Source organism: Arthrobacter sp. MAHUQ-56, assembly GCF_019710585.1.
In the GTDB taxonomy this organism is placed as follows: domain Bacteria; phylum Actinomycetota; class Actinomycetes; order Actinomycetales; family Micrococcaceae; genus Arthrobacter.
In genome coordinates, this window is the sequence record NZ_JAIFZQ010000026.1 from 121932 (window position 1) to 179602 (window position 57671).

Below are 57671 nucleotides of genomic sequence, written 5' to 3' on the forward strand. Positions count from 1 at the left end.
CGCGGCCCTCTCCCGTTAACAGGTGGGTCCGGCTAACACGCGGGTCTGGCTAACACGCCGGCCCGAACCGCAAGCAGCCTCAACGGAAAGCGGCTTAAACGCCGGTGGGACCCCTCCGTTACGGAGGGGTCCCACCGGGTTCGTTGCTACCGATGCCTCATCTAGTCGATCTCAACGGCAGCTTTCTCGTGAAGCTTTCCCGTTTCGTCGTGCCAGTCCGAGCTCAACGGCTTGAGCGTTGCCTCGACTGCACGGGCGTGGTGGCCGCAGAACAGCAGCTCACCGCCGGAGGACTCGAGTACAACCCGGACATACGCCTGAGCTCCGCAACGGTCGCACCGGTCCAGTGCGTTGAGTGTGCGATCTGCCACTGCTGTTGTCATATCGGCCTCCTTAGTAGATCTGTACATCTATATAACCAGCATTCGTATCCAAACCAGCGCAAGGATGGGGCAAGTTCGCTGTCCGCGTATCCACAAGGTTCGGTCAAGAATGGCCCTTCGCAGCACCGCCACGAAAGCTGGTGGCGCGCTGCACACCCGCTTCCGGGTGTGGCAGACGGGCGTGCCGTGCGCGTCCGACTACCCTAGAAGGAGCGGTTTTAGCTCCCGCTTCCACGTCCTCGAAGGAGTTCATCACCAGTGGCACCAAGCTCTGAGTACACTGCCCGGCACCTCTCCGTGCTGGAGGGCCTCGAAGCCGTCCGCAAGCGGCCGGGCATGTACATCGGCTCAACCGACTCGCGCGGCCTCATGCACTGCCTCTGGGAAATCATCGACAACTCCGTGGATGAGGCCCTGGCCGGCTTCGGCCACGACATCCGGATCATCCTTCACGCGGACAACTCCGTGGAAATCCACGACGACGGCCGCGGCATTCCCATCGACAAGGAACCCAAGACCGGGCTCACCGGCGTCGAGGTGGTCTTTACCAAGCTGCACGCAGGCGGAAAGTTCGGCGGCGGTTCCTACACTGCCTCCGGAGGCCTGCACGGCGTCGGAGCCTCCGTGGTGAACGCCCTGTCCTCCCGTCTTGACGTCGAGGTGGACCGCGGCGGCAAGACGTACCGGATGTCCTTCCGCCGGGGCGAGCCCGGCAGGTTCAAGGACACCGTATCGCGCCTGGACCCGTCCGCACCTTTCACACCGTTCGTCGAGGACTCCGTCCTGGATGTCGTGGGCAAAGCCAAGAGGGGCGTCACAGGCACCCGCATCCGGTACTGGGCCGACCGGCAGATCTTCACCCCGGACGCCAAGTTCTCCTATGACGACCTCGTGGCCCGTGCCCGGCAGACTTCCTTCCTGGTGCCCGGCCTCAAACTCACCGTGCGGGATGAGCGCAAGTTCCCTGGGACCCCCGGTGAGGCCGGCCCGCACGAGGAGGTCTTCCACCACGACGGCGGCATCTCCGAATTCGTGGATTTCCTGGCGGCCGATCCTGCCGTCACGGACGTCTGGCGGCTGCACGGTTCGGGCAAGTTCAAGGAGACTGTCCCCGTCCTGGACGAGCGCGGGCACAGCCAGCTGGCGGAGGTCGAGCGCGACTGCGAAGTGGACGTGGCCCTGCGCTGGGGGATCGGCTACGACAGCACCGTCCGCAGCTTCGTCAACATCATCTCCACCCCCAAGGGCGGCACGCACCAGTCCGGCTTCGAACAGGCCCTGGTCAAGACGTTCCGCAAGGCAGTGGAAAACAACGCCCGCAAGCTCAAGGCCGGGAACGACAAAATCGAGAAGGACGACATCTTCGCCGGCCTCACGGCGGTCCTCACCGTCCGGCTCGCCGAGCCGCAGTTCGAGGGCCAGACCAAGGAGATCCTGGGCACCTCCGCCGTCCGCGCGATCGTGGCCAAAGTGGTGGAGCGGGAAATAACGGCCAAGCTCAGTTCGTCCAACAAGAACGACAAGGCCCAGACGGCGCTGCTCCTGGAAAAAATCGTCAGCGAGATGAAGTCGCGCATCTCGGCCCGTGTCCACAAGGAAACCCAGCGCCGAAAGAACGCCCTGGAAACTTCCTCGATGCCCACCAAGCTGGCTGACTGCCGCACGGACGACGTCGGACGTTCCGAACTGTTCATCGTGGAAGGCGACTCGGCGCTCGGAACCGCGAAGCTCGCCCGGTCCTCGGACTTCCAGGCCCTGCTGCCCATCCGCGGCAAGATCCTCAACGTCCAGAAGGCTTCGGTGGGGGACATGCTCTCCAACGCGGAGTGCGCGGCCCTCATCCAGGTGGTGGGCGCCGGGTCCGGCCGCAGCTTCGACATCAGTGCCGCGCGGTACGGCAAGGTCATCCTCATGACCGACGCCGACGTGGACGGAGCGCACATCCGTACCCTGCTGCTGACGCTTTTCTTCCGGTACATGCGGCCCATGATCCTCGAAGGCAGGGTGTTCGCCGCGGTACCGCCCCTGCACCGCGTGGAAGTCATCAATGCGGGCCAAAAGGCCAATGAGATGATCTACACCTACTCGGAGGCCGAACTCCATGTGCTCCTTGCCCGCCTGGCCAAGGAGGGCAAACGGTACAAGGAACCCATCCAGCGCTACAAGGGCCTGGGCGAGATGGATGCAGAGCAGCTGGCCGAGACCACCATGGACCCGCGGCACCGCACGCTGCGGAAGGTGGGAATCGAAAACGCCCAGCAGGCGGAGGAGATCTTCGATCTGCTGATGGGTTCGGACGTGTCGCCGCGCAAGGACTTCATCATCGCCGGAGCATCCAGCCTGGATCGGGAGCGGATCGACGCCTGACGGGCGTCGGGGCCAGGACGGCGGGTTTGTCGGAGCCGGGATGCCGGCAAGCCCAGCCACCGGCTTGAAGCACGACGACGGCAGTTCAGCCGAGCAGCCCGGGAACCACCAGCAGGGCAGTGGGAAGCGCCAGCAGCAGGGCCGAGCATGCCAGCACGAGGCCACGGGCGGCGGCAGGGAGCTGCGGCTGGGGTGACAGCAGGCGGCTGACCCGGGATGCGGTGGTACGGACCGCGTCCGCACCGGGGCCGCCTGGGCCGGTTTCCAGGCTCGACAACGCGAGGCCAGGCGAGGCGGGCCGGAGTTCACCGGCTGCCGGGCTTCCGGCCGATCCGCTGGCGACGATGGCGATGGCCTTGATGAGTGTGGCCTTGCTTTCGGTCTTCAAAGCGACGTCGTCGGCCAGCATTTCGATCAGCGAGTTGACGGACTCCTGCGCCAGCCGGGTGGTGGGAAGCCACGGGAGGGCCTGCCGCCAGGCCGCGAAGGCCCAGAGGAGCAGGTGATGCCGCTGGCTGAGGTGGGCATTTTCGTGGCTGATGACGGCGCGCAGTTCGGCCGGCTCAAGGGCTGCCATCAGCCCGTCGGACAGGACGGTCACGGAGCGGGCGCCGCCGGGGAGGCAATAGGCGACAGGGGAGTCGTGGCTGATGACCAGTGTTCCCGCGTCCTGCCCCGACGGCGAAGCCAGCAGGGTCAGCAGTTCGCGGTGCCGCCGCCGCTGCCGCTGGATCTTGTAGTAGGTCAGCAGCAGGGTAAAAACGAGGTGCGCCGTGAGCAGGGCCGCGGCGGACAGCGCAAAGATGTGCCAGAACCCCAGGGCGGTGGTGGGTGCATTGAAGAGAACCATGCCCGCCAGCGCCCGGAGTCCGGCGATCAGGTTGTCGCCGACCGGTTCCAGGCCATAGACCAGCATGGCACCGATCATGGACAGCCCACCGGCGAGTGCGATCGCCTGCCACAGGAGCATGGCCGTGAACGGCGAGCGCGCAGGCCATTGCGCCTTCGACAGGAGGATCGGCACCGGCCAGGCCAGGATTATTGCAAGGACCGCCAGCAGGTATGAGGCCCAGAACATGGTCCGCTACGCGTGGCCAAGCAGCTTGCGCAGTGTTTCAGCTTCACCTTCGGAGACGGACCCAATAAACCGCGCCAGCACCGCTTCACGGTCCGGTGCGGAACCCAGGACCTCGTGCATCAGTTCGGCAGTGTGGTCCGCGCGGCTCGACACTGCCTGGTACCGGTGCGGGCGGGTGCCGCGTTCGCGTTCCACCAGGCCCTTCTTTTCCAGCCGTGAGAGCACCGTGAGTACGGTGGTGACGGCCAGTTCCTTGCCCTCATGGCCAGGGCCGCCCTGCGCCGCCGACGTCCGGGCCAGCTGGTCCCTCAGGGTATTGGCCGTAGCCGCTTCCTGGCCCGCCCAGAGCAGGTCCATCACTGCCCGTTCCAGTTCACCAAGACTAGCCATAGCACTTTTCCTTTGTATCCCCGCACCGGCCGCCCTTCAGCGTCCGATGACTTCACGCGGTTGTTCAACTACAGAACTAAATTTACCCGGAAACCGCCCCACTTTCTACACCGGGTAGAACATCTGGCGTGCCGCGCCCGTCCGCGCCATCCTTGGAAGGGGGCACTTCCGGTTTTACCGCCGCCAGACATGTTCTACACTTTGTAGAAGTTAGAGTTCTACGGAACGTAGAAGAACTGCATTGCCTAACAGTAGGGACTGCCTTGGACGCCTTGGAAATCGCACGCTGGCAATTCGGCATCACCACCGTCTACCACTTCATGATGGTGCCGCTGACCATTGGACTCGGCCTGGTGGTCGCCGTCATCCAGACCGCCTGGTACCGCACCGGCAAGCCCGAGTACCTCCGCATGACGAAGTTCTGGGGAAAGCTGTTCCTCATCAACTTCATCATGGGCGTGGCCACCGGCATCGTCCAGGAGTTCCAGTTCGGGATGGCGTGGAGCGAGTACAGCCGCTTCGTGGGTGACGTCTTCGGCGCCCCGCTGGCACTTGAGGCCCTGCTGGCGTTCTTCGTCGAATCCACGTTCCTGGGCCTGTGGATCTTCGGCTGGAAGCAGCTCAAGCCCGCCATCCACCTCGCCTGCCTGTGGGTGGCGGTCATTGGGTCGGCGCTCTCCGCCTACTTCATCATCGTGGCGAACAGCTGGATGCAGCACCCTGTAGGGGTGGAAATGATCAACGGCCGGCCGGTGATGACCGACGCCTGGGCCGTCTTCACCAACAACACCGCCCTGGTGGCCGTCCCGCACACCCTGTTCGGCGCCCTCGCCGTGGCCGGCGGCTTCCTGCTGGGCATCGCCTGGTACCACCTGTGGCGGAGGCGGCACGACGGCGTGGACACGGTGGGTGCCGACGGCCGGGTGGTCCCCGGCGAAGACGCCCGCATCCCGGGCCGTGACCGCGCCGACCACAATGTGTGGATCCGCTCCCTGCGGATCGGCGCAGTGGTGGCCATGATCTCGTTCGCCGGCACCGCCGTCACCGGCGACCTCCAGGGCAAGCTGATGTTCCAGCAACAGCCCATGAAGATGGCCGCCGCGGAAGCCGCCTGCCATGACGGCACCGGCTTCTCCATCCTGAGCGTGGGCAACGTGGGCTCGAAGAACTGCGACGACGTCGTGGCAGTGATCGAAGTCCCCGGCATCCTCTCCTTCCTGGCCAAGGGCGATTTCACCACCGAGGTCAAGGGCGTCAACAGCCTGCTGCCCGAGTACAAGGCGAACTACGGAACGCACCTGCCGGACAACCCGATCTACGGCGAGCGCGCGGGCCAGGAAATCCAGTACGTACCCGTCATGGAAGTCACCTACTGGGGATTCCGGATGATGATCGGCTTCGGCGGCCTCGCCGCCCTCGCGGCACTGGTGGCCCTCTGGGTCACCCGCAAGGGGACGGTGCCGGAATCGCGCTGGCTGATGCGGCTTGCAGTCTTTGGCATCCTGGCCCCCTTCGGCGCCAATGCCGCCGGGTGGATCTTCACCGAGATGGGCCGCCAGCCCTTCGTGGTGGCCCCCAACCCCGATCCCAGCGGCATCGACCAGGTGTTCATGTTCACCGCCGCTGCCGTGTCACCCGGCGTCTCCGCAGGGGAGCTGATTGCCTCCCTGGTGGCCCTGACCGCCGTCTACGCCGTCCTCCTGGTGGTGGAAGTGAAACTGCTGGTCAAGTACATCCGCGGCGGCGTAGTTTCCGCGATGCCCGAGCTCGGCCACGCACCCGCGGACGAAAACGAGGACCAGACGCCCGGCGGCACCGGGGGAGCCAAACCGGCCGACGACGTCCTGGCCTTCGCCTACTAGCAGAGGAAACGAACAATGGAACTGCTTCCCACCATATGGTTCATCGCCATCGCAGTGCTGTGGACCGGCTACCTCTTCCTGGAGGGCTTCGACCTGGGCGTCGGGATGCTGATGAAGGCCTTCGCCCGCAACAACACCGAACGCCGGGTGCTCCTGAACACCATTGGGCCGGTCTGGGACGGCAACGAGGTGTGGCTCCTGACCGCGGGCGGCGCCACTTTCGCCGCCTTCCCGCTCTGGTACGCCTCGCTGTTTTCGGCCCTGTACCTGCCGCTGCTGGTGGTGCTGCTCGCCCTGATCTTCCGCGCGGTCGCGTTCGAATACCGGGGCAAGGTGGACACCGACAGCTGGCGCAACCGCTGGGACTGGGCCATCGCGCTGGGCTCGCTCTTTGCGGCCTTCGGCGTGGGCGCCGCCCTGGCGCTGACCACCACGGGGCTGCCCCTGAATGCGAACGGTGACCGTGAGGGCGGTCCGCTGGCCTGGTTCAGCGGCTATGCAGTGCTGGGCGGGCTCGCGGTGGTGGGCTTCTCCCTGCTGCATGCCCTGGCCTTCCTTGCCCTCAAGACCGACGGTGAAGTCCGCCACCGCGCCCGGCAGTGGTTCGTCCGCCTCCTGCCGGTCCTGCTCCTGCCCATCGCGGCCTGGGCCCTCGCCATCCAGTTCATGGACGGCAAGCCCTGGACGTGGGCCGCCGTCGTCCTGGCCGTGGCGGCCGCTGCCACCGCATGGCTGCTGGCCCGCAACGGTTCGGAAGGCCGCGCGTTCCTGGCCCTGGGCGCGTTCCTGGTCCTGGGCACCGCCTCAATCTTCGGCGCCGTGTTCCCGGTGGTGCTGCCCTCCACCGTGGACAGCGCCTTCGACCTCACCGTTTCCAACGCGTCCTCCTCGGACTACACGCTGGGGCTGATGAGCGTGGTCGCGGCCTTCGGCCTGCCGCTGGTGATCGCCTACCAGGCCTGGACCTACTGGGTCTTCCGCCGCCGGGTCAGCGCCGCCTCCATTCCCGAGGCACACAGCTTCCTCCCGGCGATCGCCGCCAGGGCCTTCACCACCAAGGGCTGACGTGCGGCCCACCTTCCCCTCCGGTCCCGCAACCCGTTCGGCCCTCTACTGGCTGGGGCTCCTGGCAGCGCTCAAGGCCCTGTCCCTGGTCCTCATCGGCCAGGCGGTCGCCTCCATCCTGGCCGGGCTCGTTGCCGGGAACCCGGACTGGGGAGGGCAGCTGGCGGCCGGATCCGCCGGCGTCGTCCTGCGTTCGCTGACCGTCTGGGGACAGGCCGTGGCGGCGCGCCGGGCAGCCCTGGGCGTCAAGGAGGAGCTCCGCGCCGGACTGCTGGAACACGCCTTGCGGACCGGTGTACGCACCGCCGGTCCTGCCGACGGCGGCCTGGCGGTCCTGGCCACCAGGGGGCTCGATGCCCTGGACAGCTACTACACGCAGTTCCTGCCCGCCCTGGTCAACTGCGCCGCCGTCCCGCTGCTCCTCGGCGCGCGGATTCTCTTCGCAGACTGGGTGAGCGCCGTCGTCATCGTGCTGACCGTTCCGCTGATCCCCGTGTTCATGGTGCTGATCGGCCGGTACACGGAGGACAGCGTGCGCCAGGCGCAGGCCTCCCTGGCCAGGCTCTCCGCGCACATGCTCGAACTCGCCAAAGGCCTGCCGGTCCTCGTTGGTCTGGGCCGCGCCACAGCCCAGCGCAAGGCCCTGGAGGAGATCTCCGAGGAATACCGCACCCGCACCATGGGCACCCTCCGCACGGCTTTCCTGTCCGCCCTTGCCCTGGAACTCATCGCCACCATCTCCGTGGCGGTGGTGGCGGTGTTCATCGGCGTCCGCCTGGTCCACGGCGACATGCCGCTGGAAGCAGGCCTGCTGGCCTTGCTCCTGGCACCTGACTGCTACCTCCCGCTGCGGGAGCTGGGCACAGCCCACCATGCCAGCGATGACGGCCGTGCAGCGCTCGCGGAAACCACCGCGGTGACAGGGGGAGGCGCGCAGGCCCCGCTGCCTGCCGCCAAGGCGGGCAGGCCGGCGGCTCCGCTTGAGGTCAACGCGCTGACGGTGCGCTTCGGCGGACGGTCCGGTGCCGCCGTCGGACCGCTCACCTTCGCCGCGCCGCAGGGAAGGATCACGGCACTGGACGGCCCCAGCGGCGCGGGCAAGAGCACGGTCCTGGGCGTGCTCGCCGGAACGGTCGGCACCGGCGGCGGGACCAGCATGACGGGATCCATCCGCAACCTGGACCGCCACGCGGTGGCCTGGGTGCCGCAGCATCCCGTCATGGTGGCGGACACGGTCCTGGACGAAGTCCTGCTGTACCTCACACCCGACTCCGGACGCGTCACCGGCAGGTCAGCCGTGGAAGCGGCGGAGCGCTGCCTGGCCCGCGCGGGAGCCGGCCCCCTGGCCGGGAAGCACCAGTCGGAACTGAGCCCCGGCGAACTGCGCCGCGTGGCGCTGGCCCGAGGACTGGCCAGGATCGAAACAGGTGCCACCCTCCTGCTGCTCGACGAACCCACCGCGCACCTCGACGATGCCTCCGCCGCCACTGTCGAGGACGCAATCCGGAGGCTCCGCGGGCAGGCCACCGTCATCCTGGTGGCACACAACGACCGCACCCGGCACCTTGCCGACCACCTGGTGCCGGTCATTCCGGCCGGAACGCCGGAGCCGCTGCCCGCAGACTCGGGAGACCGCGCGGGCGGGCCCGGCGCGGCGCTGCCCGCGCAGCATCCGGTTGCCGCGGCACTCCAGGAAGTCCCGGACGAAAGGGGCGAAACCGGCGCGGGCCCCGGCCCCGGCGGCCCGACACCGGAGCCGGCCGCCGCCTCGTCCGGTGCGGCCCGGCTTCTCGCTGCCATCCTGGCGCCGGTGCGGGGCAAATTCGCTGCCGCTGCCCTCGTCGGCATCCTGGCGGCCGTCTTCGCTGTCGCGCTTTCCGGTCTGTCCGGCTGGCTGATCATCCGGGCCAGCGAACAGCCGCCCATCCTGTACCTCCTGACGGCGATCGTGGGGGTCCGGTTCTTCGGCATCGGACGGGCCGTCTTCCGCTACTGGGAGCGGCTCCTGCTGCACGACGCCGTCTTCGCCGCCCTCACCAGGCTGCGGGGCCGGCTCTGGGAATCGCTGAGCCGGCGGGCGCTGTCGCTGCGGCGGCTCCTGCAGGGCGGCAACGTCCTGGGCACCGTGATTGACGACGTCGACACCATCCGCGACCTCCTGCCGCGCGTCATCCTTCCGCCAGTCACCGCGCTGGCGGTGACGTTTCTTGCCCTGGCCGCCACCGGCATCCTCGTGCCGGCCGCGCTTCCCGCCGTCGCCGCGGCAGCTGCCGGCGGACTGCTGCTGGCGCCGGCGGCCGCCCTGTGGGGGGACCGCAGGTCCGCAGCGCGCGAACAGGTCCTGCGCTCCGGCGTCCTGCGGCGCGCCGCGGCGGCCCTCGACGCGCGGGCTGAGCTGCACGCCAACGGGGTGGCCGCCCGGGTGCTCGAGGACCTGAGGGCGGAAGACCGGAGAGCCACCCGCGCGTCCCAGCGTTCGGCCTGGGCTGACGGCCTGGGCCACGCCATTGCCACCGCCGGCTGCGGGGCGGCGGCACTGGCCGCCGCGTGGCTGGCCGCCCCCGACGTCCTGGCAGCACGTCTTGCACCTGCGACGGCGGCCGTGGTGGTCCTCCTGCTCCTTGCGCTGGTGGAACCGTATGCGGCCATGACGACGGCGGTACGCCAGTTCCCGGCCCTGCGTACCGTGGTGCGGCGGGTGGGCGGATCCGGCGCGCTCGACGGCGGGGCGCACCTGCCCTCCCAGGGTGGTGGCAGCGCCACGGGCCTGCAGCCGGTTCCGGCCAGGAACGGCCAGAAACCCGGAGTCGAGCTGGCAGGCCTCGCCGCGGCATGGCCCGGGGGCGCCCCGGTCTTCTCGGGCCTGGATGCCGTGGCGGAACCGGGGCGCTGGCTGGCGGTCACCGGCCCGTCGGGATCGGGAAAATCAACTCTGCTCTCGGTCCTGCTCGGCTTCCTCCCCGCCGCAGCCGGTGCCGCACGGGTCACCGGCAAGGCGGCCTGGTGCCCGCAGGAGGCGCACCTTTTCGACTCGACCATCCGGGGCAACCTGCTGCTGGGACGGCCCGGCCTGGACGGCACTGCTCCCAATGAACCCGTGCCCACGGAACCTGCGCCCAACGAAGCTGCCGGCGGACAGGACAGTGCACTGGAAGCGGTGCTCGCCGCCGTCGGACTGGCAGGGCTGGTACGCCGGCTGCCCGCCGGCCTGGATACCCGGATCGGCCCCGGCGGCGCCTTCCTCAGCGGCGGGGAGCGCACGCGGCTGGCCGTGGCACGGACCCTGATGACCGGGGCGCCGGTCATTCTGCTGGATGAGCCCACGGCGCACTTGGATGCGGAGTCCGCCGCGGCCATGCTCGCAGACCTTCGCGCCGGACTCCGGGACCGCACGGTGGTGCTGGTTACGCACAACCCCGCCGACATCCACCCCGACGACGCGCGGCTGGACTTGGCAGCCTCAGGGCGGCCGGCCGGATCGCTGGCCGGGTCCCGCTAGGAACCCGCCGCCCCGCTAGGGACCCGGCGGTCCGGCGGCGCTACCCGTCGACGTCGTGGAGGTGGTGGACAACGTCGTGCAGGAAGTAGCGGGACAGGGTCAGGACGGTGAATTCGGAGCCGTTGCTGCGCAGTCCCTTCCGCGGCCAGTCCTCTTCCCGGACGGCGGCGAAGGACTCGGCGGCCTGGTGTCCTTCGGCGGTGAGTTCGGCGCTCACCACGGCGGGGTCGGCGTTGGCGTAGTCCTTTTCCACGGCCGTCCGGTCCTGGTCCCAGTCCTCGAACCGCGCGTCATCGGATGCCAGCATGAGGTTCAGCCGCTGGTCGAACAGGGTGAAGACGTCCCGGACATGGCAGGCATACTCCAGTGCGGACCAGGTGCTGTCGTCGGGACGCTCCGCCACGTCCGGCCGGCGCAGGACTGCCCGCCACCGGGGGAGCAGGCTCAGGATGGTTCCGGGGACCGTCGACGGCGTCACGGTTGAGGCGTCGAAGGAGCATTCCGGGCAGGTGCGGGACAGGACCCAGGTCCAGTCCTTCTCATCGGGGACGATAGGCATGAGAGCAGTCTAGGCGGGATGCGCCGGCGCCGTGCGCAGCGGTCCCGCCAGAGTCCAACGCCTCCCGCCGCAGGCCAAAGGACTCTGGAGCGGCGTGCAGGCCGCGCATAGCCTTGGCTCCATGAGCGGGGAAGACATAGTGCAAACCGCCGGACTGACGAAGCGTTTTGGCCGGACAACAGCGCTCGACGGCGTCAGCCTCACCATCGGGCCGGGCGAAGTATTCGGATACCTGGGACCGAACGGGGCAGGCAAGACCACCACCATCCGGCTCCTGATGGGCCTGCTGCGGCCCACCTCCGGCACAGCGTACGTGCTGGGGCTGGACGCGTGGCGGCAGTCGCGCGAAGTCCACCGGGTCGTGGGGTACGTGCCCGGGGAGCCAGCGCTCTATGACCGGCTGACCGGCCGCCAGCACATTGCATACTGCGCCCACCTGCGGCACCGGGACGACAGCGAATTGGCAGCCCGGACCGCCGCGCGGCTCGAACTGGACCTGGACCGGCCGGCCCGCACGCTGTCGCGGGGCAACCGGCAAAAGCTTGCAGTGGTCCTTGCGGTGATGTCCCGGCCGCGGCTGCTGGTGCTGGACGAACCAACCAGCGGCATCGACCCGCTGGTTCAGCAGGTCTTCCATGCCATCCTGCGCGAACACACGGCGGCCGGCGGCTCAGCGCTGTTTTCCTCCCACGTCCTTGGCGAGGTGGAGCGCGTGGCCGACCGGATTGGTGTGGTCCGTGCGGGAAAACTGGTGGCGGTGGAGCGGCTCCAGGAGCTGGCTGCCCGGTCCCTTCACCAGGTGCGGGCCCGGTTCGCCGAAGAGGTGTCCGTGGCCGAGTTCGCGGGGGTGCCCGGCGTGCGGGACGTGCGGGTGGACGGCCGGTCGCTGGCCTGCAGCGCGCCGCAGGCAGCCCTTGACGCGCTGTTGAAGCGGGTCAGTGCCCGTCAGGTGGAGGATTTCGAGTGCTCCGAAGCACCGCTGGAGGAAACGTTCCTGGGGTACTACGGGATGGACACGGCCGGGACAGGCAGGCCCGGGACGGACACGGCCGGGACAGGCAGGCCCGGCGGGGTGGAAGCGGAGGCTGGGCATGCTCGCTAACGTCCTGCTTAAGACGCTCCGGGACCAGGGCAGGACGCTGCTGGCCTGGTCCGTCTCCCTGGCGCTCATCGTGGCCACCTATGCGGCGATCTGGCCCTCGGTCCAGTCCCAGCCGTCGATGAGCGACTTCATCGACCAGATGCCGGAGGCCTTCCGCTCCCTGTTCGCAACCTCCAGCGCTGACATGTCCACCCCCACCGGATACATCCAGGTTGAACTGCTCTCCTTCATGGGGCCGATTGCCGTGCTGATCTACTCAATCAGTGCCGGTGCGGGTGCCATCGGAGGGGAGGAGGACCGGCACACCATGGACCTGCTGCTGTCCAACCCGGTCAGCCGGGGCAGGGTGGTGCTGGACAAGTTCGCCGCAATGGTCCTGGGCACGTTCCTGCTGGCCGCCGTGATGGGGGTGTCCCTGGTGCTTGAAGGCAGCATGGTGGACATGGTCCTTCCCACCGACAAAGTGGCGGCCGCCATGTTGCACCTTGCCCTGCTCGGCGTCGTGTTCGGCTCCCTTGCCCTGGCACTGTCGGCGGGCACCGGGCACACGGGTCTCAGCCGGGGAGTGCCTGCCGTGCTGGCGGTGCTCGCGTACATCGTCAACGCCCTGGCGCCGCTGGTGGATGTCTTTGACCGGATCCAGAAGGTGTCCCCGTTCTTCCAGTACATCGCCCACGACCCGCTGAGGCAGGGCACGGCGTGGGACAGCGTGTTGGTGTCCGCCGGTACGGCCGCGGTCCTGCTGGCGCTCGCCGTCGTGGGTTTCCGTCGGCGGGACGTGGCGGGCTAGCGCCGTCCGCCCGGCATTAGCCTTCCGCAGCTGCTTCGTCCGCCCATGCCATGGACGGACCCACGGCCTCCACGGCCTGGGACAGCGGGACGCCCGAGCCGTCACGCCGGCCGTGTTCCTGCGGCAGCGACCGGGCCACCCCGGCCGCTGAGGAGGCTTTTGCCGGCCCGTGCCCGGCCCATGCCAGCAGCAGCACGTCCTCGCCTTTCAGGAACCGGTGCGACCTCACTCCGGCGGTGGCGCGGCCCTTGACCGGGTACTCCGCGAAGGCGGTCACCTTCGCCGTGCCCGGGGCGGTGCCGGGAAGGGCGCCGTTGCTGCCGGCGATGGTCACGACGACGGCGGCCTCGTCCTTGGGCTGGACAGCGCCGAAGAAGATCACCTGGTCACCGGCGGCCAGTTTGATGCCGGCCATGCCCCCTGCCGTCCGCCCCTGCGGCCGGACGTTGCCTGCGGGAAACTTCAGCAGCTGCGCCTGCCGGGTGAGGAACACCAGGTCGGCGTCGTCCGCGGCTGCCGGTGCCACGCCCACCACGAAGTCCTTGTCCTTGAGCGTGATCACTTCCCAGTCCTCGCGGTTCAGCGGGTAGTCCGGCTGGACGCGCTTCACCACGCCCTGCGCGGTGCCGATGGCCAGGACCTCGTCCAGGCGCACGAACGCGACCAGCGACTCACCCTTCACCAGGGTCAGGAATTCCTTGGCCGGAACACCGCCGGCCAGGTTGGGCAGCCCGGCCACGGGCTCAAGCACCGGCATGTCCATGACCTGCAGCCGGAGCATGCGGCCCAGCGAAGTGACGGCAGCGATTTCGCCGCGGGCCGAGGTCTTCACCACGGATGTGTACACGTCGTGCTTGCTCCGGGGCCCCGCCTCGGTCAAGGGTTCCTGGTTGGTGGTGCGGGCCACCTGCCCGGATGCGGTGAGGATCGCCCAGCAGGGGTCGTCCGCAATCTCCAGCGACAGCGGCGCAGCCTTGCCCTTCCTGCCGTTGGCCCCGGAAAGTTCGGCGGCCACGGTGGGGGAGACGGCCTCGGACTCCAAAAGGACGGTGCGGCGCGGGGTGCCATGTTCCTCGGCGATGGCGCCGAGTTCATCGGAGACCACGGTGCGGAGCAGCTCCTCGGAGTTCAGGATCGCCTCGAGGTCGGCGATCTCGCGGCGCAGCTCGTCCTGCTCCTTCTCCAGCTCGATCCGGGAATATTTGGTGAGCTGGCGCAGGCGCAGTTCCAGGATGTAGTTGGCCTGGATTTCGGTGAGGTCGTAGATGGACATGAGCCGCTCGCGGGCCGCGGCGGCCTCGTCCGAGGACCGGATGATCTGGATGACCTCGTCGATGTCCACGATGGCGATGAGGAGACCCTCCACCAGGTGCAGGCGGTCCTTCTTCTTCCCGAGCCGGAAGACGGTCCGGCGGCGGACCACGTTGATGCGGTGGTTGACGTAGACGCGCAATAGGTCCACCAGGCCCAGCGTCTGCGGCTGGCCGTCCACCAGGGTGACGTTGTTGATGCCGAAGGAGTCCTCCATCGGCGTGTACCGGTAGAGCTGCTGCAGGACCGCGTTGGGGTTGAAACCGTTCTTGAGCTCGATCACCAGCCGCAGCCCGTGCTTGCGGTCCGTCAGGTCCACGATGTCGCTGATGCCGGTCAGTTTCTTGGCGTTGACGGCGTCCTTGATCTTCTCGATCACCTTTTCCGGGCCCACCATGTACGGCAGCTCGGTGACCACCAGGCCGGTGCGGCGCGCGGAAAGCTGTTCGATTTCCACCTTGGCGCGGGTCTTGAAGGATCCACGGCCGGTGGCGTAGGCGTCGCGGATGCCGTCCAGGCCCACGATCCGGCCGCCGCTGGGCAGGTCCGGGCCGGGGACGAACCGCATCAGGTCATCCAGCGAGGCATCGGGGTTGGCGATCAGGTGCCGCGCCGCCGAGATGACCTCCACCAGGTTGTGCGGGGCCATGTTGGTGGCCATGCCGACGGCGATGCCGGTGGCGCCGTTGACCAGCAGGTTGGGGAAGGCGGCGGGAAGGACGTCCGGCTGGGTGAGCTGGTTGTCGTAGTTGGGGACGAAGTCCACCACGTCTTCGTCGAGGTGGTTGGTGAGCGTGAGGGCGGCCGCCGCCAGCCGGGCCTCGGTGTAGCGCGGTGCTGCGGGGCCGTCGTCGAGCGAGCCGAAGTTGCCGTGCCCGTCAATCAGCGGCAGGCGCAGGGAGAAGTCCTGCGCCATGCGCACCATGGCGTCGTAGATGGCGGCGTCACCGTGCGGGTGCAGCTTGCCCATCACCTCGCCCACCACGCGCGCGCTCTTGACGTGGCCGCGGTCCGGGCGCAGGCCCATGTCGCTCATCATGTAGAGGATGCGGCGCTGTACCGGCTTCAACCCGTCCCGGGCGTCCGGAAGGGCGCGGGAGTAGATCACCGAGTACGCGTACTCCAGGAAGGAGCCCTGCATTTCGGACGTGACATCGATATCGACGATGTTTTCGGTGTAGTTGTCGTCGGCGATCGGGGCTGGGCTTTGGCGGCGGGCCATGGGGCTGGTAAATCCTTCTGGGGTTACTGCGCAGCCTGCGGGCGTGCTGCGATAGTTTTTGGCTAGGCTAAGCCTATGGTGGATCAGCCCGGGGACGGCGAATATCCGGAACATTGGGAAGCCGATGTCGTCCTGCGGGACGGCGGGACAGCGCACCTGCGTCCCATCCACCCCTCGGACGCCGACGCCGTCCAGGCCTTCCACACCGGGCAGTCGCAGGACTCAATCTACATGCGCTTCTTCGCGTTCAAGGCCAGGCTGTCCGCCAAGGAGCTCAAGCGCTTCACCGAGGTGGACTACAAGGACAGGGTGGCATTCGTCATCACCATCCACGGCGAAATCATCGGGATCGGGCGCTACGACCGGTTGGCCGACCCCACCCAGGCCGAGGTGGCGTTCAACATCGCGGACGCCCACCAGGGGAGGGGCATCGGTTCCATCCTGCTGGAGCACCTTGCCGCCGCCGCCCACGAAAACGGCATCCGCAAGTTCACCGCCGAAGTGCTGCCCGAGAACCGCAAGATGCTGATGGTCTTCTCGGACGCCGGCTACGACGTCAAACGCCACTTCGACGACGGCGTCGTCAGCCTGGAGTTCAACATCGACCCCACCGAGAAATCGCGTGCGGTGATGGAATCCCGCGAGCACCGCGCGGAGGCGAGGAGCGTCCGGGACCTGCTGGCGCCGTCGTCCGTTGCCGTGATAGGAGCCAGCCGCAAGTGGGGCACCGTGGGGTACCAGCTGCTGGAACACATCATTGAAGGCGGCTTCCACGGGCCCGTCTACGCCATCAACCCCGAAGCGCTGGAACTGGCCGGCATGATGTCCTACGGCAAGCTGTCCGAAGTTCCCGAGCCCGTCCAGCTGGCCATCATCGCGGTGCCGTACGAGGAAGTCAGCGGCGTGGTGGCCGAGTGTGCTGCCGCCGGCGTCAAAGGCGTGGTGATCGCCTCGGCAGGCTTCGCGGACGACGGCGAACGCGGCCTCCTGCGGCAGCGCGCCCTGGTGCGCCAGGCCCGGGCGAACGGGATGCGGGTCATCGGTCCGGCGTCCCTGGGCATCGTCAACACACACCCCGACGTGTCCTTGAACGCGTCCATGGCCCCGTCCCTCCCGCTGCGCGGGGGACTGGGCCTGTTCAGCCAGTCCGCCGCGATCGGCGTCGCACTTTATGCCGCCTCCAGCCGGCGCCGGCTGGGCTTGTCCACCCTCCTCTCGGCAGGCAACCGGGCGGACGTCTCGGGCAACGACATGATGCAGTACTGGGAGGACGACGCCGATACCTCCGCGGTGGGCCTTTACCTGGAGTCGGTGGGCAACCCGCGCAAATTTTCGCGCATCGCCCGGCGCCTGGCCCGCACCAAGCCGGTCATCGTGGCCAAGTCCGACACCATGGGCCTGCGCCTGCCGCCGGGGCACGCCGTGCGCACCACGCAGGCGCCTGCCGGAGCGCTGGACGCGATGCTCCGCCAGTCCGGGGTGATCCGCGTCGAAACCGTGGAACAGCTCGTGGACGTGGCGCAGGTCGTGTCGGGCCAGCCGCTTCCCCGGGGAGCGGACGTGGCCATCCTCAGCAACTCGCCGGCGCTGGGCAGCGTCGTCGCGGACAGCGCCTCGGCGCACGGGCTGGGCGTGGCGCAGGTGGTCGCAGGCCTCGACCTCGACGCCGGCCAGTCGGTGGCGCTGCCCGCCCTGCGGACCGCCCTGTTGGAGGCCCTGGCCCCGGACACTGTGCACGCAGCCGTTGCCGCCCTGCTGCCGGGGCGCGGGCTCGCCCCCGAAGCGATAGCCGCGGTGCTTGCGGAATGCTCGGCAGCGGCGGGCAAACCCGTGCTAGCCGTCTTTACCGGCATTCTTGACCCCGCCGTCAACGTGGAGGGGATGGTCGGTACCGGGGACTGCACCCTGCCCTGTTACTCCAACCCCGGAGCCGCGGTGGCCGCGCTCGCCGCAGTGGTCCGGTACGCCGAGTGGGCGGCCCGCGACCAGGGGCACTTCGTCGAACCGGCCGGCTGCGACCCCCGGCAGGCCGGCGCCCTGCTCGAAACACTCCTGGCGGACGTCAGGGGCGAACAGCTCAAACAGCTGGACCCTGCCGCGGCGGCCACGCTCCTGGGCCACTACGGCATTTCCGTCCTGCCGTCAGTGGGCTTCACAACGCCGGAAGAGGCGGTGGAGGCGGCCGAGGGCCTGGGCTGGCCCGTCGTCCTAAAGACCACCGAGCCGGCCTTGCGGCACCGGCTGGACCTGGGCGGCGTGCGCCTTGGCATCGAGGACGCGGAATCGCTGCGCCAGAACGTGCTGCAGATGCGCCGCGCGCTCGCCGCCTACGGCGATCCGGCGTTGGAGGTCCAGGCCATGGCGCCGGTGGGGCAGGCATGCACCTTCCGCGCCATCGAGGACCCCCTGCTCGGTCCGGTCATTTCATTCGGCCTGGCCGGGGACGCCGTCAACCTCCTGGACGACTGGGCGCACCGGGTGCCGCCGCTCTCTGCAGCGGATGTGCACGACTTCATCCGGTCCCCGCGCGCCTCCCGGAAGCTGTTCGGCTACCAGGGCCTGCCGGCAGTGGACGTTGCAGCCCTGGAGGACCTCGCCGGCAGGCTGGCGTGGATGAAGGACAACCATCCCGAAATCGCCCTGGTGGAGTTCAACCCCGTCCTTGTCGGGACCTCGGGCGCCACGATCCTCGCCGCGGATGTCCGCATAGGCAACGCCGCCCAGCGCACGGACAGCGCGCGGCGGGCCATGCTGGGCTGACGCGGTTCGCAAGTTGGCCCGGCGATCTGTGAAAATAGGGGGCATGAGCTTTCCGCCTCCCGCGTCCGCGCCCGAAACGCCCGGCAACGAAAACCAGGCAGTGCGCCAGCACAGCTCACACAACCACGGTGGGCAGGGCCGGAGCCTTGAAGACGCACTGCAGAAGGCCGGGTTCTACCCGCGCCTCGTCTCCGACGTCGTCGATGATGCCCTCGACGGCCGGGAATGCGTGGCCCACCTGGTGCACCTGGAGACCCACTTTGACCGCGCCGAGGTGCGCCGCCACATCACGGTGCTGGTCCTGACGGCCGACATGCTGGTCATCACCCATGTGGATGACCAGCAACTGGACGAGGCGGGGGAGCAGATCGTCGCCCAGATCTCCACCGAATCGGTTCCGGTGGCACAGATCCGTTCGGTGGTGCTGAGCTACATGTACGCCCAGCCGCAGAACTACAAGCCGTCCGATCCCGTCCGTGAGCTCACCCTGTCCATCGCCTGGTCCGGCGGCCAGCGGCTGGACATGGGCCCCGCCAGCTGCGGCGACCCGCAGTGCGAAGCCGATCACGGCTACACCGGCACCATCGCCCAGGAAGACATCGTGCTGCGGATCAGCGCGGAGGCGGACGGCCTGCAGGCCGTGCAGGATGCCAAGCTCTTCGCCCGCGCCCTGCGTGCCGTCAACACCGGATCCCCCGCTCCCGTACCCCATGTCCAGTCCATGGCGCCGAGGCCGCGCTCAGGAGTGTTCGGCAACCGGCTCAGCCGCGGGCACCAGCAGCGCTGATGCCCGAAGACAGCCACCAAGCCGTACCAGCCCCCGCCGCCTCCGGACGCCTTCCCGATCTCCCGCCGCCGCCCGCTTACGGACGCCGTTCCGTCGCCGAAGTCCTGACCAGCGCAGCCGCGAGCCTGGGCGTGGACGGCTTCAGTAACACCCTTGGCCTCCCTGCGGCCAGCCGCGTCTGCGTGGTGCTCGCGGACGGCCTGGGCAGGAACCTGGTCAAGCAAAAGACGGCGCATACGCCGTTCCTGCGTTCGGTCATCCAGGCGGGCCAGGGCGAGGTTCCCGTGTGGCTGGACTCAGCGTTCCCCTCCACCACCGCGGCAGCGCTGGCCAGCTTTGGTACAGGCCTGTCCGCAGGCCAGCACGGCATGGTGGGCTACGATGTCCTGGATCCTGACCAGGACAAGGTGGTGAACCTCCTGGGGAACTGGGACGCCGGCGTTGACCCGGCCACCTGGCAGCCGTTCCCCACTGTCTTCGAGCGCGTCGGCGGCCAGGTGGATGTCAGCACAGTCAGCCTTTCCCAGTTCGACGGCTCGCCCATGACGCGGGCCGCCCTGCGGGGCGGCAGGTTCATATCAGGCATGACCGCGCATGCCCGGACGGCGGCGGCGGCCGAGGCCATGGCAGCCGGCGGCCCGTCCCTCATGTACTTCTACGTTAATGAGCTTGATAAGGCCGGCCACCGGTACGGCTGCCAGTCCGAGCAGTGGGAGCACCAGCTGGAGGAGCTCGACGCAACGGTGAAGCGGCTCAACGCTTCGCTCCCCGCCGGCACCACCATCCTGCTCACCGCGGACCACGGAATGCTCGACGTGCCGGAACCGCAGCGCATTGACTTCTCCGCCGACCCGGCGCTGGTGGAAAGGGTCCGCCACACTGCCGGTGAACCCCGCATGGTGCACCTGTACCTGGAGGACGGCCACCTTGCGGACGCGGCAGGAAGCCGGGAGCGGTTGCTGGCTGCCTGGAAGGCGCGTTTCGGCTCCAGGGTGTGGGCCTTCACACGTGACGAAGCCATAGCCGGGGGATTGTTCGGCGAGGTCCGTCCCGCCGTCGAACGCCGGATTGGTGACGTGATGATCGCGGCCCGCGACGCGCTTGCCTTGTACGACGGCCGGCGGATGCGGCCCACGGCCATGGAAGTGGTGGGCCAGCACGGCTCCCTGACCAAGGCCGAGCGGGAAGTCCCGCTGCTTTGCTTCAAGGCCGAGGGAAGGCGCCGGCGTGGCTGAACTGATCTTTTTCTCGGGGACCATGGACTGCGGGAAGTCGACGCTGGCCCTGCAGATGGACTACAACCACCGGGCCCGGGGGCGCGGCGGAGTGCGCTTCAGCCGGAACGACCGTGCCGGCGAATCCCGGATCTCCAGCCGCCTTGGGCTGGAGACGGACGCCGTGGAGGTGGTGGACAGCACGGACTTCTGGGAGGAGGTCATGCTCCGCCGCACACGGGGCCAGCGGGTGGACTACCTGATCTGCGACGAGGCCCAGTTCTACTCCCCGGAGCAGGTGGAGCAGCTGGCCAAGGTGGTGGACGAGATCGACGTCGACGTCTTTGCGTTCGGCATCACTGCCGACTTCCGTACCCGGCTGTTCCCGGGTTCCCAGCGGCTCATCGAACTGGCGGACCGTGTCCAGGTGCTGCAGGTTGAGGCCCTGTGCTGGTGCGGCCGGCGCGCCACGCACAACGCCAGGACGGTCGACGGCGTCATGGTCACCGAAGGCGCCCAGGTGGTGGTGGGCGACGTGGACATGGTGGTGGATGCCGCGGCGGCTCCGGAAGCGGAGCATGTTCCCGTGGTGGGGTACGAGACGCTGTGCCGCCGGCATTTCATGCGCCGGGTGAGCGCCCACGGTGCCAAGCTGATGGCCCAGCAGGACCAGCTGCTGCCGTTCGAGGTCGACGCCTGCCTGTGGCGCGGTACCGGCGGTCCGGGCGCGCCTGGTACCGGGGCTTAGGCAGCATTGGCCGCGATCGCGGAGTGAAGCCCTGCGGCTCTTAGTGCGCTCGTGTCCTTCGGCGGGCAGCGATAAGGTCGGCAACTCCTGGGAACCCCTAGGAGGAACGGGAATCCTGGTAACGGTTTAGCTTTCCCCCGTCTGGTCGATGCCCAAAGGCCTAAAGTCTGAAGACACAGAATTGGGGGATTCATCATGGAAAAAGTGGCCAGCCAAGACAGAAAGTTCCCGAAGCTCATAACGGAAGCCGTCGCGCCGATGGTCGTTGCGGTGGCAGGGCCTCTGCTGGTCATACTTCTGGCCGGCTACATCACCATGCAGTTGCAGTTGGTAGGGGCCCACGGCTTCACAGGGTTCAACGACCGGTTCATCAGCGTCGCAGGTGATTGGCTGCGGTACCTCTGGCCTGCCGTCCTTGTAGTCCTGGTTGTCGCAGCAGTCCTGATCTATCGTGCGGCGGTCCGCAGCGCGGCCGCACGCTTCACGGCTCTTGGAGTTTTCGCGTTGGTGGCCATGCTCGCCATCCCGATGGCATCCGGGCCGCGCCTCAATCCGGATGAGCACTATCCATTGATGACCTATATCGCGATGGAAGGTGCGAAGTCGCCCCTGGTTCTGGCCCTTATAGGTGCCCTTGTTGCAGATCTCATTGCCTCCAGGGGAATGCACCCCCGGCGTGCCAGCGTATAAGTGGCCTGCAGTCGCCCTCGCCGAAGCAGGACTGTAAGTATTCGTTTGGGTCTCGTTTCAGTTCCATCTTGGGGAGCCGGTAGTGGGGCCTTTTGGCTGCGAGTACCTTCATGACATGGGGAAATTCGTTTCGCTGGCGCAGGCAGGGCTTCTGGTCATTGTGCTGGGGACAGCTTGCGGCACTCCACCAAGCGGGCCCGCAGCTGCTAACAGCGACACCCAACAAAGCCGGCCCGCAGGTCCTGGGAGCGGCATCGAAACAACAGGCGCCGCGGCGCCAGGCAGCGGCGCCGTGGCCTGCGTCGACTGGGTCCGGTTTGAGTCCCCACAAGATCAATACGACCACGCGGGGTTGGTGCTGATCGGCGAGCCCGCCGGTAAAGACGGCGAAACCAGCATCTACGGCTACAAGGCCACAACCCACGTAATAAAGGTTGAACAGGTACTTAAGGGCGAACCGGGGGATGGAACAATCCGCATCTCTTCCACTCCTATGACCTGTACTGCCGACGGCGAGTCCTACCCTGACGGTGACCCACTCGACACTGATCAGCGAGTGATTATTTTTGCAAGCAAACAGGGCACTGACTGGTTCACGCTAACTCCCGCGCAGGGCGTCTTGCCCTTCCAAGGGAAGGAACTGCCCTTTCGATAGGGCAGCCGGAATTTGGGCAGGGGAGAGCATGTAGTCGGCCCACCGGTTCTGATACGCCCTCGCAAAGGTTCCTGCCCTCAAATGTGGTGAGAGCCTCACGGCAGTCACAATGTCGTACCCCCTTGCCATGATTGGTTTATGGGGAAAGCAGCGGTGGCCAAGGCGTATGCGGATATCCGTGCTGCCCTTGCTGTGCTCGATGCTGAGGTGGAGGGGCACGGTCCCGAGCCGTTCTCGCCGGCTGATCCCTTGGCGGGGCTCGCCGATGGTTGCCTGGATGTTCTTGCCGGGGCCCGGGAAGCCGAGGCCGGTTTCGCGGCGCTGAAGGCGAAGGCCGCAGTGACGTACTCGGACAGCGCCCACGCTGTTGCCGGGCCGGATGTGCCGGTGCAGGCCCAGGAGACGGCGATCGCCGCGGAGGTCGGGTGTGTGCTGGCCCTGGGGCCGCGGGCCGCGGGATCGTTCCTGGCCGCCTCCCACGCCCTTGCCACAACACTGCCCAGAACGCTGTCAGCTCTGCACGCCGGGGACCTGTCGTGGCAGCACGCCCTGGCCATGGTCGACGAGACGGCCAGCCTTGACGCCGCCGGTGCTGCGGCCTTGGAAGCGCATTTCCTGGACCCGGACGTCCCGGACCCGGCACGGGGCTGCCCGGCCGGGCAGATGCCCGCGCACCGGTTCAGGGCCAAGGCCCGCACCTGGCGGGAACGCCACCACGCCGAGAGCATCGAAAAACGCCACGCCAAGTCCTTGGCGGACCGGCGGGTGGAGTTCAGGCCGGACCAGGACGGCATGGCCTGGCTCTCCGCACACCTGCCCGCCCACCAAGCCTTGGCCGGCTGGAACCGGCTCACCGCCCTCGCCCGGAGCATGCAGGGCCCCGACGAGCCCCGCAGCATGCCCCAGCTGCGCGCTGACACCTTCGGTGAGGCGGTCCTTGGCAACAGCGGCCCCGCCGGCGTTGCCGGCGCGGAGGGCAGTGGAGATGCTGGCCTGTCCTCGCGGATCCGGGCGCAGGTGCTGGTCACGGTGCCGGTGTTCGCGCTGATGGGCTCGACGGACGAGCCGGCTTTGTTGGACGGGTACGGGCCCATTCCGGCGTCGATGGCCCGGGACCTGGTGGCGAACGGGGCGGGGTCGTTTTATCGGGTGTTGGTGGATCCGCGGGATGGGGCGCCATTGGAGATTGGGCGGACGAGCTACAGGGTCACGGGCGCGATGCGGGCTTGGCTGCGGTTGCGGGACGGCAAATGCCCCTTCCCGGGGTGCAGCAACAACTCCCTGGACAACGACACCGACCATATCCTTGCCTGGGCCAACGGCGGCACTACTGGGATCTCGAACCTGGGACAGCCCTGCCGAAAACACCACCGGCTCCGGCACACCACCGGCTGGGCACCCACCCCGGCCACCAGGAACGAACCACCAGGCTGGACCTCACCCACCGGCCGCCACTACAAAAGCGAACACCAGGACTGGGAACCACCGTGGTGGCCGCCCGGCGTCCAACCCGGGGAGCGAAGCCTGCTCGAGGAAGCCCTCCTGGAGCAGCTGGCCCTATGACAGCCGGGCACGGTGGACGTCCCGCCCTTGGACGCTGCCCTCGGCACGAAGCTGCCGTCAGCTGATCCGGCGGTAGCGGATGTGCGTGGCCAGCGGCGAATGGAGCACCTCGACGGGTTCGAAGTCGAAGGACTCAGCCCCATCAAAGATCCGCTCACCCGAACCGAGTAGTACAGGTGCGATGTCGAGGGTGAGCTCATCAATCACGCCCGCTGCCAGGGCTTGCCGAACAGTGGAGGCCCCGCCGGCGATGTCGACGCCTTTATCCCCGGCCGCCTCGCATGCCGCGGCGTAGGCCGCGTCAAAGCCTCCCGTGACGAAATGGAAGGTCGTCCCGCCCTCCATCCGGATGGGGTCGTGCGGAAAATGGGTCAGCACGAACACCGGTGCGTGGTAGGGCGGTTCCGCTCCCCACCACCCGCTCCATTCCTCATCCCAGTCGCCGCGGACCGGGCCGAACATGTTCCGGCCCATCACGTACGCGCCCCGCGGGCGCATGAGCCATTCGTTCGCGGCCTTGTCGGCATCGTTGGCGCGGGGATCACCGATGTGCCAGCCGTGCAGCTCCAGTCCCCGCCGGCCCAAGGGGTTCTCGCGGCTCTGGTCCGGGCCGGCGACGAAGCCGTCCAGCGAGACCGACATATGGCAGGTGGTGTGCGGCACTGCGGACCTCCTTGCTGATTGCGGCCCTAGGGCGGCCGCAAGGGGATACTGCGGCGGAGCCTAGCACTCCACCGGGTGGTTAGGAAGAGCGCGCAAGGGGAGAGGCTTCTACTCGCTTCGGGTGCCGAAGACGATCTCATCCCAGGACGGCACGCTGGAGCGCTTCGGCCGGACAGGCCTTTCCGGCGCCTCGGTCTCAGGCAGCTGGCCCGTGCTGGGGGAGGAATCGTCCTGCTTGGCTGCCGGACGGCGCGGATTGCTGCCCAGCAGCTCGTCCAGCCCGGCACCACTGGAAGCCCCGCTGCCCGCGGCCGGAGCGGAACCGGATGGCTTCTGCGGGGACGCTGCGATGGTGATTTCCCTCGTGTCGGTGCTGACGCCGTCGTGCAGCCTCAGCGCGTCACCCTCAACGTCCCGGTGCGGCGGAAGGAGGCTGAGCCTGGACAGCATGGAAGGCCGTGCATCGCGGCGCCGGATGAACGAATCACCCTGTGCGGCGGGGACGTCGCCCTTCTCATCCTGCGGTTCCGGATCGTGTTCCTCCGGCTCGGCGGCAACCTCGGACGGGCGCGGGTGGGCGGCCGGCACACCATGGGTCAGCAGCAGCGCCAGGGCGTCATCCGAATCCTCGTCCACGCCAAGGCGCTGGCCACGGCGTGAGCGGAGCATATCCAGCAGGCCGTCGGCTTCCTTGCCGGGAACCTGCGCAGGGCCGGCCTGGCCCGGGGAGGAAGCTTTCCCTGTATCCGCGTCCGTTTCAAAATCGAAGGGGCGATCGGAAACTGCTGTGAGGCGGCGGGCGGGCACCGGTCCGTCCAGCGGCTCGAGTTCACTGAGCTGCTGCGCCCAGCGATTGGTGTTCTGCAGGGACTTGCGGGCGGGATTAAACGTCCACAGGGCTGGCGGTTCCTCGCCGATGCCGGGCGTTCCGCCGGACTTTGCCTCGAAGCTGGCCGAAACAGTCCAGGTGCCGTCCTGGCGCCGCCAGGAGTCCCATTCCACCGTCGAAGGGTCGATGCCATGGGCGGACAGCCGGTGCGCCACCATGTCCTCGAGGGTGGCTGGATTATCGCCAAACGCCGACCGGTAAATGTCGTGGCCGGGCGAGGGCGCCGCCACTTCCACCTTGCGGGCCTGCTGTGCCACGTACTCGCGCTCGGCCAGGACAGGGCCCTCATACCGTTCAACCTTGGCCAACGGCAGGCCGGAGAGTTCCGCAACGTCGGCTGCTGTGGCGCCGGCCCGGATCCGCGCCTGGATGTCGCGGGGCGACATGGGAATGGCGGGCCGCTCGTTACGCGGCTTGGCCGAGGCCCGGCTCGCCGTCCTGAGTGCCTCGTCGATCGGCAGCTGGAACATCTCGCCGCCGGCCCCGCTCAACAGGAGATGCGTCCCGTCGTCGTGCACGCCTACAAGCCGTAGATCCTGCATACAAATCCTCCACCCTGGCATTACTATCAACCGAAACTCTGCCACCCGGCCGGGCGGATTTGGCTCAAGGGGCAGGGCGCGCCGTGATTTTCCGCCGGATCCGGGGTTCGGCCGGCTCCAGCGGCGGCTGTCAGCGCCGGGCGAGGGCTGCCGTCAGCTGGTCCGGATGGCGGGTGGAGGCCAGCCAGTAGGGGGTGCGGTCTGCGGGGTCGGTGATCTCGATCCTGACCACGGGGTCGATCCATCCGCGGATGCACAGGTACGCCAGGCCATTGAGCCTGGTGCCGCGCTCCGCTGTCGCCTCATCTGCACGGAACTGCTGGACTTCACCAATGAACCTGCGCTCGATCGTTGCCCGGCCGACCGTGAGGGAATCCTCCGTAACCGTGATGGCGGGCGTGGAAAGCACCAGGAGGACTGCAATGATGATGAAGAGCACAGCTGCCGCGGTGTAGCCCGCGGCCATGCTGATGGGCGCGAACACCAGGATTCCGGCGGCGGAAACACCCGCTGCGATAATCCAGATCCAGGCATTGGGCCACAGCTTTTCCCGGTAGGCGGCAGGCGCCCCTGCGGACGGTGTGCTGGGAACTGATGCGGACGGGCTTGATTCGGGCATAGGCCAAGCTTTCCACCTTTGGTCCGCTATTTCACCTTGGGACAGCGCCGCCGCACTGGGGGAGGGTGCCCGGCCGGTATCGCCGCCGCAGGCAGTACACCTAGGAGCGATTTGGGGGCGCGGGTTAGAGTGAGTGACTGTGACTGATCATCCCGCCACAGTAGACCTTGTCCCCGAGGCCGCCTCCCCGGCCACCGGCGCACCCACCCTCCAGGTACAGCTGAAAATGCTGGATCCGGAACTGGAAGCCCCGTCCTACGCGCATCCGGGCGACGCCGGCGCGGACCTTCGCGCGCGGGAGGACGTCGTGCTGCTGCCAGGGGAGCGAAAGCTCGTACCGACGGGCGTCGCCATTGCCCTTCCCGAAGGCTTCGTGGCACTGATCCACCCCCGGTCCGGCCTGGCGACCAAGCACGGCCTGACCATCGTCAACGCCCCCGGAACCGTAGACGCCGGCTACCGGGGCGAGATTTCAGTCACCCTGCTGAATACCGACTCCTCCCAGCAGATCGAGCTCCGCCGCGGCGATAGAATTGCCCAGATGGTGATCCAGCGGGTGGAGCACGCCCAATTCATTCCTGTCAGCGAATTGAGCGGGTCCGTCCGGGGTACTGGAGGCTTTGGTTCCACTGGCGGCTTTACCGTCCCCGGGGCCTGACACCCCGCTGTCCCCGCTGCCACGCCAGTATCCGCTGCACGGACCCGGTCCGCGCCGGCACATTCATAACAAAGGAGTCACCCATGGTCTTCGGGCTCGGCAGGAAAGCCAAGAACGCAGAGCCGGCTGAACCGGACGAATCCCTCACCGCCGCAGAGTCCGGCGCGGGGGAGCCCGGTATCGCAGCCCTCCGCCAGGACGGACCCTTCGACGAAACCGAGATCAGCAGCCGTGACGGCTATGTGGACCTCGGCGCCCTGCTGATCACGCCCAGCGAAGGCCTGCAGCTCCGCCTCGAAGTGGAGGAAGCAACACAGCGGGTCGTGGCCGTCACGCTGGACCTGAACGGATCCAGCCTGCAGCTGCAGGCATTTGCCGCCCCCAAGACTGAAACGCTCTGGGATGAGATCCGCGAGCAAATCGGCCAGTCGGTGGGCGCCCAGGGCGGCCAGGTCGAAGAGGTCGAAGGTGCCTTCGGAACCGAGCTCGTCGCCAAACTCCCCGCGGGACTGCCGGACGGCAGCCAGGGGTACCGCGTCGCCCGGTTCATCGGCGTCGACGGGCCCCGCTGGTTCCTCCGCGGAGTTTTGGGCGGTCCCGCAGCACTGGAGAAGCCCGCCGCCGAACCGCTGGAAGCCCTGTTCCGGAAGGTCGTCGTCGTGCGGGGCGACAGCCCAATGCCTCCCCGCGACCTCCTGCAGCTGCGGCTGCCGAAAGATGCCTCCGCCGCTCCTCCGCCCGCCGCGACCACCCTGGAGGAGCCCGAACGTGGTCCGGAAATCACCCAAATCGGCTGAGACCCCCGCCGCCGGAGCTTTTCGCGGCACCGGCCGGATCACCCCCATCGACCAGCTTCCGGACAAAGGCCGCGTCCTGTGCGAGGGGCACGTCGAATCGGTAACCTTCGTGCCCGCCGACCGGACCGCTGAATTCAGTGCCCTGCTCGCCGATGCCGATACCGGACGTCCGGGACCGGCTGCAGGACGGCGCAGGCCGCCGCGGCTGCGGATCGTTTGGCTCGGACGACGGCGTGTCCCCGGCATTGAAGCCGGCGCTGTCCTCCGGGTTGAAGGGATGCTGGCCCGCGGCAAGGACGTGCCCACCATCTTCAACCCCCGCTACGAGATCCTGTCCCGCGAGGAGAACGAATGACCGCGCACCAGCCCGACCCGTCCTCCGAAACCCCAGGCTCCACGCCCCGGAAAGAACAGCCCGGGGAAGGATCGCCGATGGCGGGGCTGGCCGCCGAATACGCTGCCAAGGCCGGACTGCACCGCACCCATGATGGCCGCGTGGACGTGCTCCGCAGCGCCGGCGGCGTGCAGGGCATCGCCGAGAGCATTGTTCCCGGGCTGGTGTTCCTCGTCGCCTTTACCATCACCCGTGAACTGCCCCTGTCCCTGGTGGCAGCGCTGGTGTCGGCAGCCGCGTTCACCGTCGTCCGGCTCGTGCAGCGGCGGCCCCTGACCCAGGCCCTGGCAGGCGTTGTCGGCGTCGGCATCTCAGCGTGGCTGGCCAACACCACCGGCAAAGCGGAAGACTTCTACCTGCCAGGTTTCCTGACCAACGCCGCGTACATCCTGGCGATGGTCCTCTCGATCGCGGTCAGGTGGCCGGTAGCAGGGCTGCTCTTCGGTTTCATCCGCAACGAAGGCGTGGACTGGCGCAAGGACCCTGCGCGGGTCAAGGCATACCGCCTGGGCACCTGGATCATCGTGGCCGTCCTGGCACTCCGGCTCATCGTCCAGGTTCCCCTTTACCTGGCGGGAACAGACGGCCTGGCGGCCCTCGCCACCACCCGTCTCATCATGGGCGCACCCCTCTACATCCTGGGTGTCTGGATCGCATGGCTCGTCACCCGGCCGGCACCGGCCGAAGCTGAAGCCGGCACCGACCAGGCCGCCTGACGCCGCAGCACCCGGGGGATACCCGTCCGGGGCGATCCGTGACCGCGGCTGCTAGCCGTCGAAGCCGTCGTCGTCCATCGCTGGTCCGTGCCCGGGAATGGAAGCCGTCCCGCTGGCCACCTGCTGTGACACGTCGATGCTGCCAGGCGCGGAGGAGAGCAGCGCGCGCAGCCCGTCCTCCGCGGCGATTGTGGTGACAAAGAAGAGCTCGTCGCCGCCGTCGATGACGTCGTCGCGGCTGGGCGTGATGGGTGCCTGGTCCCGCAGGATGGCCACGAGCGTGGCGTCCTCGGGCCAGTGGATATCCCCGACAGTCATGCCGATGACATGCGAATCGTGCGGAACGGTGAATTCCACCAGCGACGCCACCCCGGTCTGGAGGGTGAGGAGCCGGACCAGGTCACCGATCTCCACCGCCTCCTCCACGAGGGCGGTCATCAGCTGCGGGGTGTTGACGGCGACATCGACGCCCCACGAGTCGTTGAACATCCAGTCGTTCTTCGGGTTGTTGACCCGCCCCACTGTGCGGCCCACGCCAAACTCAGTCTTGGCCAGCAGGGACACCACCAGATTGACCTTGTCGTCGCCCGTTGCGGACACCACGACGTCGGCGTCCTCAACCTTGGCACCCTGGAGGGTCGAAAGCTCACACGCGTCACCCACCAGCCAATGCGCACCGCGCAGTCCGCTGCGGCCGATGACCTCCGGCTTGAGGTCGATCAGGAGGATTTCATGCTTGTGCGCCAGCAGTTCCCTGGCGATTGACGATCCGACGCTGCCGGCGCCGACGATAACGACTTTCACTGATACTCCTTGGCGGGGGCTTTGGCGAGGATCTGGGCGATCTGGGCGCTGCGGTCCACCTGCAGCATGGCGTGCACGGTGTCGCCGTCCTGGTATGCCGTTCCCGCACCGGGCAGCAGGCCTTCACCGAAGCGGGTGAGGTAGGCCACGCGTACGTCGGCGGCCTTTTCGATGCTGCTGATCCGGTGGCCTATCCAGCCTGCGTCCAGGTCCAGTTCGGCGAGGACCAGCCGCCCGGAAGGCTCGCGGAAATCGCCGGCAAGATGCTGTTCGGGAAGGATCCGGCGGAGCACCTGGTCGGCGCTCCAGCGGACCGCGGCCACCGTGGGTATACCCAGGCGCTGGTAGATCTCGGCGCGTCCGGGGTCGTAGATCCGCGCCACCACATGCGGGACATGGAAGGTTTCGCGGGCCACGCGGGTGGCCAGGATGTTGGAGTTATCGCCGCTTGAGACGGCCGCGAAAGCGTACGCTTCACCCACGCCGGCCTGCTTGAGCGTGTCCCGGTCGAAGCCCACGCCGGTGACCTTCCGGCCCGTGAACCCTTGGCGGAGCCGGCGGAACGCGCGGTCGTCCTGGTCGATGATGGCCACGGAATGCCCGGCATCCTCCAGCGTGTGCGCCAGCGTTGCCCCCACCCGGCCACATCCCATGATCACGAAATGCGCCACCGTTTCTCCTTATGTATTCCTGTCACGATTGTGCAGCTAGAACTCTACAGTCACCGCCGCTATTCGGGCTGGGCGGACGCCGTCATGACATCGCCCGCGATTCAGACTAGCTTTGTGGGGTGTTGACAATACTGAACGCCGTCAAACGCGTGCTGGTGGGCAGGCCGTTCCGGAATGACCGCCTCGCCCATACCTTGCTGCCCAAGAAAATTGCACTCCCGGTTTTCGCGTCCGACGCCCTCTCATCCGTGGCCTATGCGCCGGACGAAATCCTGCTGACCCTGGCGCTGGCCGGCGTCAGCGCCGTCGCGTTTTCGCCGTTGGTGGGCCTTGCCGTCATGGTCGTGCTGCTCACAGTGGTCGCGTCCTACCGGCAGAACGTCCACGCCTATCCCTCGGGCGGCGGCGACTATGAGATCGCCAACGAGAACCTGGGCAAGTACGCCGGCCTCACCGTGGCCTCGGCCCTGCTGGTGGACTACGTGCTGACTGTGGCCGTATCCATGTCGTCGGCGGCGACGTACCTGACCACCGCTGTCCCGTCGCTCCACGGCCAGCAGGCCGCCATCGCCACCATCGGTGTCATCATCCTTGCCCTGGTCAACCTGCGCGGCATCAAGGAGGCGGGCAGCGTGTTCGCCGTCCCCACCTACATCTTCATGGCCTCGATCCTCGGGATGACGGCGGTGGGTATCTTCCAGGCGGCCACCGGCCAGCTGGGTGAAGCCCCCTCTGCCAACTTCACGATCGTGCCGGCGCCGGGCTTCGATGAAGGCCTCGTGGGCCTGACCGGCGCTTTCCTGCTCCTGCGGGCCTTTTCCTCCGGTGCCGCGGCATTGACCGGTGTCGAAGCGATCAGCAACGGCGTTCCCAATTTCCGCCCACCGAAGAGCAAGAACGCCGCCACCACGCTGCTGCTCCTGGGCATGATCGGCGCCGCCATGCTGGCCGGCATCATCTACCTTGCCAACGCCACCAAAGTGCACATCGTGCTGGACCCCGCCACGGAGTTCCTGCTCAACGGCAAACCGCTGCCGGAGGGCTACATCCAGAATCCGGCCATCAGCCAGATTGCGCAGACCATCTTCGGCGCCGGCTCCATCCCGTTCTACATCGTGGTGGCCGCCACCGGCGTCATCCTGGTGTTCGCCTCCAACACGGCCTTCAACGGGTTCCCCGTCCTCGGATCCATCCTCGCCCAGGACGGCTATCTTCCCCGCCAGCTGCGCACCAGGGGCGACCGGCTTGCCTTCAGCAACGGCGTCCTCGCCCTCGCTGCCGGTGCGCTGGTGCTCATCATTTCCTTCGACGCCGATGTCACGAAGCTTATCCAGCTCTACATCGTGGGCGTGTTCATCTCCTTCACCCTCAGCCAGCTCGGCATGGTCCGGCACTGGGGGCGGGAACTGAAACTCGCCAAAGACAAGGCCGTCCGGCGCCGGATGATCAAGTCCCGGACCATCAACAGCATCGGGTTCGGCATGACGGGCCTGGTGCTGGTCATCGTCCTGATCACCAAGTTCGAACAGGGCGCCTGGATCGCCCTGTTGGCCATGTTCATCCTGTTCCTGATCATGTGGAGCATCCGGGCGCACTACGACAACGTAGCGAAGGAACTTGCCGTGGACGAGGACTCCTCCCCGCGCGCCCTTCCCACCCGGGTCCACGCCGTCCTGCTGGTCTCCCACGTGCGCAAACCCGTCCTGAGGGCCCTCGCCTACGCCCGGGCATCGCGGCCCTCCCGGCTGGACGCCATCACCGTGGACATCGACCACGAGGAGACGGCCCACACCGTTGCCGACTGGGAGAAGCTGGAAATACCAGTCCCGCTGACCGTGCTCGCCAGCCCGTACCGCGAAACCGTCACCCCCATCATGGAGTACATCAAGCAGATGCGGCTGGACTCCCCGCGCGACCTCGTGGTGGTCTACATCCCCGAATACGTCGTCGGAAAATGGTGGGAGCAGCTGGTGCACAACCAGACCGCGCTGCGCATCAAGACCCGCCTCCACTTCGAACCCGGCGTCATGGTGGCCAGCGTGCCCTGGCAGCTCAAATCCTCCGAAGAAGCAAAGAACCTGCAGGACGTCCAATGACCACCAGAGCATCCTCCGCGGCCACAACGGAAGTCACCTCCGCAGGCCACGCAGGGGAAGAAGCGGTCCTCGACGTCGGACCGGTGGCCCACGGCGGGCACTGCGTGGCCCGCCACGAGGGCCGCGTCGTCTTTGTCCGCCATGCCATCCCCGGCGAAAAGGTCCGCGCCCGGCTGACCGACGCAGGGGAGGACGCCAAGTTCTGGCGCGCTGACACCATCGAAGTGCTTGATGCCTCCCCGGACAGGGTGGAGCATTTCTGGCGTCCGGCGGATTCCCTGCGGGCCTGGAGCCAAGGCCATCCGCCGGTGGGCGGGGCCGAATTCGGCCACATAACCCTGGCCAGGCAGCGGAGCCTGAAAGCGGAGGTCCTGGCCGAACAGCTAAGGCGCCTCGCCGGCGTCGAGCTCACCACCGGGGTTGAAGCGGTGGGCAAGGATGCCGGGAAAGTGGCCGTGGGGAAAGCGGACGACGGCGGCGCAGGCCTTGGGTGGCGGACCCGCGCAAGCTTTTCCGTCACCCCCGGCGGCAAGCTCGGGATGCATGCCCACCGCTCCAGTTACATCGTTCCGGTGCGGGACATGCCCCTGGCGACCGAGGCCATCAACGCCCTCCGCCTGTGGGACCTGGACCTGCAGGGTGTCGAGCGCGTGGAGGTGGCAGCCCCCGCCAACGGCTCCCGCCCCCTGGTGCTGCTGGCACCGGCCCCCGGAACCAAGGACAAGCGGCTGAAGTCCATCGCCGCGCAACTTCCCGCTGACGTTTCGGTGGCAGGCTTCGATCCCCTGACGGGCAGCACCACCCAGCTGAAGGGCCGCACCTGGGTCCAGGAGTCCGCCGCAGGCCACGACTACCGGGTCACCGGGGAAGGGTTCTGGCAGATCCACCGCGACGCGCCCGAGACACTTGTGGGCAGCGTCACAAAATTCCTCCAGGGCGGCGGTTTCCTGCACCCCGGCGCGGTGGTGGCCGACCTCTACGCCGGGGCGGGACTGTTCACGGCCGTCCTTGCCGATGCCGTGGGTGAGACCGGTTCCGTGCTCTCCGTCGAAGGGGCGCCCGGTACCAGCCGCGACGCCCGCAAGAACCTGCACGCGGCACCCCAGGTGGAAGTCGTGCAGGGCCGGGTGGAACGCGTCCTGCGCCAAAAACCGCGGAACTTTGACGCCCTCATCCTCGACCCGCCCCGGGCAGGGGCTGGCAAATCCGTGGTGGGCCAGCTGGTTGCGGCGCAGCCCCGCGCCATCGCCTACGTGTCCTGCGATCCGGCGTCGTTCGCACGTGACCTGGGTTACTTCCAGCGCTCCGGGTGGGAGCTTGCCGGCCTGCGGGCCTTCGACCTGTACCCCCACACCCACCATCTGGAGACCGTGGCACTGCTGGTTCCGGCTCCGTGATGCCGGCGGTGTTTTCGACTACGATGGCCGTAGTAGTCCCACGTCGCGCCCCGGATTCCCGGGCCGGCCGTGTGCAATTTTCGGGCCCTGGACATAGTTAGGGCCTCCTAACTAGCAGGCGGTCAACCGCGCGACAAAGATGAAACTGTTGCGAGAGGAGTCCTGCGATGAGCACTGTGGACAGCTTCGGTTCAAAAGGCAAACTTAATGTAGCCGGAACCGAGTACGAAATTTTCCGGTTGAACTCCGTTGAAGGTGCAGAAAACCTTCCGTTCAGCCTCAAGGTATTGCTTGAAAACCTGTTGAGGACCGAGGACGGCGCGAACATCACTGCCGATCACGTCCGCGCCCTGGCAGGCTGGGATCCCAACGCGGAGCCCGATACAGAAATCCAGTTCACGCCCGCCCGCGTGATCATGCAGGACTTCACCGGCGTCCCCTGCGTGGTTGACCTGGCGACGATGCGTGAAGCAGTCAAGGCTCTGGGCGGCGACCCCAAGCGGGTCAACCCGCTGGCACCGGCCGAAATGGTCATCGACCACTCGGTCCAGATCGATGCCTTCGGCAACTCCGGCGCACTGGAGCGCAACATGGAGATCGAATACCAGCGCAATGGTGAGCGCTACCAGTTCCTGCGCTGGGGCCAGACCGCGTTCGATGACTTCAAGGTCGTTCCCCCGGGAACCGGCATCGTGCACCAGGTCAACATCGAGTACCTGGCACGCACCGTCATGACCCGCGAGGTGGACGGGGCGCTCCGCGCCTACCCCGACACCTGCGTGGGCACCGACTCGCACACCACCATGGTCAACGGCCTGGGCGTGCTCGGCTGGGGCGTCGGCGGCATCGAAGCCGAGGCTGCCATGCTCGGCCAGCCCGTCTCCATGCTCATCCCGCGCGTTGTCGGCTTCAAGCTCAGCGGCAGCATCCCCGCCGGTGCCACCGCTACCGACGTGGTGCTGACCATCACCGAGATGCTCCGCAAGCACGGCGTGGTGGGCAAGTTCGTCGAATTCTACGGCGAAGGCGTCGCCGAGGTGCCGCTGGCCAACCGCGCCACCATCGGCAACATGAGCCCGGAATTCGGTTCCACGGCCGCCATGTTCCCGATCGATGACGTCACCCTCGACTACCTGCGCCTCACCGGCCGGTCCGAGCAGAACGTCGCCCTCGTGGACGCCTACGCGAAGGAACAGGGCCTGTGGCACGATCCTTCCCGCGACATCAAGTTCTCCGAGTACCTGGAACTGGACCTGTCCACCGTTGTTCCGTCCATCGCCGGCCCCAAGCGCCCGCAGGACCGCATCGAGCTGACCGAGGCCAAGGACGAGTTCCGCCACGACCTGAAGAACTACGTCTCCCACGACGCCAACGCCGGCACCCTGGACGAGTCGCTCGAAGAGACCTTCCCGGCCTCCGACGCCCCGTCCTTCACCTCCGGAGCAACCCACGTTTCGGACACCGACCGCGAACCGCCGAAGTACTCGGCGGCGCACGGCGGCGCCGGACGCATTTCCAGCCCGGTTCCGGTGAAGATGGCTGACGGACGCGAATTCGAACTGGACCACGGTGCAGTCACCATCGCCTCCATCACCTCCTGCACCAACACGTCCAACCCGTCGGTCATGCTGGCCGCCGCGGTCCTGGCACGCAACGCCGTCGAAAAGGGCCTGACCGCCAAGCCGTGGGTCAAGACTTCCGTCGCGCCCGGCTCGAAGGTTGTCACGGACTACTACGAGAAGTCCGGCCTGACCCCGTACCTGGAGAAGCTTGGCTTCTACATCGTCGGCTACGGCTGCGCCACCTGCATCGGCAACTCCGGCCCCCTGGAAGCAGAGATCTCCGAAGCCGTCCAGGCCAACGACCTCGCCGTCACCGCCGTGCTCTCGGGCAACCGCAACTTCGAAGGCCGCATCAACCCGGACGTCAAGATGAACTACCTGGCCTCCCCGCCGCTGGTCATCGCCTACGCCCTGGCCGGATCCATGGACTTCGACTTCGAGACCGATCCGCTCGGCAAGGATGAAGCCGGCAACGACGTCTTCCTGAAGGACATCTGGCCCAACCCGGTTGAGGTCCAGCAGGTCATCGATTCCTCGATCGACAAGGACATGTTCGCCAAGGGCTACGAGGGAGTCTTCGACGGCGACGACCGCTGGAAGGCGCTGGACACCCCGGCAGGCGACACGTTCGCCTGGGATCCGAACTCCACGTACGTCCGCAAGCCCCCGTACTTCGAGGGCATGCAGGCGCAGCCGGAGCCGGTCAAGGACATCACCGGTGCGCGCGTGCTGCTGAAGCTCGGCGACTCCGTGACCACCGACCACATCTCCCCGGCCGGTTCTTTCAAGTCCGACACCCCCGCCGGCCAGTACCTGCTGGCCAACGGAGTGGAGCGCAAGGACTTCAACTCCTACGGCTCGCGCCGTGGCAACCACGAGGTCATGATCCGCGGTACGTTCGCTAACATCCGCATCAAGAACCAGCTCCTGGACGGTGTCGAGGGTGGCTTCACCCGCGACTTCACCCAGGCTGACGGCCCGCAGGCCTACGTCTACGACGCTGCGCAGAACTACCAGGCAGCCGGCACCCCGCTGGTGGTCCTGGCCGGCAAGGAATACGGTTCCGGCTCTTCCCGTGACTGGGCTGCCAAGGGTACCGCCCTGCTGGGCGTCAAGGCCGTCATCGCCGAGAGCTACGAGCGCATCCACCGCTCCAACCTCATCGGCATGGGCGTCCTGCCGCTGCAGTTCCCGGCCGGCGAGAACGCTGCCAGCCTGGGCCTGACGGGCACCGAAACCTTCTCGGTGGAGGGCGTTACCGCCCTGAACGAGGGCACCACGCCCAAGACCCTGAAGGTCACCGCGACCGCAGAGGACGGCTCCTCGAAGTCGTTCGACGCCGTCCTTCGCATCGATACCCCCGGTGAAGCGGACTACTACCGCAACGGCGGCATCCTGCAGTACGTGCTGCGCCAGATCTCCGCGAACTAGCGGAACTGCTGCACAGGCAGCATCATCGACGAAGCCCCGGCCGGTCACCGACCAGCCGGGGCTTCGGCTTTGCATGCGGGCTTCGCCGCCAAGGCGAGGCGTTAGAGTTAAACGGCACGTCTACCACCCGAAGGAGGGGTCATTGGGAATCTTGGACACCATCCGGAATCCGCAGGACCTGAACGAGTTGACCGAGGAACAGCTGGAACAGCTGGCTTCGGAGATCAGGGATTTCCTGATCACGAACGTCTCCCAGACGGGCGGCCACCTCGGACCAAACCTCGGCGTCGTGGAACTGACGCTGGCCGTGCACCGCATTTTCGAATCTCCCCGTGACAGCATCGTTTTTGACACGGGCCACCAGTCGTACGTCCACAAACTGCTGACCGGGCGCCAGGACTTCAGCACCCTCCGCCAGGAGGGCGGCCTCTCCGGCTACCCGTCCCGCGCCGAGTCCGAGCATGACATTGTGGAAAGCTCACACGCGTCCTCCTCGCTTTCCTGGGCGGACGGCATTTCCCGCGCCCGCCAGCTCACCGGCGAAGGCGACCGGCACGTCGTCGCCATTGTGGGTGACGGCGCCCTCACGGGCGGCATGGCCTGGGAAGCCATCAACAACATCGCCGCGGACAAGAAGCGCCGCGTCGTCATCGTCGTCAATGACAACGGCCGCTCCTACGCGCCCACGGTGGGCGGCTTCGCCGACTACCTCGCGTCGCTGCGCCCCACGATCGATTCCTTCCGGGCAGCCCCAGCGTATGAGGGCGCCCTGGACTGGTGGAAGAAGAAGCTCCAGAACGGCGGCCCGGTGGGCCAGTTCACCTACAAGAGCCTGCATGCCATGAAGAAGGGCATCAAGGACTGGTGGGCGCCGCAGGGCATGTTCGAAGACCTCGGCATGAAGTACATCGGGCCCGTGGACGGGCACAACCTCCAGGCCATGGAGAACGCGCTGTCCACCGCCAAGCACTACGGCGGCCCGGTCATCGTGCACGCCATGACGGAAAAGGGGCACGGCTACGCGCCCGCCCGCGCCCATGAAGCGGACCAGTTCCACGCCGTCGGCATCATCGACCCCGAAACGGGCGAGCCCACCGGCTCTGCCGGCGCGCAGTCCTGGACCTCGGTGTTCGCGGATGAAATTGCGGCAATCTCCGACGAGCGCGACGACGTCGTCGGCATCACCGGCGCGATGCTCATCCCCGTGGGGTTGCACAAGTTCGCCGCCAAGCACCCTGAGCGCGTCGTCGACGTCGGCATTGCCGAGCAGCATGCCCTCACCGCCGCTGCCGGCATGGCGTTCGGCGGCCTCCATCCGGTGGTGGCGGTCTACGCCACCTTCCTCAACCGGGCCTTCGACCAATTGCTCATGGACGTCGCCCTCCACAAGGCCGGCGTCACCATCGTCCTGGACCGCGCCGGCGTCACCGGCCCCGACGGCGCCAGCCACCACGGCATGTGGGACATGGCCATGGTGCAGATCGTCCCCGGGCTGCACCTGGCGGCTCCCCGCGACGCCGACCGGCTCCGGGAGGAACTCCGCGAGGCGGTGGCCATCAGCGATGCGCCCAGCGTGGTCCGTTTCTCCAAGGGATCTGTGGGCCCGGCAGTAGAGGCATTGGAACGTCTGAGCGACGGCGTGGACGTCCTTGCCCGCCGCCCCTCCGGCTCCACGGAGAACGACGTGCTGATCGTCAGCGTTGGCGCCATGTCCGAGCTGGCCCTCGACGTCTCCAACCGGCTCGGCGCACAGGGCATCAGCACCACCGTGGTGGACCCGCGCTGGGTGCTGCCGGTCCGCCGCTCCATCATCGCGCTGGCCTCGCACCACCGCCTGGTGGTCTGCATCGAGGACGGCGTCCGCGCCGGTGGAGTCGGCTCACGCATCCGGCAGGAAATGCGCGCCGCGGGCGTGGATACCGCCCTGAACGAGGTGGGCCTGCCCGTCGAGTTCCTTGACCACGGCACCCGCGGACAGGTCCTGGAGCGGGTGGGCCTCACGGCCCAGCAGATTACGCACGACATCGTGGCGCAGGTCCTGGGCACGAAGGTTCCGTTCGCGCGCCCCCTGCCGGGGCAGCAGCACCCCACTACCGGCAGCCTCCCGATCCTGTGAGGGAAGAGGATGCGCTGAAGTACCCGGGCGCCGCGGGGGAGGCGGGGCCTGTCCTGCACACCACCACCACGCGCGTCCCCAACGGACTGGAGCCCGGCCAGCTGGTGGTCTCCCGCAACAGGAAATGGAACGGGAAGGCGCACTGGGTGGTGCCCGGGCGCTACCTCGGCGAAGACCATCACGGATGGTGGATATTCCAGGGCACCAACGAATTCTGCTCCCGCCCGGGGGCAGCGTTCTACACCCGTTCGGACGCCGTCCTGCTGGTGCCGCGCCACGGCGACTGGGTGGCCACGTTTTACGACTCCGCCCACCCCAACGGCGTCCGGGTCTACGTGGACCTGGCCGTTGGCCATGAATGGACCCACATCCGGCCGGCCGTCACCGAGTTCCACGTGATCGACATGGACCTGGATGTCATCCGCACCGAGCAGCGCGGGGTCTTTATCGACGACCAGGACGAGTTCGCCGACCACAGCGTGGCCATGAACTACCCGCCCCAGCTTATTGAGGACATCCAGGTGGCGGCGGACGAGCTTTACCACGCCGTCAAGGCGCAGCAGGCGCCCTTCGACGGTTCCGATACTGAATGGTTTGCCAAAGGACGCACATGAGCGGGATTGTCAGGGTTTACAAGCGCGACGACGAAGGGACCCTCCACTTCCGGGAGGCCTGGTTCGACGAGGACTACTCGCAGTTCGTGATGAACTTCGGTGCCGTGGGGCACCAGAGCAAAACCGAGGAGACCGACGTTTCCGATGCCTCCGCGGCAGACGGCCTGCTGGACGCCTTCGCTGCGCAGTGCGCGGAGGACGGGTACGCCGAACTCCCGGCCGAACAGCAGTCCTGGGTGGTGGCCCAGTTCGCACTCAAGACCAGGGAGGGCACCGACCGTGACCGCTTCCTGCAGAAGAAGGCCACGGACGCGCTCATCAGCCACCTCGCCTGGCGTGGACTCGGGACGGTGGAACGCTCGGAATTCACCGACTTCAAGCTGAACATCTTCTGCCTCTGCCCGGACGTGAACAAAGCGGTCAACGCCATCAAGGTCTGCATCCGCGGCGAGGACCTGGATTTCACGAAGCTCAGCATCGGCGCGGCGCCCTACACCGAACCGGAACATTTCAAGCTCAAGCATTCTGCCAAGCCCGCCAACAGCTTCAGCCTTTAGGAGGCGTTCGTGACCAGTTACCGCCGGGTCGGAAAATCAGGACTGACCGTCTCCACTGTTGGCCTGGGCTGCAACAACCTCGGCCGCGCAAACACCGCCACCGAGTCGCAGGACGCCACTGACGCCGTCGTCCATGCAGCGGTGGACGCCGGCATCACCCTGTTCGACGTTGCCGACACCTACGGACGCGAACCCGGGCTCAGCGAAACCATGCTGGGGAGGGCGCTCGGAAACCGCCGCGCCGGCGTGGTCGTCGCCACCAAGTTCGGCATGGACATGAAGGGCGCCAACGGGCCGGACTTCGGCGCCCGCGGGTCACGCCGTTACATCATCGCGGCCGTCGAGGCCTCGCTGCGGCGGCTCGGAACGGACTGGATCGACCTCTACCAGTTCCACACGCCGGACCCGCAGACCCCCATCGACGAGACCCTCTCTGCACTGGATGCACTGGTCACCAGCGGCAAGGTGCGCTACATCGGCCACTCGAACCGGGCCGGGTGGCAGATCGCGCAGGCCGAGTACGTCGCCCGCGAACTGGGCACCGCGCGCTTCATCTCCACGCAGAACCACTACAACCTCCTGGACCGGCGGGCCGAGCTTGAAGTGACGCCCGCCGCCGGGGAGTTCGGCCTCGGCGTCCTGCCATACTTCCCGCTGGCCAACGGGCTGCTGACCGGCAAGTACTCGCCGGGGCACGCTCCGGCAGGCTCCCGGCTGAGCCACACCCGGACCCACCTGGTGGACGACGCCGACTGGGACCAGCTGGGAAGGTTCAGCGCCTTCGCCAAGGAACGCGGACTCACCGAGATCGAGGTCGCCTTCTCCTGGCTCGCCGCGCAGCCCTCCGTGGCCAGCGTCATTGCCGGAGCCACCAGGCCGGAGCAGGTCCAGCAGAACGCCACGGCCGCGGACTGGAGGCCGGCGCCGGAAGACCTCGCCGCCCTCGATGACATCTTCCCTGCCGTTCCCAAGGTCGCACTCTTCTAGGCAGCTGTGCCCGCCTACCTGCTGGATGTCGATACCGGCATCGACGATGCCCTGGCGCTTGCCTACCTGGCGGCGCTGCCCGACACGGAGTTCGTGGCCGTTACGGCGTCTCCCGGCAACGTGGACGCCGACCAGGTGGCCCGCAACACCCTCGCCCTGCTGGAACTGTGCGGCCGGTCCGGCGTCGAAGTGGCCGTCGGTGCCCGCGCACCCCTGTCCATCCCCCTGCTCACCACCCCGGAAACCCACGGGCCGCAGGGGATCGGCTACGCGGTCCTGCCCGAACCGGAAGGACGGCTCTCGCCCCGGAACGCCGTCGACCTTTGGATTGAACACGCCCGGGCCAGGCCGGGGGAGCTGACCGCCCTCATCACGGCGCCGCTGACCAACTTCGCGCTGGCACTGCGGAAGGAACCGGCCCTCCCGGACCTGCTGGCCAGGGTGGTCATCATGGGCGGTGCCTTCTACCACCAGGGCAACACCACACCCACCGCCGAGTGGAACACGCACGTGGACCCGCATGCGGCCAAGGAAGTCTACGATGCCTACCGGGGCCGGCCGTTCGAAAAGCTGCCGATCGTCTGCTCGCTGGACACCACGGAACGGATGGAGCTGCGCCCGGCCCACGTCGCGGCACTGGCCGAAGCCGCAGGTGCCGCGGTTCCCGAACTGGTGCTGCCCAGCCAGCCCGAAGGCCAACGCAGCACCTCGGACAACACACTGGTCCGGCATCTGTCCGACGCCCTGCGCTTCTACTTTGAGTTCCACCGGCTCTACGACCAGGGGTACCTGGCACACGTCCACGACTTCTTCGCCGCCGGGGTCGCCGCCGGTACGCTCGAGTACAGTGCCCGGCCCGCCACCGCCGACGTCGAAACGGAATCCCCGTTGCTGATCGGAACCACGGTGGCCGACTTCCGCGGTCTCTGGGGTGCGCCGCCCAACGCCAGGATCGTCTCAGGCAACAACCCGGAGCAGGCGTTCCGGGAACTCGTTTCCGCCGTCGGCAGCCTGGCGCGGCGCGTGGGCTAGGAAGCCGGCAGTCCCGGAACAAAGCGCGTTTGGAGTCGGCACGCCGGAGGCAAAGGGCCAGTAGAATGGGCTCCGGACCGGCCCGGCGCAGTTGCCGCCGGCTGCTGCCGAGGTGACATAGGCAGCGACAACCCAGCCCGGACCCGCCGGGCTCCTGCCCGCACCCAAAGGAACACCATGTCATCGCCCTCCCTGACGCTTGCATCCCAGGAACGCCCCGTGCGCCGCCGGCTGCTGGAAATCCTCGGCGCCCTGGCCATCGCCGCCACCTACATCTACCTGGTCCTCAACCAGCCCACGGACATCACCGGCGGCCCAGGCAGCGCCTCCGCCCTGGTCGCTCTCTCCGGGTTCCTGGCCGGGGCGGTCCTGCTGATCATCGCCGTCCTGCCCACCCTTCCCGCGTCCACCCTGGTGCTGATCCCCGTGGCCCTGGTCCTGAACATCGTGCTGGGCCAGTTCGTCGGCAGCACCCTGGTGCCCTTCTACCTCGACGCGATCGGCACCGTCCTGATCGCCGTCCTGGCAGGCCCGGCAGCGGGTGCGGCCACCGGTGCCCTCAGCAGCATCGTCTGGTCCTTCTTCAACCCGACAGTGCTTCCGTTCGCCGCGGGCGCCGCGCTCATCGGGTGCCTCGCCGGGCTCGCTGCCCGTTATGGCCTCTTCCGCCGCTTCTACCTGGCCCCGGTGGCGGGATTCATCACCGGCATCATCGCGGGCGTGGTTTCGGCTCCGGTGGCCGCCTTCGTCTTCGGCGGAACATCCGGCGTCGCCACCGGCGCGATCGTCAGCGCCTTCCGCGCGATGGGTGACACCCTCCTGGCCGCCATCACCAAGCAGGCGCTGCTCTCTGACCCCATGGACAAAGCCATCGTGTTCACCATCGTGGCCCTCCTGGTGTACGCGCTGCCGCGCAGGACCAGCCAGCAGTTCCCCTTCATCCGGCGCCACCGGGTGCTCGCCGGCAAGGACCAGGCCCGCAAAGACCAGGCTGCACCGGGCACCGGCCACACGGAAACCCCGGCCCCGGGTACAGCGCCGGGCACCGGACTGAACGGCTGACCGCACCCTGTGACCGTACGTTCCGCAGCCGGGATCGTCGCACCAGCCAGGCGGGAGCGGCTTAATCCGCTGACCTTGCTGGCAGCGGCGGGCAGCACGGCAGTGATGACGACGGCGGCCGCCAGTTGGGCGCTTTCCCTCGCCGTTGCCGCGGCGTGCCTCGGACTGTCCGTGGCGGGCGGGACGGCCCGGCGGCTGCTGCCGGCGGCTGCCGCAGTCCTGGTCCCGCTCGGACTGTCGCTGCTGGTGCTCCACGGGCTGTTCTTCCCCGAGGGGCGGACCGTGCTGGCCGAGTGGGGACCTGCCCGCATCACCGCCGAAGGGCTTGGCTTCGCCGTCCAGCGGATCCTGCTGCTGGCGGCAGTTGTCCTGGCACTCCTGGTTTTCTCCTTCAGCGTCAGCGTCCCGGACCTCGTAGCGGCCTTGTCCGCCAAGGGAGTGCAGGGCCGGTTCGCGTTCGTGCTGGCGTCCACGCTGACGCTCCTGCCCGCTATCGCCGCGCGCGCCGAACGGATCCGGCAGGCGCAGGAGTCGCGGGGCCTGGTGGTATCCCGCAGGTTGCTGTCCCGGGCTGCCGCGTTCCGGCTGCAGGCCGTTCCGCTGGTGCTGTCACTGGTGGAGGATGCCGCCACCCGGGCCACGGCCCTGGAATCGCGTGGCTTCAGCGCCGCGGGACCGCGGACCAGCTACCGGGAAGTGGCCGATTCCAGGACGCAGCGGATCCTGCGTATCGTCCTCGTGCTTGCGGCCGTGGCCGCAATAGTGGTCCGGGTGGTGCCGGCGGGTGCAGGTGCCTGAGCGCATGGCCGGCGGCGGCCCGGGAAGCGGAGGCAGTACAGACCGGACCGGCACGCCGCGGAATCCGGCCCTGGCTGCCGACATCCGGGACTTCACTTTCCACGGCGCCCCGGCGCCTGCCCTGCGCGATGTCGCGCTGTCCTTCGCGCCCGGTTCCTTCACGGCCATCCTCGGCGCCTCGGGCAGCGGAAAGTCCACGCTGGGAAAGCTCCTCGCCGGATGGCTGCCTCCGGGCGGGCACGGAAGGCTCGCAGGGTTCCTGGAGGTGGCTGGCACGAGGTTGGAGTTCGACGGCGGCGCCGGGGATCCCCGGATCAATCCCGCCTCATGGGGCCGACACGTAGGATTCGTTCCCCAGGATCCCGGCACGGTCCTTTCCACGGTCCGGGCCACCGTGGCCGAGGAGCTGGCGTTTGGCCTCGAAAACGCCGGAATGGAGCGGAGCGCCATGCGCGCGGCGGTGGACCGTACCGCCGGGCTGCTCGGGCTCCGGGGCCAGCTGGGCCAGGATCCGGCACGGCTGTCAGGCGGCCAGCTGCGCCGGCTGGCCATCGGCTGCGCGATCATTTCCGGGCCACCCGTGCTGATCATGGACGAGCCATTCGCCTCGCTGGACGCCGCCGGATCCCACGAACTGTCCGCCCTGGTGCGCCGCCTCCTGGCGGACGGGACCGCCGTCGTGATCCTCAGCCAGGCCATGGACGCGCCGCTGCTGGAGGCGCACCACTGGGTGGTGCTCGAAGACGGCACGGCCACGGCCAGCGGTGCCCCCCACCGCATGACCGCCGATTCCAGCCTTGTGCCCGCTGCAATCCGGCGTCCCGGACAGGAGGCGGTGCTGTCCACGGCCAGGCCGGCCGGACCGCCGCCCAACTCACCCGCCGCGTTGCAATTGAACGGAGTCTCCTTCGCCTATCCGGCAGCAGGCGGGGACAGGATCCGGGGCAGCCGGGCCCCCCGCGGCAAGAGGCGCGGGCAGGCCCAGGGAGCCGCAGGCCTGAACCCCCTCCCCGCGGTGCTGGAGGACGTCCACCTTGCGGTCCACCCCGGCGAGATCATCGCGGTGACCGGGCCGAACGGGGCCGGCAAATCCACCCTGCTGCGGCACTTCAACGGCCTGCTCCGCCCCACCGCAGGCAGTGTGCTGGTGGGCGGGGCCGACATCTCGGGAGTGCCGGTAGGAAGGACCGCCGCCTCGGTAGGCCTGCTGTTCCAGCACCCCCGCGACCAGTTGTTCGAACGGACCGTCGGCCGCGAGGTCCGGTTCGGCCTGGACCGCCTGTTCGGCGCGACGGCGGAGGAGCGCGCAGCGGCAGCACTGGAAGCGACAGGACTGTCCGGCCACGCCGGGGAGCACCCCGCGGAACTGCCGGCCTCCGCGCAGCGGCTGCTGGCACTCGCCACCGTCCTGGCCCGCAGACCTGCGGTGCTGGCGCTGGATGAACCCACCGTCGCACTGGACGGCATCGGCCTGGGGCTCCTCGACGCAGCCGTGCGGCAGGCAGCCGCGGAAGGCGCCGCCGTCGTGCTGGTCACCCATGACCTGGGCTACGCACGCTCGGCGGCGCACCGCATTGTGGCGCTCGACGGCGGCCGGCTGGTACCTGCCTAGCCCTCGGCCGGGCGGGACGCCACACCGGGGGCCAGGAAGCGCCTGCCGTTGACCCGCTCCGATGCGCCGGTGCGGTCCAGGTAGGGCGTAATGCCGCCAAGGAACAGGGGCCAGCCCGCGCCGAGGATCATGCAGAGATCGATGTCCTCCGGCCCGGCCACCACGCCCTCGTCCAGCATCAGTCCGATTTCCTCCGCCAGGGCATCCTGCACCCGGCGCAGGACCTGTTCCTGCGTGGACGGATCCGAACCGAACGACATCAGGTCCAGGGTGGAGGCGGGGATGGTCCGGGAGCCGTCCGGGGCCGTCTCCCACAGCGCCTTGACGTTGTTATCGATGAGTTTGCCAAGGTTGGCGGAGACCGGGAACCGGTCCCCGAACGCGTTGTGCAGCGACTCCTGGACGTGCTGGGCCACCGGAAGGCCCACCATCGCGAGCAGCGTAAAGGGCGTCATGGGCAGGCCCATGGGGCGCAGGGCATTGTCCGCGACGTCCGCCGGGGTGCCTTCGTCGAACACCGCCGTGACCTCGCCCATCAGCCGGAGCAGGATGCGGTTCACCACGAACGCGGCCGCATCCTTCACCAGAACGGCGTTCTTCTTCAGCGCCTTGGCCAGCTCGAACGCGGTGGCCAGCACAGCGTCCTCCGTCCGCGGGGCGCGGACAATCTCCAGCAGCGGCATGACGGCCACTGGATTGAAGAAGTGGAACCCCACCAGGCGTTCGGGGTGCTGCAGGTCCTCCGCCATGGCGGTCACCGAGAGGGACGATGTGTTGGTGGCCAGGATGCACTCCGGGGACACAATCCGCTCGAGTTCGGCGAACACCTGCTTCTTGACGCCCAGTTCCTCGAAGACGGCCTCGATCACAAAGTCCGCGTCGGCGAAGGCTTCCTTTGATACCGACCCCGTCACCAGGGCCTTGGTCCGGTTGGCGGCGTCCTGGCTGATGCGCTTCTTCGCCAGCAGCTTGTCCACCTCGGCGTGGACGTAGGCGACGCCCTTGTCCACGCGGGCCTGGTCGATGTCCGTCAGGACCACGGGAACTTTCAGCTGGCGGGCAAACAGCAAGGCCAGCTGGCCTGCCATGAGGCCGGCACCCACCACTCCCACCTTGGTGACGGGGCGGGCAAGTTTCCGGTCCGGAGCACCGGCCGGGCGCTTGGCGCGTTTCTGCACCAGGTCAAGGAAGGCGTAGACGGTGGAGCGGAACTCGTCCGTCTGCATCAGGTCCGCGAGGGTTTCGCATTCCAGCGCCGCGGATTCGGCGGCCGTCATGGTCCGGTTGGCCTCAAGGAGTTCGAGGACCTTGGCAGGGGCGGGTGACGCATTGGAGGTCTTCGCCTCGACGAACTTCCGGCCGGCTTCGACTGCCGCACTCCAGCGGGCCTCAGCGTCCGAGGCGGAGGGGTCGACGGCGTTGGCCCGCTCAGGCGATACCCCGCCGGAGATGACGCCGGCTGCCCAGGCCAGCGACTGTTCCAGGAAGTCAGCCGGTTCGAAGACGGCATCGGCGATGCCCATAGCGAACGCCTGGCTGCCGGACAGGGTCCGGTTGTTGCTGAGCGGGTTTTCGATCATGACCTTGACGGCATTCTCCGGGCCCACCAGGCGGGGGAGGAGGTAGACGCCGCCCCAGCCGGGCACCAGGCCCAGGAACGCTTCCGGAAGCGCGAGGGCGCCTGCTCCGGTGGACACCGTACGGTAGGTGGACTGCAGGGCAATCTCCAGGCCGCCTCCCAGTGCCGCGCCGTTGATGAAGGCGAAGCTGGGGACGCCGAGGTTCGCCAGGGTGGCGTAGACGTCGTGGCCCAGCTGGGCCATCCACAGACCGTGCTCGCGCTTTTCCAGCGACTTCACGGCGGAAAGATCCGCTCCGGCTACCAGGTAATGCGGCTTTCCGGTGACGCCGACGCCCACGATCTCACCGCGGGCGGCCCGGTCCCTCAGGCCCTCCAGCACGGTGCCGAGCTCCACCAGCGTGTTGGGGCCAAGCGTGGTGGGCTTGGTGTGGTCAAGGTCGTTGTCGAGGGTAATGAGGGCAAAGGTGCCCGGACCCGGCTTCCCGTCCCGCCCGGGAAGAGGGATGTCCTGCACGTAGGAATGGGTGACGGTTTCGTTGGGGAACAGGTCGGCCAACTTGCGGAAGTCTGCGGCGCTCATGCCAGGGCTCCTTCGGAAACGGTAGCGGCGGTCTCGCCGGAGGGGGTTCCACTGTAATCGGGGTGGTGCGGGTTTTCCCAGATCACGGTGCCGCCCATCCCCAGGCCCACGCACATGGTGGTGATCCCGTACCGCACCGACGGGTCTTCCTCGAACTGGCGCGCGAGCTGGATCATCAGCCGGACGCCGGAGGAGGCGAGCGGATGGCCCACCGCGATGGCGCCGCCGTAGCGGTTGACGCGGGGGTCGTCGTCGGAAATGCCGTAGTGGTCCAGGAAGCTCAGGACCTGCACCGCGAACGCCTCGTTGATCTCAAAGAGGCCGATGTCCTCGATGGTCAGCCCCGCGTTCTGCAGCGCCTTCTCGGTGGCCGGTACGGGACCGATGCCCATGACTTCCGGCTCAACCCCGGCATAGGCGTAGCCGACCAGCCGCATCTTGACCGGGAGGCCCAGTTCCGCTGCGGCCTCTGAGGAGGAGAGGACGGCGGCCGTGGCGCCGTCGTTCAATCCTGCGGCGTTTCCGGCGGTCACCCGGCCATGGGCGCGGAACGGTGTGCGCAGCCCTGCCAGGTCCGACATCGTGGTGCCCGGGCGCGGGGGTTCGTCCGCTGCATGGACGGTCCAGCCCTCGCCCGGCTTGCGGGCGGCCACGGGAACCAGGTCGGGTTGGATCCTGCCGGCCTTGTAGGCGGCAGCCAGCTTGTTTTGCGATGCGACGGCGTAGGCGTCGGTGCGTTCTTTGGTGATGGATGGGAACCGGTCATGCAGGTTCTCCGCAGTGTTCCCCATGTTCAGGGCGGCCGGGTCCACCAGCCGCTCGGACATGAAGCGCGGGTTCGGATCGGCACCCGAGCCCATGGGATGGTGGCCCATGTGTTCCACTCCGCCGGCGATGACCACGTCATAGGCACCAAAGCCGATGCCGCCGGCAGTGGCGGTCACCGCGGTCATGGCTCCCGCACACATCCGGTCGATGGCAAAGCCCGGCACCGTGCGCGGCAGCCCGGCCAGCAAGGCGGCAGTGCGGCCCAGCGTCAGACCCTGGTCGCCGGTCTGGGTGGTGGCGGCAATGGCCACCTCGTCGATCCGCTCCGAAGGCAGCGTGGGGTTCCGCCGCAGGAGGCCGCGGATGCATTTCACGATCAGGTCGTCGGCCCGGGTGCCGGCGTAGATTCCTTTCTCGCCGGCCCGGCCAAAGGGTGTGCGGATGCCGTCCACAAAGACGACGTCGCGGACAGTGCGCGGGGATGCGCCGCTTCCGTGCTGGCTCACGTGTAACTCCTCATCGAGACGGTGCGCGCCGGATGCATGCCGCAAGGCGGCAACAGCCGGGCGTCGGTCCCACCGATGTTACTCGTGAGTAACTTAGCCTGCAAGGGCTGGAGGGCGGAGGTTACTGGGCGCCGGCCGCGGGAACGAGTTTCGGTTCCTTTGGAGGCAGCGGCTGCGGGTTCAGGAACGCGCCCGCGATCAGCGGCGCCGTGAGCTCCACCTGCCATTCGCGGGCACCCAGCGCACGCAGCTCGGCGGCGACCGAGCCGGTACTGACTTCTGCCGGGGGACGCCAGGCGACCCGCCGGAGGTAGTCCGGAGTCAGCAGGTTCTCCAGCGGCAGTTTCAGTTCATCGGCCTTCTCCTGCAGCAGCGGCCGGGCGGTGGCCAGCCGGGCCGCTGCTTCGGGATCGCGGTCCGCCCAGACCCGCGGGGGCGGCGGTGCGTTGGTGGGCAGGTGCAGCGGGGGCAGTTCCTCGAGGGCCCGTGCCGCGGCGATGCACCGAAGCCAGCGGGGAGCTTCGCGCTGGGCGGCGCGGCCATGGAAGCCCTTGGTGGTGAGCAGCTGGGGCACGGTGGCGGGCATGGCCTTGGCGGCTGCCACCAGCGCGGAGTCCGGGATGAGCCGGCCGGGGGCCACATCCCTCTTCTGTGCCAGCGAATCACGTTCCAGCCACAGTTCGCGGACGGCGGCGAGCTGCCGCCGGTCCCGGATCTGGTGCAGTCCGGACGTTTTCCGCCAGGGGTCCACGCGCGGCGGAGCGATGCCGGCCTGGAGGATGGCCGCGAACTCCTGCTCGGCGTACTCCAGTTTGCCGTCGGCCTGCAGCAGTTCGATGAGCTCTTCGCGCAGCTCGCTTAGGACCTCCACGTCCAGCGCCGCGTACCGCAGCCAGGGCTCCGGCAGGGGGCGGGTGGACCAGTCCGCTGCGGAGTGCTCCTTGGCGAGGCCGAAGCCCAGCAGCTGTTCGATCACCGCCGCCAGGCCGACGCGTGGCAGCCCGGCCAGGCGGGCGGCGAGTTCGGTGTCGAAGAGTTTGTCCGGCCACATGCCCAGCTCCGAGAGGCAGGGGAGGTCCTGGCTGGCGGCGTGCAGGATCCATTCGACCCCGCGGAGGGCATCGTTGATGATGTCCAGGTTCTCGAATGGTTCGGGGTCGATCAACCAGGTTCCGGCGCCCTCGCGGCGGATTTGGACCAGGAACGCACGTTGCCCGTACCGGAAGCCGGAGGCCCGCTCGGCGTCAACACCCGCTGGCCCGGTGCCGGCGGCGATGGCAGCGGCGCACCGCTCCAGCCCTGACTGGGTCTCGATGACCAGGGGAACGCCGTCCCGGGGGGAATCGAGATCAATAATTTCGGGGATGGGACTGTCAAAGCCCTCCACCGTGATGTGGGGTGCGGCAGCAGCAGCCGGGACGCCGGCTGTGGTGTTGTCCGGAATGTTTGGGGTCATGGTGTCCCCAGTTTACCGGCCTGGCCCGCCACCGTCCCTGTCGCGGGCTGGCCAGGGTGCCGCGGCTTGGCGTGTCGCCGCCGGATGTCCTAGCTGCGGCGCCGGTGCGGAAGCGCGGTGACGCCGTCGGGAAGGGGCGGCAGGCCGGCGAAGGTGCAGACCATGTCGGACCAGGCTTCGAGGTGGGCGGTGACGTCCGCCGAGGCCGGAGTCCAGGAGGCCCGGAGTTCGATGTCGATCGAGCCGGGCCGCCCGGCGAGGGTGCCGAAGCTTTCGGAGAGGACGCGGGTGGCGGTCCCGCCTGCAGCGCGGTAGGGGGCCTTGTGGTTCTCCAGTGCCTCCACCAGCCACGTCCAGGCGACCGTTCCGAGCATTTGGTCGTTGCCCATTTCCGGCTCCAGTTCGGCCCGGATATAGGTGACGATGCGGAACTCCCCGTCCCATACCTCCGAGCCGTCCGGATCGTGGAGCAGGATGAACCGGCCGGTGGCCAGCTCCGTTTCATCCTCGTCCGGCACGCCCGCGGCGGACGCCAGGGCCATGGCCGCGGGCCCGTGCACAGGGGTGGCGGGGGTGCCGGCGCCGGGCGCAAGGACCTCGGCGCCGAGCGCGACGGCGAAGGGGGCAAGGCGTGCGGGTGCGGGAATCTCCGCGAGATGCAGTTCCTTGCGGCACCGGGCTTTCCGGAGGGCTCCCAGGGCTTGGAGGAAATCCGGGGGAACCTGGTCAAGTGCGTTCACCATGGCAGATTACGCAACAGGGTGGGGCGGGGCAGGAAGGCTCGCCGTCGGCGGCCGTTCAGCCGGCCCGGCCACCGGCGTGGTCCCGGAGCTCATGCCGGATTGCGGCAGCAAAGGCATCGACGTCCTCCTCGGTGGTGTCGAAGGAACACATCCAGCGGACTTCCCCGGCCGCTTCGTCCCAGTCGTAGAAGCGGAATGCGCTGCGCAGCCTGTCCGCAACGCCGGCGGGAAGCACGGCAAACACTCCGTTGGCTTCGGTCTTCTGCGTCGGGCGGACGCCGTCGATCGCGTCGACGGCGGCGCGCAGCCGGGACGCCATGGCGTTGGCATGCCGGGCTGAGCGAAGCCACAGGTCGCCTTCCAGCAGGGCGATGAACTGCGCTGACAGGAAGCGCATCTTGGATGCCAGCTGCATGTCCATCTTCCGCAGGTACACCAGTCCGTGGGCGGCGTCCGGGTTCAGGGCCACCACCACTTCGCCGAACAGCAACCCGTTCTTGGTGCCCCCGAAGGACAGGATGTCCACGCCCGCGTCCCGGGTGAAGGCCCGCAGCGGCATTTCGAGGTGCGCCGCCGCGTTGGCAAGCCGGGCCCCGTCCATGTGCAGCTTCATGCCCTTGGCGTGCGCGTGGTCCGCGATGGCCCGCACTTCCTCCGGTGTATAGCAGGTTCCCAGTTCCGTGGTCTGGGTGATGGAGACTGCCAGCGGCTGGGCGCGGTGTTCATCGCCCCAGCCCCAGGCTTCCCGGTCGATCAGCTCCGGCGTCAGCTTGCCGTCGGGCGTGGGGACATGGAGCAGCTTCAGTCCGCCGACGCGTTCCGGTGCCCCGTTCTCGTCCATGTTGATGTGTGCGGTGGAAGCGCACACGACGGCACCCCAGCGGGGGAGGAGCGACTGGAGGGACAGGACGTTGGCCCCGGTGCCGTTGAAGACAGGGAAGCACTCGATGCCCGGGCCGAAGTGTCCAGCCAGCAGTTCCTGCAACCGGGCGGTGTAATCGTCCTCGCCGTAGGAGACCTGGTGTCCGTCATTGGCCGCGGCCAGGGCCGCGAGGACTTCGGGATGGACGCCGGAGTAGTTGTCGGAGGCAAAACCGCGCACGTTCGGATCGTGCAGGCGAAGTGCCGCAACGGTGTCTGCTGGGGTCGTCATAGGGTTGCTCACGCTTTCAGTCTAGGTACAGTCCCTGCGGCGGTCAGTCCGCCAGCCGGAGCCGGGTTCCGTTCAGTTCCTCCGCGGGGACGGTGAAAAGCCGGACGACGGCGGCGGCCAGGTCGGCCACGTCCGTCGCCCCCGCGAACTTCCGCTCGGGGTGCGCGCGGCGAAGGCCGTCATCCACCAGTGCCTTGACCACCAGGACGACGGCCGCCGCCTGTCCGCCACTGCCGGCTTCCGGTGTCCGGCGGAAGCCGTCCGCCATGGCCATGGTCCATGCTTCCGCGGCAGCCTTGGCGGCGACGTAATTTGCGGTCGACGCCGTCGGGTTTTCGACGGTGGTTGAGGAGACCATGGCGAACCGGCCGTGCGGTGAGGCTGCGACGTCGTCGAAGAAGACCCGGCTGACGTTCCGCAGGGTGGTGATCGCGCCGCGCGCCAGGAAGTCCCAGTCCTCGTCGGACTGGTCCGCGATCCCCTGGCCGCCGCGCCAGCCACCTACCAGGTGGATGACGGCGTCCACCGCACCGAAGGTGCGGATGACGTCGTCGCGAAGCTCCCGGACGTCGTCCAGGACTGCCAGGTCGCACGCGAAGGGCGTGACGCCGTCGCCCGCCTTTTCCGCAGCTTCCTTGATCCTGGCCTGGTCCGAGCCCACCGTTGCCACGCGGTGCCCGGCGGCAGCCAGCGCCCGGGCAACCGCGACTCCGGAGGCGCCGCTGCCACCGGTCACCAGGACGGTCAGGGCAGGCCCCTCCAGGCCGGGTGTCTGGCTCACAGTGCTGACCTGCCGGTGATGCCGGCTGTTGATTCGATTACGGGCCGCATCTTCTTCTCCAGGGCTTCATAGAACATGGACAGCGGGAATTCGTCGTCAAGCACTTGGTCCGTCAGCCCGCGTGGCGTGCCCGCCAGGGGCAGTGCGTCCGGCCCCTTGGCCCAGACCGACGCCGGGTTGGGTGTAACGGTCGCCGACACCAGCCGGTAGGCCGCCAGCCAGTGTGCTGTCTTCGGCCGGTCGATGGAGCGCCAGTACAGTTCATCGATGCTGGCGCCCAGGGCGATCACGGCGTCCGGCACTTCGTCCCAATCGATGGTGAGCCGGGTGTCGGTCCAGTGGAGCACGTGCTGCTGGTGCAGCCAGGCGAAGAGGAGCTGGCCGCCCAGGCCGTCGTAGTTGCGCACCCGGCTGCCGGTGATGGCGAAGCGGAAGATGCGGTCGAAGATGATGGCGTACTGCACCAGCTTGGCGTGCCGGCGCGCTTCCGGGTCGGCGTCCTCGTCCTTTTCGATCCGGACCGACTCGCGGAACGCCGTGAGATCGCAGCGCAATTCCTCGAGGGAGTACAGGAAGTAGGGCATCCGCTGCTTGATCATGAAGGGATCGAACGGCAAGTCGCCGCGCATGTGGGTGCGGTCGTGGATCAGGTCCCACATCACGAAGGTGGCCTCGGTGAGGTCCTGGTCCGCGAGCAGTTCCGCGGCGCCTGCGGGCAGCTCAAGCGAGGTGATCTCCGCGGCGGCTTTGAGGACGCGGCGGAACCTGGCGGCTTCGCGGTCGGCGAAGATGGCGCCCCAGGTGAAGGTGGGTGTCCTGCTGACCGCCACCGTCTCGGGGAAAAGGACGGCGGAGTTGGTGTCATAGCCGGGCGTGAAGTCAACGAAGCGGATGGGGACGAACAGCCTGTTGGAGTAGTCCCCAGCTTCCAGTCCCGCGATGAACTCCGGCCAGATGACCTCGACCAGCACGGCCTCCACCAGCCGGCTGCTGCTGCCGTTCTGGGTGTACATGGGGAAGACCACCAGGTGCTGGAGGCCGTCGCGGCGCTGTTCCTGCGGCTGGAAGGCGACGAGCGATGACAGGAAGTCCGGGACGCCGAATCCGCCGGCAGCCCAGGTGGAGAGGTCCTGGCAGAGGGCGTCCAGGTAGGCGGCGTCGTGGGGGAAGGACGGGGCGAGGGAACGGACGGAACCGATGATGCTGTCAACGTTCCGGGCAGCTTCCGCGTGCGCGGTGGCGGCCGGGATGGAACCGTCCTGGGCCTGCACGGCCTGGAGCGCGGTGGCGGCGCCTTTGAGGCGCAGCCAGTCCGGATTCTCCGCTGAAATTCCCGTCACGGCGGTGGTCAGGGTCTCTGTCATCGTCGGCTGCCTTTCTGGTTGCTTGCTTCTCTGGCGAGCGTAACAAGCAACAAGCAGGACTTATCTCAAAAGACCGTTAGCCTAAGAAACTCTTAGGCTAAAGGCGCGCGCGAGCTGTCGAGATCAGCCCACGGCTGGCGCATCAGGGTTGTGGCTCTGCCTTCCCTGGCGTGGCGTTTTCGCTGGTCACGAGGCGCAGGGACACTGAATTGATGCAGTAGCGCTGGTCGGTGGGAGTGCCGTAGCCCTCGCCCTCGAAGACATGGCCCAAATGGGAGTCGCAGGATGCGCAGCGCACCTCGATCCGGTCCATGCCCAGGGTCCTGTCGTGGATGTAGCGGACCTTTCCTTCGGCCAGGGGTGCCCAGAAGGAGGGCCAGCCGCAATGGGAATCGAACTTCTCGTTGCTGGTGAACAGCTCCGTCCCGCACGCCCTGCACTGGTAAACCCCCGCCGTGTGGGTGTCCCAGTACTCGCCGGTGTACGGCCGCTCGGTGCCGGCCTGCCGGAGCACGTGGTACTCCTCAGGCGTGAGCTCCTCGCGCCACTGTGCGTCGCTTTTTTCGACCGTGCCGGTGTGGGCGCTGCCTTGCCCGTCCCCGGCGACCATGCCTGTTGCCTTGTTGCCGAAGATGCCGTTTCCAAAAATGCTCATAGCACTACCAACGCTCAGGAGTCGCCGATAAATCCCGAGCCGGCGTACAGGTGCAGCACGGGCACGCCAAGCTGGTCCTGCGCCTTGTTGGCCCAGTCGGTGTGGAAGGTGTCCGAGACCGCGTGCGGCCTGGTGATCACCACGGCCTGCGCCGCTCCCGTTTCCTTAACCTTCGCCACGAGGCCCTCCACCGCGCCGCCGTCCACCACCTCGCCTGTGACGCCTGCGCCAAGGCCTGCCAGTGCCGCGAGCGACGTCGCAAGTGTTTGAGCCGCATGGGCACGCTCGGTGGCGGGATCCGGGTTCCGGGCCGACAGCTCCCGGAACGCCTTGGCGATATCCAGCATGGACAGGTTCTCCAGGAAGTCCACCAGCAGGTGCCGCTCGGTGTTGGCGGGCACCAGGACCAGCAGCTGCGTGTCCGTCCCGTTCACCAGGCGCTCGATGTTCAGGCGGTCGTCCGCTCCCAGGGGTTCTTCGGTCAGGATGACGATGGGATCACTCATGGCCTTAGCCTAGCCCTGCGGATGGGCCGCCGCACTCCAGGAACCGGCCCCGGCCTGCCGTCCAATCTGCCCGCTGGATGCAGGCATCTGCCTACCGGGCAGTAAGAATAGTCGCATGGCACTTTTTCCCCGAACCCGCACTGCGATCCCACCAGGACCCCAAGAGCCAGGCGTGATGTCGTACCGCGCAAAGTGGGCTGTCGCCGGGGCCATCACCGGCGGCTCGGTTGCCGGCCTGCTGGGCGCAGGATCCTCGGCGCTGGCCGTGTACTTTGCGCGCCGGGTCATAACCCCGGCCCGGCAACGGGTCGCGGACAAGGAAGTGCTCGCCGTCATCCGGGACGGACAGGCGCAGCAGGTGATCTTTGCAGCCGACGACGACACCACCGTGGACGGAGTCTATGGTTTCTTTTTCGACGGCGGCAAAGGCCACGCGCGGATTGGCCGCATCGTCTCCTATTCGCCCGCGGAACGAACCGTCCTGCGCGAGGTAGAGGCGGTCTACAGCGGGGATCTCTCCACCGCGAGGTGGGGATGGTGGAGCGGTGCGGTCTATCCCGACCCCGCCGCCGTCGGAATTCCGGCCGAGGACGTGGCCATCCCGGTGGAGCGGGGCGAGGCACCTGCATGGCTGGTCCGGGCGGGGGGAAAGGCGCGGACGTGGGCGGTGATGGTCCACGGACGGGGGGCAACCCGCCAGGAAGCGCTGCGCGCCGCAGGACCTGCTCTGGAGCTGGGGCTGACAAGCCTCCTCGTGTCCTACCGCAACGACGGGCTGGCCCCTTCCGCGGACGATGGGCGCTACGGGCTGGGGTCCACCGAGTGGCGGGATATCGAAGCTGCCATCGAGTACGCCCTGGCCAACGGCGCTGAAGAAGTTGTCCTGTTTGGCTGGTCCATGGGAGGAGCCATCTGCCTGCAGACCGCTGACCTGTCCCGATACCGCCACCTGATCCGGGCGATGGTGCTCGACGCCCCCGTCATCGACTGGGTCACGGTGCTGGCCCATCACGCCCAGCTGAACCGGATCCCGTCCTTGGTGGGCCGGTACGGCCAACTGATGCTGGGACATCCGCTCGGCCGCCGCCTCACTGGCCTGTCCGCCCCGGTGGACCTGAAGGAAATGGACTGGGTCTCGCGGGCCGTGGAGCTGCGGACACCGACGCTGATCATCCACAGCGTGGACGACGAATACGTGCCTTACGGTCCTTCCGCCCGGCTGGCCGAACGCAATCCGGAGATGGTGACGTTCGAGACGTTCCACCACGCCCGGCACACAAAGGAATGGAACGTTGACCCGGAGCGGTGGGAGCGGCTGGTCAAGGCTTGGCTGCGGCAGCAGCTCGCGCCCCGCATCAACCCCGGGAGCGCGGTTGGGGCATTGTCCGGATAGGCGGGCGGCCCGTACTAGGCTTCAGGAATGGGAGCACAAAGCGGAACAACGCAGCCGGTAGCCAGCGCTGACGAACTGGGTGCTGGCCTCTCCCGGGTGGTGGAGGGCCTCGCGCACTTGGT

Annotated in this window: 49 protein-coding genes (1 of these 49 only partly in view); 30 read left to right on the top strand and 19 right to left on the bottom strand. The window is 68.0% G+C overall.

From position 1 onward, the window contains the following. Positions 1–161: 161 nt before the first annotated feature. The gene (locus K4G53_RS20540; protein ID WP_013600696.1) at positions 162–383 is read right to left on the bottom strand and encodes a hypothetical protein; all 222 of its coding nucleotides are present in this window, start codon (positions 381–383) and stop codon (positions 162–164) included. Between the two features lie 258 nt (positions 384–641). On the opposite strand from K4G53_RS20540, the gene K4G53_RS20545 reads away from it, so the two are divergent. Then, a complete protein-coding gene (locus K4G53_RS20545) occupies positions 642–2750 on the top strand; it encodes a type IIA DNA topoisomerase subunit B (protein WP_221387539.1) in 2109 nt (702 codons plus the stop codon). 85 nt (positions 2751–2835) lie between these two features. Here K4G53_RS20545 and K4G53_RS20550 read toward each other — a convergent pair whose 3' ends face one another. Both K4G53_RS20550 and K4G53_RS20555 read right to left on the bottom strand, forming a co-directional pair. Then, the gene (locus K4G53_RS20550; RefSeq protein WP_221387540.1) at positions 2836–3828 is read right to left on the bottom strand and encodes a M56 family metallopeptidase; all 993 of its coding nucleotides are present in this window, start codon (positions 3826–3828) and stop codon (positions 2836–2838) included. A 6-nt stretch (positions 3829–3834) separates the two neighbouring features. Further along, positions 3835–4218, bottom strand: coding sequence for a BlaI/MecI/CopY family transcriptional regulator (locus K4G53_RS20555; RefSeq protein WP_221387541.1), 384 nt, complete (start codon positions 4216–4218; stop codon positions 3835–3837). A gap of 263 nt (positions 4219–4481) precedes the next feature. Here K4G53_RS20555 and K4G53_RS20560 point away from each other — a divergent pair, with 263 nt between their 5' ends. From K4G53_RS20560 to cydD, 3 genes are read left to right on the top strand one after another with little or no spacing between them, the layout of a single operon-like run. Further along, positions 4482–6080, top strand: coding sequence for a cytochrome ubiquinol oxidase subunit I (locus K4G53_RS20560; protein WP_221387542.1), 1599 nt, complete (start codon positions 4482–4484; stop codon positions 6078–6080). A 15-nt stretch (positions 6081–6095) separates the two neighbouring features. Continuing rightward, a complete protein-coding gene (gene cydB, locus K4G53_RS20565) occupies positions 6096–7145 on the top strand; it encodes a cytochrome d ubiquinol oxidase subunit II (RefSeq protein ID WP_221387543.1) in 1050 nt (349 codons plus the stop codon). Position 7146: 1 nt separating this feature from the next. Then, a complete protein-coding gene (gene cydD / locus K4G53_RS20570; RefSeq protein ID WP_221387544.1) occupies positions 7147–10644 on the top strand; it encodes a thiol reductant ABC exporter subunit CydD in 3498 nt (1165 codons plus the stop codon). A 40-nt stretch (positions 10645–10684) separates the two neighbouring features. Here cydD and K4G53_RS20575 read toward each other — a convergent pair whose 3' ends face one another. Further along, positions 10685–11203 (bottom strand): DinB family protein, encoded by a 519-nt coding sequence (locus K4G53_RS20575; RefSeq protein ID WP_221387545.1) that lies wholly within the window; start codon positions 11201–11203, stop codon positions 10685–10687. A gap of 121 nt (positions 11204–11324) precedes the next feature. Between K4G53_RS20575 and K4G53_RS20580 the strand changes: the two genes are divergently transcribed. Both K4G53_RS20580 and K4G53_RS20585 read left to right on the top strand, forming a co-directional pair. Then, positions 11325–12305, top strand: coding sequence for an ABC transporter ATP-binding protein (locus tag K4G53_RS20580; RefSeq protein WP_221387546.1), 981 nt, complete (start codon positions 11325–11327; stop codon positions 12303–12305). Further along, the gene (locus tag K4G53_RS20585) at positions 12295–13095 is read left to right on the top strand and encodes an ABC transporter permease subunit (RefSeq protein ID WP_221387547.1); all 801 of its coding nucleotides are present in this window, start codon (positions 12295–12297) and stop codon (positions 13093–13095) included. Before K4G53_RS20580 ends, K4G53_RS20585 begins: the two co-directional genes overlap by 11 nt. Before the next feature lie 16 nt (positions 13096–13111). Here the strand turns inward: K4G53_RS20585 and K4G53_RS20590 are convergent, their stop codons facing one another. Then, positions 13112–15628, bottom strand: coding sequence for a DNA topoisomerase (ATP-hydrolyzing) subunit A (locus K4G53_RS20590; RefSeq protein ID WP_221387548.1), 2517 nt, complete (start codon positions 15626–15628; stop codon positions 13112–13114). Positions 15629–15703: 75 nt separating this feature from the next. Between K4G53_RS20590 and K4G53_RS20595 the strand changes: the two genes are divergently transcribed. From K4G53_RS20595 to K4G53_RS20625, 7 genes are all read left to right on the top strand, one after another. Then, positions 15704–18388, top strand: coding sequence for a bifunctional GNAT family N-acetyltransferase/acetate--CoA ligase family protein (locus K4G53_RS20595; RefSeq protein WP_221387549.1), 2685 nt, complete (start codon positions 15704–15706; stop codon positions 18386–18388). Between the two features lie 43 nt (positions 18389–18431). Then, positions 18432–19175: a DUF5998 family protein gene (locus tag K4G53_RS20600; protein WP_221387550.1), complete on the top strand. Its 744-nt coding sequence runs from the start codon at positions 18432–18434 to the stop codon at positions 19173–19175. Beyond that, positions 19175–20410, top strand: coding sequence for an alkaline phosphatase family protein (locus K4G53_RS20605; RefSeq protein ID WP_221387551.1), 1236 nt, complete (start codon positions 19175–19177; stop codon positions 20408–20410). The genes K4G53_RS20600 and K4G53_RS20605 overlap by 1 nt, the downstream gene beginning before the upstream one ends. Further along, positions 20403–21137: a thymidine kinase gene (locus K4G53_RS20610; RefSeq protein ID WP_221387552.1), complete on the top strand. Its 735-nt coding sequence runs from the start codon at positions 20403–20405 to the stop codon at positions 21135–21137. The genes K4G53_RS20605 and K4G53_RS20610 overlap by 8 nt, the downstream gene beginning before the upstream one ends. 195 nt (positions 21138–21332) lie before the next feature. After that, a complete protein-coding gene (locus tag K4G53_RS20615) occupies positions 21333–21827 on the top strand; it encodes a hypothetical protein (RefSeq protein ID WP_260323901.1) in 495 nt (164 codons plus the stop codon). Between the two features lie 115 nt (positions 21828–21942). Further along, positions 21943–22482: a hypothetical protein gene (locus K4G53_RS20620; RefSeq protein ID WP_221387553.1), complete on the top strand. Its 540-nt coding sequence runs from the start codon at positions 21943–21945 to the stop codon at positions 22480–22482. Between the two features lie 138 nt (positions 22483–22620). Then, the gene (locus tag K4G53_RS20625) at positions 22621–24045 is read left to right on the top strand and encodes an HNH endonuclease signature motif containing protein (RefSeq protein ID WP_221387554.1); all 1425 of its coding nucleotides are present in this window, start codon (positions 22621–22623) and stop codon (positions 24043–24045) included. A gap of 57 nt (positions 24046–24102) precedes the next feature. Here the strand turns inward: K4G53_RS20625 and K4G53_RS20630 are convergent, their stop codons facing one another. From K4G53_RS20630 to K4G53_RS20640, 3 genes are all read right to left on the bottom strand, one after another. Next, positions 24103–24708, bottom strand: coding sequence for a dihydrofolate reductase family protein (locus tag K4G53_RS20630; protein WP_221387555.1), 606 nt, complete (start codon positions 24706–24708; stop codon positions 24103–24105). 108 nt (positions 24709–24816) lie between these two features. Continuing rightward, the gene (gene sepH, locus K4G53_RS20635) at positions 24817–26139 is read right to left on the bottom strand and encodes a septation protein SepH (RefSeq protein WP_221387556.1); all 1323 of its coding nucleotides are present in this window, start codon (positions 26137–26139) and stop codon (positions 24817–24819) included. 130 nt (positions 26140–26269) lie between these two features. Next, positions 26270–26758, bottom strand: a complete 489-nt coding sequence (locus tag K4G53_RS20640; RefSeq protein WP_221387557.1) for a DUF3093 domain-containing protein — start codon at positions 26756–26758, stop codon at positions 26270–26272. Positions 26759–26897: 139 nt separating this feature from the next. On the opposite strand from K4G53_RS20640, the gene dut reads away from it, so the two are divergent. The 4 genes from dut to K4G53_RS20660 all read left to right on the top strand — a co-directional run bounded on the left by dut (position 26898) and on the right by K4G53_RS20660 (position 29323). Continuing rightward, entirely contained in the window at positions 26898–27416 is a 519-nt protein-coding gene (gene dut / locus K4G53_RS20645; protein ID WP_221387558.1) for a dUTP diphosphatase, read from the top strand. Between the two features lie 83 nt (positions 27417–27499). Next, complete coding sequence (locus K4G53_RS20650; RefSeq protein WP_221387559.1) at positions 27500–28213, top strand: DUF3710 domain-containing protein; 714 nt, start codon at positions 27500–27502, stop codon at positions 28211–28213. After that, positions 28185–28568 (top strand): hypothetical protein, encoded by a 384-nt coding sequence (locus K4G53_RS20655; RefSeq protein ID WP_374226191.1) that lies wholly within the window; start codon positions 28185–28187, stop codon positions 28566–28568. The genes K4G53_RS20650 and K4G53_RS20655 overlap by 29 nt, the downstream gene beginning before the upstream one ends. Then, positions 28565–29323 carry a DUF3159 domain-containing protein gene (locus K4G53_RS20660; protein WP_221387560.1) on the top strand — a complete coding sequence of 253 codons (759 nt, stop codon included), beginning with the start codon at positions 28565–28567 and terminating at the stop codon, positions 29321–29323. Before K4G53_RS20655 ends, K4G53_RS20660 begins: the two co-directional genes overlap by 4 nt. A gap of 51 nt (positions 29324–29374) precedes the next feature. On the opposite strand, the gene K4G53_RS20665 is transcribed toward K4G53_RS20660, so the two are convergent. After that, entirely contained in the window at positions 29375–30127 is a 753-nt protein-coding gene (locus K4G53_RS20665; RefSeq protein ID WP_221387561.1) for an NAD-binding protein, read from the bottom strand. Further along, positions 30124–30798 (bottom strand): TrkA family potassium uptake protein, encoded by a 675-nt coding sequence (locus K4G53_RS20670; protein WP_221387562.1) that lies wholly within the window; start codon positions 30796–30798, stop codon positions 30124–30126. The genes K4G53_RS20665 and K4G53_RS20670 overlap by 4 nt, the downstream gene beginning before the upstream one ends. 119 nt (positions 30799–30917) lie before the next feature. Between K4G53_RS20670 and K4G53_RS20675 the strand changes: the two genes are divergently transcribed. The 11 genes from K4G53_RS20675 (at position 30918) to K4G53_RS20725 (ending at position 46062) form a co-directional block, all read left to right on the top strand. Next, complete coding sequence (locus tag K4G53_RS20675; RefSeq protein ID WP_221387563.1) at positions 30918–32894, top strand: APC family permease; 1977 nt, start codon at positions 30918–30920, stop codon at positions 32892–32894. Then, positions 32891–34291, top strand: a complete 1401-nt coding sequence (locus K4G53_RS20680; RefSeq protein WP_221387564.1) for a class I SAM-dependent RNA methyltransferase — start codon at positions 32891–32893, stop codon at positions 34289–34291. Before K4G53_RS20675 ends, K4G53_RS20680 begins: the two co-directional genes overlap by 4 nt. A 167-nt stretch (positions 34292–34458) precedes the next feature. Further along, positions 34459–37284 (top strand): aconitate hydratase, encoded by a 2826-nt coding sequence (locus tag K4G53_RS20685; RefSeq protein WP_221387565.1) that lies wholly within the window; start codon positions 34459–34461, stop codon positions 37282–37284. 142 nt (positions 37285–37426) lie between these two features. Then, entirely contained in the window at positions 37427–39400 is a 1974-nt protein-coding gene (gene dxs / locus K4G53_RS20690; RefSeq protein WP_221387566.1) for a 1-deoxy-D-xylulose-5-phosphate synthase, read from the top strand. Continuing rightward, complete coding sequence (locus K4G53_RS20695; protein WP_221387567.1) at positions 39397–40014, top strand: DUF402 domain-containing protein; 618 nt, start codon at positions 39397–39399, stop codon at positions 40012–40014. Before dxs ends, K4G53_RS20695 begins: the two co-directional genes overlap by 4 nt. Further along, positions 40011–40571 (top strand): hypothetical protein, encoded by a 561-nt coding sequence (locus K4G53_RS20700; RefSeq protein ID WP_221387568.1) that lies wholly within the window; start codon positions 40011–40013, stop codon positions 40569–40571. The genes K4G53_RS20695 and K4G53_RS20700 overlap by 4 nt, the downstream gene beginning before the upstream one ends. 9 nt (positions 40572–40580) lie before the next feature. Further along, on the top strand, positions 40581–41558 hold the full coding sequence (locus K4G53_RS20705; RefSeq protein WP_221387569.1) for an aldo/keto reductase: 978 nt from the start codon (positions 40581–40583) through the stop codon (positions 41556–41558). Between the two features lie 6 nt (positions 41559–41564). Continuing rightward, positions 41565–42590: a nucleoside hydrolase gene (locus tag K4G53_RS20710; protein WP_221387570.1), complete on the top strand. Its 1026-nt coding sequence runs from the start codon at positions 41565–41567 to the stop codon at positions 42588–42590. Between the two features lie 177 nt (positions 42591–42767). Next, positions 42768–43652, top strand: coding sequence for an ECF transporter S component (locus K4G53_RS20715; protein WP_221387571.1), 885 nt, complete (start codon positions 42768–42770; stop codon positions 43650–43652). 9 nt (positions 43653–43661) lie between these two features. Continuing rightward, entirely contained in the window at positions 43662–44450 is a 789-nt protein-coding gene (locus tag K4G53_RS20720; RefSeq protein WP_221387572.1) for an energy-coupling factor transporter transmembrane component T, read from the top strand. Positions 44451–44454: 4 nt separating this feature from the next. Further along, positions 44455–46062: an ATP-binding cassette domain-containing protein gene (locus K4G53_RS20725; protein ID WP_221387654.1), complete on the top strand. Its 1608-nt coding sequence runs from the start codon at positions 44455–44457 to the stop codon at positions 46060–46062. On the opposite strand, the gene K4G53_RS20730 is transcribed toward K4G53_RS20725, so the two are convergent. From K4G53_RS20730 to K4G53_RS20770, 9 genes are all read right to left on the bottom strand, one after another. Beyond that, positions 46059–48224: a 3-hydroxyacyl-CoA dehydrogenase NAD-binding domain-containing protein gene (locus K4G53_RS20730; protein WP_221387573.1), complete on the bottom strand. Its 2166-nt coding sequence runs from the start codon at positions 48222–48224 to the stop codon at positions 46059–46061. The genes K4G53_RS20725 and K4G53_RS20730 overlap by 4 nt on opposite strands. Beyond that, the gene (locus K4G53_RS20735; RefSeq protein ID WP_221387574.1) at positions 48221–49498 is read right to left on the bottom strand and encodes an acetyl-CoA C-acyltransferase; all 1278 of its coding nucleotides are present in this window, start codon (positions 49496–49498) and stop codon (positions 48221–48223) included. The genes K4G53_RS20730 and K4G53_RS20735 overlap by 4 nt, the downstream gene beginning before the upstream one ends. 121 nt (positions 49499–49619) lie before the next feature. After that, positions 49620–50954 carry an HRDC domain-containing protein gene (locus tag K4G53_RS20740; RefSeq protein ID WP_221387575.1) on the bottom strand — a complete coding sequence of 445 codons (1335 nt, stop codon included), beginning with the start codon at positions 50952–50954 and terminating at the stop codon, positions 49620–49622. Between the two features lie 89 nt (positions 50955–51043). Next, positions 51044–51697 carry a DUF3000 domain-containing protein gene (locus tag K4G53_RS20745; protein WP_221387576.1) on the bottom strand — a complete coding sequence of 218 codons (654 nt, stop codon included), beginning with the start codon at positions 51695–51697 and terminating at the stop codon, positions 51044–51046. A 55-nt stretch (positions 51698–51752) separates the two neighbouring features. After that, a complete protein-coding gene (locus K4G53_RS20750) occupies positions 51753–52850 on the bottom strand; it encodes a low specificity L-threonine aldolase (RefSeq protein WP_221387655.1) in 1098 nt (365 codons plus the stop codon). A gap of 43 nt (positions 52851–52893) precedes the next feature. Beyond that, positions 52894–53631, bottom strand: coding sequence for an SDR family oxidoreductase (locus K4G53_RS20755; RefSeq protein WP_221387577.1), 738 nt, complete (start codon positions 53629–53631; stop codon positions 52894–52896). Next, positions 53628–54995, bottom strand: coding sequence for a DUF6421 family protein (locus K4G53_RS20760; protein ID WP_221387578.1), 1368 nt, complete (start codon positions 54993–54995; stop codon positions 53628–53630). Before K4G53_RS20760 ends, K4G53_RS20755 begins: the two co-directional genes overlap by 4 nt. Positions 54996–55137: 142 nt before the next feature. After that, a complete protein-coding gene (gene msrB / locus K4G53_RS20765; RefSeq protein WP_221387656.1) occupies positions 55138–55605 on the bottom strand; it encodes a peptide-methionine (R)-S-oxide reductase MsrB in 468 nt (155 codons plus the stop codon). Positions 55606–55664: 59 nt separating this feature from the next. Next, a complete protein-coding gene (locus K4G53_RS20770) occupies positions 55665–56156 on the bottom strand; it encodes a hypothetical protein (RefSeq protein WP_221387579.1) in 492 nt (163 codons plus the stop codon). Between the two features lie 175 nt (positions 56157–56331). On the opposite strand from K4G53_RS20770, the gene K4G53_RS20775 reads away from it, so the two are divergent. Next, on the top strand, positions 56332–57549 hold the full coding sequence (locus K4G53_RS20775) for a S9 family peptidase (RefSeq protein ID WP_260323902.1): 1218 nt from the start codon (positions 56332–56334) through the stop codon (positions 57547–57549). 27 nt (positions 57550–57576) lie between these two features. Further along, positions 57577–57671: the beginning of a succinic semialdehyde dehydrogenase gene (locus K4G53_RS20780; RefSeq protein ID WP_221387581.1), read on the top strand. The gene runs 1531 nt beyond the window's last position; 95 of the gene's 1626 nt are visible here — the first part of the coding sequence; it begins with the start codon at positions 57577–57579; its stop codon lies beyond the right edge, outside the window.

What these genes read in the sequence shown, in the direction of transcription:
- K4G53_RS20540 (WP_013600696.1), bottom strand. Translation starts at nt 383, where the DNA reads ATGACAACAGCAGTGGCAGATCGCACACTCAACGCACTGGACCGGTGC.
- K4G53_RS20550 (WP_221387540.1), bottom strand. Translation starts at nt 3,828, where the DNA reads ATGTTCTGGGCCTCATACCTGCTGGCGGTCCTTGCAATAATCCTGGCC.
- K4G53_RS20555 (WP_221387541.1), bottom strand. Translation starts at nt 4,218, where the DNA reads ATGGCTAGTCTTGGTGAACTGGAACGGGCAGTGATGGACCTGCTCTGG.
- cydB (WP_221387543.1), top strand. Translation starts at nt 6,096, where the DNA reads ATGGAACTGCTTCCCACCATATGGTTCATCGCCATCGCAGTGCTGTGG.
- K4G53_RS20575 (WP_221387545.1), bottom strand. Translation starts at nt 11,203, where the DNA reads ATGCCTATCGTCCCCGATGAGAAGGACTGGACCTGGGTCCTGTCCCGC.
- K4G53_RS20580 (WP_221387546.1), top strand. Translation starts at nt 11,325, where the DNA reads ATGAGCGGGGAAGACATAGTGCAAACCGCCGGACTGACGAAGCGTTTT.
- K4G53_RS20585 (WP_221387547.1), top strand. Translation starts at nt 12,295, where the DNA reads ATGCTCGCTAACGTCCTGCTTAAGACGCTCCGGGACCAGGGCAGGACG.
- K4G53_RS20590 (WP_221387548.1), bottom strand. Translation starts at nt 15,628, where the DNA reads ATGGCCCGCCGCCAAAGCCCAGCCCCGATCGCCGACGACAACTACACC.
- K4G53_RS20595 (WP_221387549.1), top strand. Translation starts at nt 15,704, where the DNA reads ATGGTGGATCAGCCCGGGGACGGCGAATATCCGGAACATTGGGAAGCC.
- K4G53_RS20600 (WP_221387550.1), top strand. Translation starts at nt 18,432, where the DNA reads ATGAGCTTTCCGCCTCCCGCGTCCGCGCCCGAAACGCCCGGCAACGAA.
- K4G53_RS20605 (WP_221387551.1), top strand. Translation starts at nt 19,175, where the DNA reads ATGCCCGAAGACAGCCACCAAGCCGTACCAGCCCCCGCCGCCTCCGGA.
- K4G53_RS20615 (WP_260323901.1), top strand. Translation starts at nt 21,333, where the DNA reads ATGGAAAAAGTGGCCAGCCAAGACAGAAAGTTCCCGAAGCTCATAACG.
- K4G53_RS20620 (WP_221387553.1), top strand. Translation starts at nt 21,943, where the DNA reads ATGGGGAAATTCGTTTCGCTGGCGCAGGCAGGGCTTCTGGTCATTGTG.
- K4G53_RS20625 (WP_221387554.1), top strand. Translation starts at nt 22,621, where the DNA reads ATGGGGAAAGCAGCGGTGGCCAAGGCGTATGCGGATATCCGTGCTGCC.
- sepH (WP_221387556.1), bottom strand. Translation starts at nt 26,139, where the DNA reads ATGCAGGATCTACGGCTTGTAGGCGTGCACGACGACGGGACGCATCTC.
- K4G53_RS20640 (WP_221387557.1), bottom strand. Translation starts at nt 26,758, where the DNA reads ATGCCCGAATCAAGCCCGTCCGCATCAGTTCCCAGCACACCGTCCGCA.
- K4G53_RS20650 (WP_221387559.1), top strand. Translation starts at nt 27,500, where the DNA reads ATGGTCTTCGGGCTCGGCAGGAAAGCCAAGAACGCAGAGCCGGCTGAA.
- K4G53_RS20660 (WP_221387560.1), top strand. Translation starts at nt 28,565, where the DNA reads ATGACCGCGCACCAGCCCGACCCGTCCTCCGAAACCCCAGGCTCCACG.
- K4G53_RS20680 (WP_221387564.1), top strand. Translation starts at nt 32,891, where the DNA reads ATGACCACCAGAGCATCCTCCGCGGCCACAACGGAAGTCACCTCCGCA.
- K4G53_RS20685 (WP_221387565.1), top strand. Translation starts at nt 34,459, where the DNA reads ATGAGCACTGTGGACAGCTTCGGTTCAAAAGGCAAACTTAATGTAGCC.
- K4G53_RS20700 (WP_221387568.1), top strand. Translation starts at nt 40,011, where the DNA reads ATGAGCGGGATTGTCAGGGTTTACAAGCGCGACGACGAAGGGACCCTC.
- K4G53_RS20715 (WP_221387571.1), top strand. Translation starts at nt 42,768, where the DNA reads ATGTCATCGCCCTCCCTGACGCTTGCATCCCAGGAACGCCCCGTGCGC.
- K4G53_RS20725 (WP_221387654.1), top strand. Translation starts at nt 44,455, where the DNA reads ATGGCCGGCGGCGGCCCGGGAAGCGGAGGCAGTACAGACCGGACCGGC.
- K4G53_RS20730 (WP_221387573.1), bottom strand. Translation starts at nt 48,224, where the DNA reads ATGAGCGCCGCAGACTTCCGCAAGTTGGCCGACCTGTTCCCCAACGAA.
- K4G53_RS20740 (WP_221387575.1), bottom strand. Translation starts at nt 50,954, where the DNA reads ATGACCCCAAACATTCCGGACAACACCACAGCCGGCGTCCCGGCTGCT.
- K4G53_RS20745 (WP_221387576.1), bottom strand. Translation starts at nt 51,697, where the DNA reads ATGGTGAACGCACTTGACCAGGTTCCCCCGGATTTCCTCCAAGCCCTG.
- K4G53_RS20750 (WP_221387655.1), bottom strand. Translation starts at nt 52,850, where the DNA reads ATGACGACCCCAGCAGACACCGTTGCGGCACTTCGCCTGCACGATCCG.
- K4G53_RS20760 (WP_221387578.1), bottom strand. Translation starts at nt 54,995, where the DNA reads ATGACAGAGACCCTGACCACCGCCGTGACGGGAATTTCAGCGGAGAAT.
- msrB (WP_221387656.1), bottom strand. Translation starts at nt 55,605, where the DNA reads ATGGTCGCCGGGGACGGGCAAGGCAGCGCCCACACCGGCACGGTCGAA.
- K4G53_RS20770 (WP_221387579.1), bottom strand. Translation starts at nt 56,156, where the DNA reads ATGAGTGATCCCATCGTCATCCTGACCGAAGAACCCCTGGGAGCGGAC.
- K4G53_RS20775 (WP_260323902.1), top strand. Translation starts at nt 56,332, where the DNA reads ATGTCGTACCGCGCAAAGTGGGCTGTCGCCGGGGCCATCACCGGCGGC.